53 protein-coding genes (2 of these 53 running past the window's edge) are annotated in these 57671 nt (G+C 63.5%); 37 read left to right on the top strand and 16 right to left on the bottom strand.

The features are described from left to right. The 3 genes from AC1Q61_RS08475 to AC1Q61_RS08465 all read left to right on the top strand — a co-directional run. Positions 1-403: the final stretch of an iron-siderophore ABC transporter substrate-binding protein gene (locus tag AC1Q61_RS08475; RefSeq protein ID WP_030536639.1), read on the top strand. The gene continues 605 nt to the left of window position 1, outside the view; only the last 403 of its 1008 coding nucleotides appear in the window; the start codon falls outside the window, past its left edge; it ends in the stop codon at positions 401-403. Between the two features lie 63 nt (positions 404-466). Continuing rightward, positions 467-1081, top strand: coding sequence for a GNAT family N-acetyltransferase (locus tag AC1Q61_RS08470; RefSeq protein WP_492650881.1), 615 nt, complete (start codon positions 467-469; stop codon positions 1079-1081). A gap of 12 nt (positions 1082-1093) precedes the next feature. Further along, complete coding sequence (locus AC1Q61_RS08465; protein ID WP_492650880.1) at positions 1094-3127, top strand: S9 family peptidase; 2034 nt, start codon at positions 1094-1096, stop codon at positions 3125-3127. A 71-nt stretch (positions 3128-3198) separates the two neighbouring features. On the opposite strand, the gene AC1Q61_RS08460 is transcribed toward AC1Q61_RS08465, so the two are convergent. Then, a complete protein-coding gene (locus tag AC1Q61_RS08460; protein ID WP_019749074.1) occupies positions 3199-3900 on the bottom strand; it encodes a hypothetical protein in 702 nt (233 codons plus the stop codon). Between the two features lie 172 nt (positions 3901-4072). Between AC1Q61_RS08460 and AC1Q61_RS08455 the strand changes: the two genes are divergently transcribed. The 9 genes from AC1Q61_RS08455 (at position 4073) to proB (ending at position 16536) form a co-directional block, all read left to right on the top strand. Continuing rightward, on the top strand, positions 4073-6754 hold the full coding sequence (locus AC1Q61_RS08455) for a valine--tRNA ligase (protein WP_050654661.1): 2682 nt from the start codon (positions 4073-4075) through the stop codon (positions 6752-6754). After that, complete coding sequence (gene folC / locus AC1Q61_RS08450; protein WP_492650879.1) at positions 6751-8190, top strand: bifunctional tetrahydrofolate synthase/dihydrofolate synthase; 1440 nt, start codon at positions 6751-6753, stop codon at positions 8188-8190. Before AC1Q61_RS08455 ends, folC begins: the two co-directional genes overlap by 4 nt. Then, complete coding sequence (locus tag AC1Q61_RS08445; RefSeq protein ID WP_492650878.1) at positions 8187-8627, top strand: DUF4233 domain-containing protein; 441 nt, start codon at positions 8187-8189, stop codon at positions 8625-8627. Before folC ends, AC1Q61_RS08445 begins: the two co-directional genes overlap by 4 nt. 18 nt (positions 8628-8645) lie before the next feature. Beyond that, entirely contained in the window at positions 8646-9065 is a 420-nt protein-coding gene (gene ndk, locus AC1Q61_RS08440) for a nucleoside-diphosphate kinase (RefSeq protein WP_003944527.1), read from the top strand. 448 nt (positions 9066-9513) lie between these two features. Next, complete coding sequence (locus AC1Q61_RS08435) at positions 9514-12762, top strand: translation initiation factor IF-2 N-terminal domain-containing protein (RefSeq protein ID WP_492650877.1); 3249 nt, start codon at positions 9514-9516, stop codon at positions 12760-12762. A gap of 319 nt (positions 12763-13081) precedes the next feature. After that, entirely contained in the window at positions 13082-13393 is a 312-nt protein-coding gene (rplU, locus tag AC1Q61_RS08430) for a 50S ribosomal protein L21 (RefSeq protein ID WP_003944533.1), read from the top strand. Between the two features lie 42 nt (positions 13394-13435). Continuing rightward, entirely contained in the window at positions 13436-13705 is a 270-nt protein-coding gene (rpmA, locus tag AC1Q61_RS08425) for a 50S ribosomal protein L27 (protein ID WP_003944532.1), read from the top strand. 231 nt (positions 13706-13936) lie between these two features. Beyond that, the gene (gene obgE / locus AC1Q61_RS08420; RefSeq protein ID WP_492650876.1) at positions 13937-15388 is read left to right on the top strand and encodes a GTPase ObgE; all 1452 of its coding nucleotides are present in this window, start codon (positions 13937-13939) and stop codon (positions 15386-15388) included. Positions 15389-15432: 44 nt separating this feature from the next. Beyond that, positions 15433-16536, top strand: coding sequence for a glutamate 5-kinase (proB, locus tag AC1Q61_RS08415; protein ID WP_003944552.1), 1104 nt, complete (start codon positions 15433-15435; stop codon positions 16534-16536). On the opposite strand, the gene AC1Q61_RS08410 is transcribed toward proB, so the two are convergent. Beyond that, positions 16509-17366 (bottom strand): NAD-dependent protein deacetylase, encoded by an 858-nt coding sequence (locus AC1Q61_RS08410; protein WP_492650875.1) that lies wholly within the window; start codon positions 17364-17366, stop codon positions 16509-16511. The two genes, proB and AC1Q61_RS08410, sit on opposite strands and share 28 nt — an antisense overlap. Before the next feature lie 50 nt (positions 17367-17416). On the opposite strand from AC1Q61_RS08410, the gene AC1Q61_RS08405 reads away from it, so the two are divergent. Further along, complete coding sequence (locus tag AC1Q61_RS08405; protein ID WP_081377472.1) at positions 17417-17938, top strand: VOC family protein; 522 nt, start codon at positions 17417-17419, stop codon at positions 17936-17938. Positions 17939-17982: 44 nt separating this feature from the next. On the opposite strand, the gene AC1Q61_RS08400 is transcribed toward AC1Q61_RS08405, so the two are convergent. From AC1Q61_RS08400 to AC1Q61_RS08360, 9 genes are all read right to left on the bottom strand, one after another. Then, positions 17983-18915 (bottom strand): D-isomer specific 2-hydroxyacid dehydrogenase family protein, encoded by a 933-nt coding sequence (locus AC1Q61_RS08400; RefSeq protein WP_007731007.1) that lies wholly within the window; start codon positions 18913-18915, stop codon positions 17983-17985. Positions 18916-18924: 9 nt separating this feature from the next. Continuing rightward, a complete protein-coding gene (locus tag AC1Q61_RS08395; protein ID WP_003944463.1) occupies positions 18925-19323 on the bottom strand; it encodes an ectoine synthase in 399 nt (132 codons plus the stop codon). 15 nt (positions 19324-19338) lie between these two features. Beyond that, complete coding sequence (gene ectB / locus AC1Q61_RS08390; RefSeq protein WP_003944528.1) at positions 19339-20601, bottom strand: diaminobutyrate--2-oxoglutarate transaminase; 1263 nt, start codon at positions 20599-20601, stop codon at positions 19339-19341. Positions 20602-20649: 48 nt separating this feature from the next. Further along, positions 20650-21165, bottom strand: coding sequence for a diaminobutyrate acetyltransferase (gene ectA, locus AC1Q61_RS08385; protein WP_003944572.1), 516 nt, complete (start codon positions 21163-21165; stop codon positions 20650-20652). A 160-nt stretch (positions 21166-21325) separates the two neighbouring features. Then, positions 21326-23425: a RecQ family ATP-dependent DNA helicase gene (locus AC1Q61_RS08380; protein WP_030536630.1), complete on the bottom strand. Its 2100-nt coding sequence runs from the start codon at positions 23423-23425 to the stop codon at positions 21326-21328. Positions 23426-23464: 39 nt separating this feature from the next. Beyond that, a complete protein-coding gene (locus AC1Q61_RS08375; protein ID WP_054826237.1) occupies positions 23465-24286 on the bottom strand; it encodes a MerR family transcriptional regulator in 822 nt (273 codons plus the stop codon). 53 nt (positions 24287-24339) lie between these two features. Then, entirely contained in the window at positions 24340-25221 is an 882-nt protein-coding gene (locus AC1Q61_RS08370; RefSeq protein WP_492650874.1) for a ribokinase, read from the bottom strand. Next, on the bottom strand, positions 25218-26660 hold the full coding sequence (locus tag AC1Q61_RS08365) for an MFS transporter (RefSeq protein WP_003944479.1): 1443 nt from the start codon (positions 26658-26660) through the stop codon (positions 25218-25220). The genes AC1Q61_RS08370 and AC1Q61_RS08365 overlap by 4 nt, the downstream gene beginning before the upstream one ends. 243 nt (positions 26661-26903) lie before the next feature. Beyond that, a complete protein-coding gene (locus AC1Q61_RS08360) occupies positions 26904-28007 on the bottom strand; it encodes an NADH:flavin oxidoreductase/NADH oxidase (protein WP_042924054.1) in 1104 nt (367 codons plus the stop codon). A 195-nt stretch (positions 28008-28202) separates the two neighbouring features. On the opposite strand from AC1Q61_RS08360, the gene AC1Q61_RS08355 reads away from it, so the two are divergent. The 11 genes from AC1Q61_RS08355 to holA all read left to right on the top strand — a co-directional run bounded on the left by AC1Q61_RS08355 (position 28203) and on the right by holA (position 39722). Continuing rightward, positions 28203-29489, top strand: a complete 1287-nt coding sequence (locus tag AC1Q61_RS08355; protein WP_007731018.1) for a glutamate-5-semialdehyde dehydrogenase — start codon at positions 28203-28205, stop codon at positions 29487-29489. Positions 29490-29529: 40 nt separating this feature from the next. Then, positions 29530-30441, top strand: a complete 912-nt coding sequence (locus AC1Q61_RS08350; protein WP_003944506.1) for an AAA family ATPase — start codon at positions 29530-29532, stop codon at positions 30439-30441. A gap of 8 nt (positions 30442-30449) precedes the next feature. Continuing rightward, on the top strand, positions 30450-31913 hold the full coding sequence (locus AC1Q61_RS08345) for a vWA domain-containing protein (protein WP_007731020.1): 1464 nt from the start codon (positions 30450-30452) through the stop codon (positions 31911-31913). 18 nt (positions 31914-31931) lie between these two features. Next, on the top strand, positions 31932-32648 hold the full coding sequence (gene nadD / locus AC1Q61_RS08340) for a nicotinate-nucleotide adenylyltransferase (RefSeq protein ID WP_003944462.1): 717 nt from the start codon (positions 31932-31934) through the stop codon (positions 32646-32648). Positions 32649-32694: 46 nt separating this feature from the next. Then, complete coding sequence (gene rsfS, locus AC1Q61_RS08335; protein WP_003944502.1) at positions 32695-33141, top strand: ribosome silencing factor; 447 nt, start codon at positions 32695-32697, stop codon at positions 33139-33141. After that, complete coding sequence (locus tag AC1Q61_RS08330; protein WP_019749053.1) at positions 33138-33812, top strand: histidine phosphatase family protein; 675 nt, start codon at positions 33138-33140, stop codon at positions 33810-33812. Before rsfS ends, AC1Q61_RS08330 begins: the two co-directional genes overlap by 4 nt. Continuing rightward, the gene (gene octT, locus AC1Q61_RS08325; protein WP_019749052.1) at positions 33799-34581 is read left to right on the top strand and encodes a diglucosylglycerate octanoyltransferase; all 783 of its coding nucleotides are present in this window, start codon (positions 33799-33801) and stop codon (positions 34579-34581) included. The genes AC1Q61_RS08330 and octT overlap by 14 nt, the downstream gene beginning before the upstream one ends. 4 nt (positions 34582-34585) lie before the next feature. Beyond that, entirely contained in the window at positions 34586-35428 is an 843-nt protein-coding gene (locus AC1Q61_RS08320) for a DegV family protein (RefSeq protein ID WP_003944515.1), read from the top strand. Between the two features lie 81 nt (positions 35429-35509). Further along, positions 35510-36391 carry a ComEA family DNA-binding protein gene (locus tag AC1Q61_RS08315; RefSeq protein ID WP_118602579.1) on the top strand — a complete coding sequence of 294 codons (882 nt, stop codon included), beginning with the start codon at positions 35510-35512 and terminating at the stop codon, positions 36389-36391. Further along, positions 36388-38748, top strand: coding sequence for a ComEC/Rec2 family competence protein (locus AC1Q61_RS08310; protein ID WP_007731029.1), 2361 nt, complete (start codon positions 36388-36390; stop codon positions 38746-38748). Before AC1Q61_RS08315 ends, AC1Q61_RS08310 begins: the two co-directional genes overlap by 4 nt. After that, on the top strand, positions 38745-39722 hold the full coding sequence (gene holA / locus AC1Q61_RS08305) for a DNA polymerase III subunit delta (RefSeq protein ID WP_003944476.1): 978 nt from the start codon (positions 38745-38747) through the stop codon (positions 39720-39722). Before AC1Q61_RS08310 ends, holA begins: the two co-directional genes overlap by 4 nt. A gap of 672 nt (positions 39723-40394) precedes the next feature. Here holA and rpsT read toward each other — a convergent pair. Then, on the bottom strand, positions 40395-40655 hold the full coding sequence (gene rpsT, locus AC1Q61_RS08300; protein WP_003944567.1) for a 30S ribosomal protein S20: 261 nt from the start codon (positions 40653-40655) through the stop codon (positions 40395-40397). A gap of 197 nt (positions 40656-40852) precedes the next feature. Here rpsT and AC1Q61_RS08295 point away from each other — a divergent pair, with 197 nt between their 5' ends. From AC1Q61_RS08295 to AC1Q61_RS08280, 4 genes are read left to right on the top strand one after another with little or no spacing between them, the layout of a single operon-like run. Further along, positions 40853-42478: a circularly permuted type 2 ATP-grasp protein gene (locus AC1Q61_RS08295; RefSeq protein ID WP_118602581.1), complete on the top strand. Its 1626-nt coding sequence runs from the start codon at positions 40853-40855 to the stop codon at positions 42476-42478. Between the two features lie 56 nt (positions 42479-42534). Then, the gene (locus AC1Q61_RS08290) at positions 42535-43506 is read left to right on the top strand and encodes an alpha-E domain-containing protein (protein WP_003944483.1); all 972 of its coding nucleotides are present in this window, start codon (positions 42535-42537) and stop codon (positions 43504-43506) included. An 8-nt stretch (positions 43507-43514) separates the two neighbouring features. After that, on the top strand, positions 43515-44345 hold the full coding sequence (locus AC1Q61_RS08285) for a transglutaminase family protein (RefSeq protein ID WP_007731033.1): 831 nt from the start codon (positions 43515-43517) through the stop codon (positions 44343-44345). Between the two features lie 59 nt (positions 44346-44404). Beyond that, on the top strand, positions 44405-45178 hold the full coding sequence (locus tag AC1Q61_RS08280) for an aquaporin (protein ID WP_003944482.1): 774 nt from the start codon (positions 44405-44407) through the stop codon (positions 45176-45178). 30 nt (positions 45179-45208) lie between these two features. On the opposite strand, the gene AC1Q61_RS08275 is transcribed toward AC1Q61_RS08280, so the two are convergent. Continuing rightward, positions 45209-45742, bottom strand: coding sequence for a type II toxin-antitoxin system PemK/MazF family toxin (locus AC1Q61_RS08275; RefSeq protein WP_037131563.1), 534 nt, complete (start codon positions 45740-45742; stop codon positions 45209-45211). 72 nt (positions 45743-45814) lie between these two features. Here AC1Q61_RS08275 and lepA point away from each other — a divergent pair, with 72 nt between their 5' ends. The 3 genes from lepA to AC1Q61_RS08260 all read left to right on the top strand — a co-directional run bounded on the left by lepA (position 45815) and on the right by AC1Q61_RS08260 (position 49704). Next, complete coding sequence (lepA, locus tag AC1Q61_RS08270; protein ID WP_003944564.1) at positions 45815-47707, top strand: translation elongation factor 4; 1893 nt, start codon at positions 45815-45817, stop codon at positions 47705-47707. A gap of 6 nt (positions 47708-47713) precedes the next feature. Next, positions 47714-48643, top strand: a complete 930-nt coding sequence (locus AC1Q61_RS08265; protein WP_030536619.1) for an NAD(P)H-dependent flavin oxidoreductase — start codon at positions 47714-47716, stop codon at positions 48641-48643. An 80-nt stretch (positions 48644-48723) separates the two neighbouring features. Continuing rightward, positions 48724-49704 carry an ABC transporter substrate-binding protein gene (locus AC1Q61_RS08260; RefSeq protein WP_230587579.1) on the top strand — a complete coding sequence of 327 codons (981 nt, stop codon included), beginning with the start codon at positions 48724-48726 and terminating at the stop codon, positions 49702-49704. A gap of 56 nt (positions 49705-49760) precedes the next feature. Here AC1Q61_RS08260 and AC1Q61_RS08255 read toward each other — a convergent pair whose 3' ends face one another. Further along, on the bottom strand, positions 49761-51719 hold the full coding sequence (locus AC1Q61_RS08255; protein WP_063316226.1) for a glycoside hydrolase family 15 protein: 1959 nt from the start codon (positions 51717-51719) through the stop codon (positions 49761-49763). An 82-nt stretch (positions 51720-51801) separates the two neighbouring features. Between AC1Q61_RS08255 and AC1Q61_RS08250 the strand changes: the two genes are divergently transcribed. The 6 genes from AC1Q61_RS08250 to AC1Q61_RS08225 all read left to right on the top strand — a co-directional run bounded on the left by AC1Q61_RS08250 (position 51802) and on the right by AC1Q61_RS08225 (position 56154). Then, complete coding sequence (locus AC1Q61_RS08250) at positions 51802-52008, top strand: hypothetical protein (protein WP_003944489.1); 207 nt, start codon at positions 51802-51804, stop codon at positions 52006-52008. Positions 52009-52131: 123 nt separating this feature from the next. Further along, entirely contained in the window at positions 52132-52221 is a 90-nt protein-coding gene (locus AC1Q61_RS08245; protein ID WP_309599318.1) for an Ms4533A family Cys-rich leader peptide, read from the top strand. Between the two features lie 196 nt (positions 52222-52417). Continuing rightward, positions 52418-53449 (top strand): sulfate ABC transporter substrate-binding protein, encoded by a 1032-nt coding sequence (locus AC1Q61_RS08240; protein ID WP_003944569.1) that lies wholly within the window; start codon positions 52418-52420, stop codon positions 53447-53449. Between the two features lie 7 nt (positions 53450-53456). Beyond that, the gene (cysT, locus tag AC1Q61_RS08235; RefSeq protein ID WP_030536617.1) at positions 53457-54305 is read left to right on the top strand and encodes a sulfate ABC transporter permease subunit CysT; all 849 of its coding nucleotides are present in this window, start codon (positions 53457-53459) and stop codon (positions 54303-54305) included. Continuing rightward, entirely contained in the window at positions 54302-55108 is an 807-nt protein-coding gene (gene cysW / locus AC1Q61_RS08230; RefSeq protein ID WP_003944503.1) for a sulfate ABC transporter permease subunit CysW, read from the top strand. The genes cysT and cysW overlap by 4 nt, the downstream gene beginning before the upstream one ends. Further along, positions 55105-56154: a sulfate/molybdate ABC transporter ATP-binding protein gene (locus tag AC1Q61_RS08225; RefSeq protein ID WP_007731046.1), complete on the top strand. Its 1050-nt coding sequence runs from the start codon at positions 55105-55107 to the stop codon at positions 56152-56154. Before cysW ends, AC1Q61_RS08225 begins: the two co-directional genes overlap by 4 nt. Before the next feature lie 125 nt (positions 56155-56279). Here the strand turns inward: AC1Q61_RS08225 and AC1Q61_RS08220 are convergent, their stop codons facing one another. Together AC1Q61_RS08220 and AC1Q61_RS08215 are read right to left on the bottom strand one after the other, a co-directional pair. Then, the gene (locus tag AC1Q61_RS08220) at positions 56280-57176 is read right to left on the bottom strand and encodes a universal stress protein (RefSeq protein WP_003944544.1); all 897 of its coding nucleotides are present in this window, start codon (positions 57174-57176) and stop codon (positions 56280-56282) included. A gap of 55 nt (positions 57177-57231) precedes the next feature. Then, positions 57232-57671, bottom strand: partial view of a DUF998 domain-containing protein gene (locus AC1Q61_RS08215; protein WP_030536614.1) — the 3' portion only. Its footprint extends 337 nt past the window's final position; only the last 440 of its 777 coding nucleotides appear in the window; its start codon lies off the right edge, out of view — the gene reads right to left on this strand; its stop codon occupies positions 57232-57234.

Genomic DNA, 57671 nt, shown 5'->3' with positions numbered 1-57671 from the left:
GGCGTTTGCCGGCAAGACCGTTCTGGTCGGCGCGTTGAAGGGGCCGGGGCAGTTCGGGGTCTACGGACCGGAAGACCCGAAGGTGCGGTTCTTCACCGAACTCGGATTCGTGAATCCGCCTGTCACCGATCAGATCACGGGTAACTTCGCCGAGATCAGCACCGAGCAACTCTCGCTCGCGGACGTCGACGTACTCGTCTGGTACGCCGGTGGCGGCTACGGCGACAAGCTTCGCGCGGAGCTGGACAAGACCCCGATCTACCAGGAACTAGACGTCGTGAAGGACGGCCGTGCGATCATTCTGGAAGACGCTGCTGCCGAAGCCATGACGTGGAGCACCGTACTGAGCTTGCCGTACGCGCTCGAACAGATTCCGCCACGGATTGCGGGCTTGCTTGTCTGATCGGTTCAAGGACAGCGCTGTTCAAAGTCCAGGGATTCGGACAGTCGGCGGTACTCTCGCCTCATGGGTGTACACGTACGGCCGGCTGTCCGATCCGATATTCCGGCACTGTCGGCAGTGTTGGCCGAGGCGTTCGAAGATGATCCCTTGATGGCGTGGATGTTGCCGGACGAGGCCACCAGGGCTGATCGCCTGACGAAACTGTTTGCCGCAGAAGCTCGTTACCACCACCTCGCCGGGGGCGGCGTCGAGGTGGCCACCGACGACAACGGCCTGATCGGCGGGGCAACTCTGTGGGATCCGCCGGGGCGGTGGAAGCAGTCGTGGATTTCCGGGCTCGTGAGCCTGCCCGCAATGGTGCGTGTCTTCGGCAGGGGGCTACGACACGCGGCCGAGGTCAGCTCCGTTCTCGAAGGAGCACACCCGAATTCGCCGCACTGGTATCTCGCGACCGTCGGGACCTGCAGCGCGGCGCGCGGTGGGGGATACGGCAAAGCGCTGCTGAACTCTCGGTTGGAGCGTTGTGACCGTGAACATGTCGACGCTTACCTCGAGAGCAGCAAGGAATCGAACATCCCGTACTACAACCGCTTCGGTTTCGAAGTGACCCGTGACATCGTCATGCCAGGCGGCGGGCCGACGATCTACGCAATGATGCGTCAACCGCGGGGCGCGTGATACGAACTAGTGGTGACCCAGATTCCCGAGCTCCACGCAGGCACACCGTTCGACGAACTCGACGACTACATCGCTCTGGCCAGGTTGTCCGGCCTGGTGTTGTCACCTGACGGCTCGCTGCTGATCTGCGCGCGCGCCGTTCTCGACGACAAGAGCGCCGAATACGTGTCCTCGTTGTGGGAGATCGACCCGGAAGGCCGGCGTCCTGCGCGTCGGTTGACCTGGGGTTCGACCAGCGAGTCCGGTGCTGCCTTCGCGTTCGACGGCGACGTGCTCTTCACTGCCACGCGAGCCGTGCCGGGCGAGAGTGATCCGCAACCAGCACTCTGGCGCCTACCAGCGGCGGGCGGAGAAGCTCAGCTGCTGATCTCGCGTCCCGGTGGTGTCTCGTCGGTATCAGCGGCGAAGGCGGCGCCGACGTTCGTGGCCCAGACGTCGGTCATGGCTTCGGCGATCAGCCTCGACCAGGACGATCAGGTGCGATCGGCGCGCAAGGACAAGAAAGTCACGGCGATGCTGCACACCGGTTATCCGGTGCGCCACTGGGACCGCGACCTGGGCCCCGATCATCCGCATCTGGTTGTGGCCGAGACGGATTCGAAGGAATCCGTCGAGTTGCGGGACATCACACCGACGGCAGGCGCAGCGCTGCGGGAGACGTCGACCACGATTTCCGACGACGGTCTCTTTGTCGTGACCACGTGGACTGTCGGCGATGCGAGTGCCGCCCGCCGATCGACGTTGGTTCGGATCGACACGGTGACCGGTGACCGAGTCACGCTTGTCGACGAGGCCGACGCGGACGTCTACAACCCGGTGCTCTCGCCGGACGGAACCAAGCTCGCGTTCATCCGGGAGACACTCACCACACCGGAGTCCGCACCACGAATGACTCTGCAGCTCTACGACTTCGGATCCGGTGCCGTGACCGGCGTCGCCGACGGCTGGGATCGCTGGCCTACCTCACTTGCCTGGCTACCCGACGGATCCGGGCTGGTCGTCACCGCTGACGACGGCGGCCGCGGTCCGATCTTCACCATCGACCTGTGGGGCCAACCAGTGCGCCTGACAGCCGACGACGCGGCGTACACCGACGTTCGAGTGGCGCCGGACGGTGAGTCGATCTACGCGTTGCGAGCCTCGTACGAAGCGCCCCCGCACGTGGTGCGGGTCGATCTGCGATCAGGTGAGATCACCGCACTTCGTGGGCCCGACACTTTGCCGGAGCTGCCGGGAACACTGACCGAGATCACCGCGCGTGCCGAGGACGGTTCGACGGTGCGTAGCTGGTTGGCGCTGCCGACGGGCGCCGCGCCGCATGCACCGGTGCCATTGCTTCTCTGGGTCCACGGCGGCCCACTCGGTTCGTGGAACACCTGGTCCTGGCGGTGGAATCCGTGGCTGCTCGTCGCCAAGGGCTATGCAGTACTGCTACCAGATCCCGCGCTCTCGACCGGATACGGCCAGGACTTCGTCCAGCGGGGGTGGGGTCAGTGGGGCAAGGCGCCCTTCACCGATCTGATGGCGATCACCGATGCTGCTGTCGCCCAGCCCGAGATCGACCCCAAGCGAACCGGCGCGATGGGTGGTTCGTTCGGTGGTTACATGGCCAACTGGATTGCCGGACATACCAACCGTTTCGACGCCATCGTCACCCACGCGAGTCTGTGGGCACTCGATCAATTCGGCCCGACGACGGACGCTGCCTGGTACTGGCAGCGCGAGATGTCGCCTGAGATGGCCGTCGAGAATTCGCCGCATCTGTACGTCGCGGACATCACGACTCCGATGCTGGTCATCCATGGCGACAAGGACTACCGGGTTCCGATCGGTGAGGGCTTGCGACTCTGGTACGAACTGCTTGCCGAGTCAGGTCTGCCCGCCGACGACGACGGGAAGACGGACCATCGCTTCCTCTACTTCCCCGACGAGAATCATTGGGTGCTCAAGCCGCAGCACACCAAGATCTGGTACGAGGTGGTCACCGCGTTCCTCTCCGAGCACGTTCTCGGCGAAGATGTCGCGCTACCGGAGATTCTGGGCTGAACCCGCTCGTGCCTCGTTCGGATGAAACACCGAACGAGGCACGAGCGTCTTCGCGTGGATCCGGACCGGAATCAGGCGCCGGGGCAACGAACGGTGTACGACCACTCGGTGTGGTCAGGGCCCGTGACGCGAACCAGAACGGACGACGCCCCACCGGCGGGCACGTTGACGACAGCTGAACCAGTTCCCTCGTTGATGTTGTCGCCGATGTATCCGGTGCTGTGGATCAACCGACCTTCGTAGTACACCTCGATCAGGTCCGGGACGTTTTCGGTCTCGTAGCCGAGCACGAACGAGGTCGGGCCACCGCGGCCGAGTTCGTGCTTGGTGCTGGTGATTCCTGCGCCGCCCGAGACGGTCGAGGCGTCGCAGCGCTGGGTGGGCGCAAACGATCCGCCGCCGCCGCTGCCGCTGGCCAGGCCACTGAGAATGTCCCTGACGTTGCCACTGGCCAGGCCGTTGACGATGTCCGTCGCGCTGGTCGAGCCGGCGTTCAGGCCGCCGAGGACGTCGTTGAGGTTCCCGGTGGCGATCCCGCCGACGATGTCACCCACGCTGCCGCTGGCGATGCCGTTTGCGATGTCGTTCCCGATATCGCCGACGCTTCCGTTGATCGTGGCGCTGCCACTGTCGATGCTTCCTTGCACACTTTCTTCGATGCCGGGGGCAGCGGACGCAGTCGCCGGAAGCACGAGGGCAACCGCGGCTCCGATCGTCGCGGCCGCCGCCAAGGTTCGAACGCCGGGACGGCGAGAACTCCAGTTGTTCAACATATTTGCTCCACGGGTCGTTGGTCGGTCGTCCTTCAGAGCGATCCTGTCAGCGGAGCGGATCGGTGAATATCGTTTGTTCGGCTGACCCCGGACTGCGGGGCAGTCGTTCGTGTGCGCTGCGGCGGCCGACGGGCGAATTCGTTCACGACGGGGGAGTCATTAGGATCAAGTGGTGACCAGTGCAGCTCCAGAGAACCCCCAGACCCCCGCCGACGCCCTACCCAAGAGCTGGGACCCCAGCGCGGTAGAGGCCGATCTGTATCAAGGCTGGGTAGACGCCGGGTACTTCCAGGCCGACGCGACCAGCGACAAGCCCGGCTACTCCATCGTGCTGCCGCCCCCGAACGTCACCGGCAGTCTGCACATGGGCCATGCCCTGGATCACACCCTCATGGACGTGCTCAGCCGTCGCAAGCGGATGCAGGGCTACGAGGTGCTGTGGCTGCCAGGCATGGACCACGCCGGTATCGCCACGCAGTCCGTCGTCGAGAAGCAACTCGCTGCCGACGGAAAGACCAAGGAAGATTTCGGCCGCGAGCTGTTCATCGACAAGGTCTGGGACTGGAAGCGCGAATCCGGTGGAACCATCGGTGGCCAGATGCGGCGCATCGGTGACGGCGTCGACTGGAGTCGTGATCGTTTCACGATGGACGAGGGCCTCTCCCGCGCCGTCCAGACCGTCTTCAAGCGCATGTTCGACGAGGGCCTGATCTACCGCGCCGAGCGTCTCGTGAACTGGTCGCCGGTGCTGCAGACCGCGATCTCCGACATCGAGGTGAAGTTCGAGGACGTCGAGGGTGAGCTGGTTTCCCTGCGCTACGGCTCGCTCGACGACAACGAGCCGCACGTCATCGTCGCGACCACTCGCGTCGAGACGATGCTCGGTGACACCGCAGTGGCGGTCCATCCCGAGGACGAGCGCTACAAGCACCTCATCGGCACCACTCTCGATCATCCGTTCACCGGGCGTCAGATCCCGATCATCGCCGACGACTACGTCGACCCCGAGTTCGGAACCGGCGCTGTGAAGATCACGCCGGCTCACGATCCCAACGACTTCGAGATGGGCCTGCGGCACAACCTGCCGATGCCCACCATCATGGACAAGACCGGCAAGATTGCCGACACCGGAACCGAATTCGACGGAATGGACCGCTTCGAGGCTCGCGTCAAGGTTCGCGAAGCTCTCGCCGAGCAGGGACGCGTCGTCGCCGAGAAGCGTCCGTACCTGCACAGCGTCGGGCACTCCGAGCGCAGTGGCGAGGCCATCGAGCCTCGTCTCTCGTTGCAGTGGTGGGTCAAGGTCGAGACGCTCGCCAAGGCTGCGGGTGACGCGGTTCGCAACGGGGACACCGTCATTCACCCGGCGAGCCAGGAGCCACGCTGGTTCGACTGGGTCGACAACATGCATGACTGGTGCATTTCCCGTCAGCTCTGGTGGGGTCACCGCATTCCGGTCTGGTACGGCCCCGAGGGTGAAGTTGCGTGCTTCGGTCCTGACGAAACGGCGCCGGAAGGCTGGGTCCAGGATCCCGACGTCCTCGATACCTGGTTCTCCTCCGGACTGTGGCCCTTCTCGACGATGGGCTGGCCGGACAACACGCCCGAACTCGAAAAGTTCTATCCCACCAGCGTTCTCGTCACCGGCTACGACATCCTGTTCTTCTGGGTCGCCCGCATGATGATGTTCGGCACCTACGTGTCCGAGGACGAGTCGATCACCGCCGGTTCGGGTAAGTCCGGCGCGCAGATGCCGTTCAAGGACGTGTTCCTGCACGGACTGGTCCGCGATCAGTACGGCAAGAAGATGTCGAAGTCTCGCGGCAACGGTATCGACCCACTCGACTGGGTCGATCGTTTCGGCGCCGACGCCCTGCGATTCACACTTGCACGCGGCGCCAACCCGGGCAGCGACCTGTCCGTCGGCGAGGATTCGGCGCAGTCCTCGCGCAACTTCGCGACCAAGTTGTTCAACGCGACCAAGTTCGCTCTGATGAACGGCGCTGCTCCCGCGCCGCTGCCCGCTCGAAGCGAACTGACCGACGCCGATCGTTGGATCCTCGACCGTCTCGACACGGTCCAGGCCGAGGCGGACGCCGCATTCGATCGCTACGAGTTCAGCAAGGCGTGCGAAGGCCTGTTCCACTTCGCGTGGGACGAGGTCTGTGACTGGTACCTCGAACTCGCCAAGGTGCAGTTCGCCGCCGACGAGGCCGTCGCCGCGAACACCCGCGCCGTGCTCGGCAATGTTCTCGATGCACTGCTCCGCCTCCTGCACCCGGTCATTCCGTTCGTGACCGAAACCCTGTGGAAGGTGCTCACCGGCGGCGAGTCCGTGGTCGTCGCCGAATGGCCCGTGTTGTCCGGTGAGGCAGTCGACGCCCAGGCCGCAACGAGGATCGAAGACACGCAGAAGCTGATCACCGAGGTGCGACGATTCCGAAACGATCAGGGACTCAAGCCTTCCCAGAAGGTCCCGGCTCGTGCGTCCGGGCTTTCGGAGGCCGGCATGGACGGCCAGTTCGCCTACGTGGCGGCGCTGGCCAAGCTGACCGAACCCGAAGAGGGATTCACCGCGTCGATCTCCGTCGAGGTGCGCCTGAGCCAGGGCACCGTCACTGTCGACATCGACACCTCGGGCACCATCGACCTCGGCGCGGAGAAGAAGCGGCTCGAAAAGGACCTCGCGGCAGCGCAGAAGGAGCTCGTCACCGCTGACAACAAGCTGGCGAACGAGGCCTTCCTGGCGAAGGCGCCCGACGCCGTCGTGGACAAGATCAAGACACGTCGCCAGATCGCCGTCGAAGAGATCGAGCGCATCACGGGACGTCTGAAGGAGTTGGCCGACAAGTGAGTTCGTACGAGCCGTCCCAATTCGACGCTCAGAGTTCGGTTCCGACTCCGGTCGACATCGCCGAACTGGCGCTGGTGGAAGCAGAACTCGACAAGCGTTGGCCCGAGACCAAGATCGAGCCGTCACTGACTCGTATCGAGGCGCTCATGGATGTCCTGGGCTCGCCTCAGCACAACTATCCGTCGGTGCACGTCACGGGAACCAACGGTAAGACGTCGGTGACGCGCATGATCGATTCGTTGATGACGGCTCTGCATCGTCGCACCGGGCGAACCACCAGCCCTCATCTGCAGATCGCGACCGAGCGGATCAGCATCGACGGTCATCCGATCTCGCCGCGGCTCTATGTGGACACGTTCCGCGAGATCGAGCCGTACGTGCAGATGATCGACGCACAGTCGGAGGAAGCCGGGGGATCGGCGATGAGCAAGTTCGAAGTGCTCACCGCCATGGCCTATGCGGCCTTCGCGGAGGCGCCGGTCGACGTCGCCGTGGTCGAGGTCGGCCTCGGCGGACGCTGGGACGCCACCAACGTGATCGACGGGCAGGTTGCGGTGATCACCCCGATCAGCCTCGATCACGCCGAGTACCTGGGCACCGACCTGGCCGGGATCGCGGAGGAGAAGGCCGGGATCATCAAGAAGGGCCGCGAGGACCTGGTTCCGGTGGACACCGTCGCGATCATCGCCGAGCAGACTCCCGAAGTCATGGAGGTATTGCTGCGGCGTGCTGTCGAGGTGGAGGCCGCGGTCGCTCGTGAAGGCTCGGAGTTCAAGGTGCTTGCTCGCCAGATCGCGGTGGGCGGACAGCAGCTCGAACTTCAAGGCTTGAGCGGTGTGTACACCGACATCTTCCTCCCCCTTCACGGTGAGCATCAGGCGCGCAACGCCGCGCTCGCGCTCGCTGCCGTAGAAGCGTTCTTCGGTGCCGGTCCGGATCGACAACTGAATCAGGATGCAATCCGCAACGGGTTCGCCTCGGTCGTCAATCCCGGTCGCCTCGAACGTGTTCGGAGTGCGCCGACGGTCTTTCTCGACGCCGCCCACAATCCAGACGGTGCTCGCGCTCTCGCGGCCGCACTGTCCGCCGAGTTCGACTTCCGCAAGCTCGTGGGAGTGGTCAGCGTCATGGCGGACAAGGACGTCGACGCCATCTTGACTGCATTCGAATCCGTCTTCGACGAGATCGTCGTCACACACAACGGGTCACCCCGGGCGATGGACGTCGAAGAACTGGCGAACATCGCCGTCGCGAAGTTCGGCGACGAGCGCGTCGTCGTTGCGCCGGTGCTTGCCGACGCCTTGGAAGTCGCGATCGAAATCGCCGAGCAGGTCGCCGAACCCGGTGAGGCCGTATCAGGGGCGGGTGTGGTGGTGACGGGATCCGTCGTGACCGCAGGCGCCGCCCGCACGCTGTTCGGAAAGGACCCCGCGTGAGTACCCCGTCAGATGCCAATCCCGAGTCCGGAGACCACGAGCCCGGAGACACTGCCGGCGAGTTCGGGCCGCCGACCAAGGACCCGTGGAAAAGCTTCCGCGGAGTGATGGCCGGAACCCTGATCCTCGAGGCGATCGTCGTGCTGCTGGCTTTGCCGGTTGTCGCGGTCGTCGGCGGAGGCCTCACCGCGGCCTCCGCGGGATTCATCATCGGGTTGGCGGTACTGATGATTCTGGGTGCGGGCATCCAGGGCAAGCCGTGGGCGATGGGGTTCAACGTCGCGCTGCAGGTGATTCTTCTGTTCGGTTTCTTCGTCCACCCGTCGATCGCCGGTGTGGCGATCACCTTCGGGATCGTCTGGGGATACCTCGTCTACCTGCAGAGAGACATCAAGCGCCGGATGGACAAGGGCCTGCTTCCCGGTCAGCGGAACTGACCATTTAGGCTGTCCGCTGTGACTGAGCGCACCCTCGTACTGATCAAGCCCGACGCCGTTGCCCGTGGATACGTAGGAGAAATCCTCAGCCGTATCGAGCGCAAAGGCCTGACAATTGCAGCACTCGACCTCCGCGTAGCTTCCGAAGAGGTGGCTGGTAGCCACTACGCAGAACACGCCGAGCGTCCGTTCTACCCGAGCTTGTTGGAGTTCATCACCTCCGGTCCGCTGGTGGCCGCAGTGCTCGAAGGCCCCCGAGCCATCGCTGCTTTCCGTCAGTTGGCCGGCGGAACCGACCCGGTCGACAAGGCTCTTCCGGGTACGATCCGCGGCGACTTCGGACTCGAAGCGCAGCAGAACCTCGTTCACGGCAGCGACTCCGTGGAGTCGGCAGAGCGTGAAATCGCTCTGTGGTTCCCCGCGCTGTCGTCCATCTGAATCTCCGATCGGGCCTCTGGCCCACATGAACGGGCCTTCGGCCCACATCTCCACAGCGAATTCTCGGCACGTATCCCACATCGGTGCGCCCTTTGCAGTTGCAGGCGCGTTGGTGTGGGATACTGCTTTCAGTTGAACCGCAATTTGTTTTACGCACGTTCAACCGGATGACACCTAGGTTCGATGCCCTTTCATCGCTGCTCCAGGTCAACAGGAAATCCCTGGACCTCTGCACGCTGGATGATCAGGCGCTCGCGCACAGGACAACGGCCATCCAGCCAGGCACTTCATGTGCTCGCAGTGAATAACGGGCATTGCGGACCATGCGGAGCGAGACCTTACAATCTCGTACTCACTTCTGAGTGCGAGTACACACAGCACGCTCCCGCGTGGCCGCGTGACAACTCGACTTCTGGGTTGGACGCGCCCGGGGGCTGAGGAGACTTACGTGGCCGATCAATCCCCAACCGAATCAGATTCCAGCACCACCCCGGAATTTCCCGACAAGATGCGCGTACACGCGCTGGCGAAGTTGCTCGGCGTCACCAGCAAGCAGGTCCTTGCCGAAGCCGCAGCGCTCGGTACCGAATTGCGCAGCGCGCAGTCGAGTCTTCACCGTGACGTCGCTCAGCGGATTCATGCCTCGTTGACTTCCGCGGCCGAGGCCATCGAGCCCGTCGTCGCCGAGCTCGACACCCTCATCGACCCGGTTGTCGAGGCGCCGGTTGCCGAGGAGCCTGCTGCAGAAGCTCCCGTGGAGGCTGCTCCTGTTGCAGAGGCTCCGGCCGAGAAGCCTGTCAGGGCTCGTCGCACTCGCAAAAAGGTCGTCGTCGAAGAACCTGCAGCAGAAGAAGCAGTGGATCCGGCTGTCGCCGAGATCAGCGCTGGACTCGACGCCGCTGCTGCGCTGCAGAGCAAGGAAGCCGAGCAGTCCGATCTGTTCACTTCCTTCGAGGCGCCGCAGACCCATCAGCCCGAGGTGGCTCCCGCAGCGCCGCAGGTCCCGCTGTTCCTGCAGCCGGATCTCGAAGCCGCCGAGGTAGCTCCGCGTCGCCGTCGCGCACGCCGCGAGCCTGCTGCACCGGCGGTCGTCGAAGAGAAGCAGACAACCGCGGAAGCCGAAACCGTCGTTCCCGAGGCAGCGCCGGTTGCAGTTCCTGCCGTCGAAGAGCCGGCTGTGACCGCACCGCAAACCGAGGGCGAGAGCGCCGAGTCCGAGGACGAGGACGACGATCAGCCGCGTCGCCGTCGTCGTGGACGCCGTGGACGTGGACGTGGTCGCGGTGAACAGGGTGGCGAGCAGGGTTCGGACGAAGAGTCGGATACCGCTACCGAATCGGAGCAGGAATCTGCCCCTGCGGCAGTCGAGAAGCAAACCGACGACGCTGCCGGCGAAGAATCCGGTGATAAGTCCGAGTCCACCGCTGATGCGGATTCCGAGAATGCCGACGATTCCGATCTCGATGCCGACGGATCGAGCCGCCGTCGCCGTCGTCGTCGTCGCCGCAAGACCGGCACCGACGGCGCCACCGACGCGGCTGCGACGTCCGAGGACGATCCGCCGAACACCGTCGTTCACGAGCGCGAGCCGCGCAACAAGACCCGCGTCAAGGACGAGGTCCAGGGCATCAGTGGTTCGACACGTCTGGAAGCGAAGCGTCAGCGTCGCCGCGACGGTCGTGACGCCGGCCGACGTCGCCCACCGATCCTGACCGAGTCGGAGTTCCTCGCGCGTCGTGAGGCCGTCGATCGCGTCATGGTCGTGCGCGATCGGGCAGACAGCGGTCAGCCGCATGCGACTACACAGGTAGCAGTCCTCGAAGACGGAGTGCTGGTCGAGCACTTCGTCACCAACTCGGCGTCCGCGTCGATGGTCGGCAACGTGTACCTCGGACGTGTCCAGAACGTGCTCCCCAGCATGGAAGCTGCGTTCATCGACATCGGACGTGGCCGCAACGGTGTTCTCTACGCCGGTGAGGTCAACTGGGAGGCTGCCGGTCTCGGTGGCAACTCGCGCAAGATCGAGCAGGCTCTCAAGCCTGGCGATCAGGTGCTCGTTCAGGTCAGCAAGGATCCGGTCGGCCACAAGGGTGCTCGACTGACGACACAGATTTCGCTTGCCGGTCGTTTCCTCGTCTACGTGCCTGGTGGTACGTCCACGGGTATCAGCCGCAAGCTTCCGGACACCGAGCGCAAGCGTCTCAAGGAAATCTTGCGCGACATCGTGCCCGCCGACGCGGGCGTGATCATTCGCACGGCGTCCGAGGGGGTCAGCGAAGAAGAGTTGGCGCGCGACGTGACTCGTCTGCAGGCTCAGTGGGCCGGCATCGAGGAGCAGGCCGCGGCTGCGGACACCGGCAAGTCCGGCAACCCGCAGGCGTTGTACGAAGAGCCTGACATGCTGGTCAAGGTCATTCGTGATCTGTTCAACGAGGACTTCTCCAAGCTGGTCATCGAGGGCGAGAAGGCGCACACGACGGTCGAGAACTACATCAACTCCGTTGCGCCCGACCTGCTTCCGCGGCTCGAGAAGTACACGCCGAACAACGGTATCGACGTCTTCGCGGCTCGCCGTATCGACGAGCAGTTGGCCAAGGCACTCGATCGCAAGGTGTGGCTGCCGTCCGGCGGCACCCTGGTGATCGACCGCACCGAGGCCATGACCGTCGTCGACGTCAACACCGGCAAGTTCACCGGAGCCGGCGGAAACCTCGAAGAGACAGTCACCCGTAACAACCTCGAAGCGGCCGAGGAGATCGTTCGCCAGATGCGCCTGCGGGACATCGGCGGAATGATCGTCGTCGACTTCATCGACATGGTTCTCGAATCGAACCGGGACCTGGTCCTGCGTCGGCTCACCGAATGCCTGGGTCGCGATCGCACGCGCCATCAGGTGTCGGAGGTCACGTCACTCGGGCTCGTGCAGATGACGCGCAAGAAGTTGGGCACCGGATTGGTCGAGGCCTTCTCGACCACCTGTGAGCACTGCCACGGCCGCGGCATCATCGTCCATTCCGAGCCCGTCGAGGTGAAGTCCTCGGACGACGGAGGATCGCGTTCGGGCTCGCAGCGCAGTGATTCCGGTACCTCGCGCAAGAACAAGCGTGGCCGCGGAGACAAGTCGGCTTCGACCGAGTCCAACGGACAGGAAGCTCCGGCGCCGGAGGTTCCGGCCGTCGACGCGACGGTCAAGCGGGCTCATCCGGTGGCATTGGCGATGGCCTCGCATCACCACGACGACGACGAGACCGTCGCGGCCGACTCGACCGAGTCTGATTCCGCCGGTGTGTCTTCGGGGGACGATGCATCCAAAAGTGCCGATCGGCAACAAGATCGGCCGATCGATACTCCTGCTGCTGCTGAGCACCATGACGTTCCTGTTGTGGACTCTGCTGCGGAAGAAGTATCCGCAGTGGACAACGAGTCGGCCGCAGCTTCGACCGAAGCAGCTCCGCGCGGTCGTCGGCGTAGTCGCCGGGCGTCGCGGGCAGCGTCGGCACCGGTTGCCGAGGCAGCTCCCGAGGTGGGCACGGTCTTCGTGATTCCGACTCCGGAACCCGTGGTGGACGCGGTCGCGGAAAACGTTCCGGCTCCGGCCACCGAAGTTCCGGCCGAGGAAGAAGTTGTCGTCGTCAAGAGACCCCGTCGCAGGCGTGCAGCAGCACGTCCCGCAGGTCCTCCGGTAGACGGAGAGTAAGAACTACTGGCTTTCGGTCGGTTGGATGACTTCGCGATGAGCGAGGACATCCAACCGCTATCCGAAGTTTCAGCTGGTAGAAGCAGTACAGAGTAGTAAGCACCACCCCTCGGCGGGGCGGTTTGACCCTGACGGTTGCTTTCCCGTAACCTTGGAGGGTCGCCACCCGGCGGTAGAGATTCCGTGTGCCTAGAGTGCGCGTGAATGTCCCGGTACGTCAGTGCCGAGCCGAGGTGACATAAACCAGACCAGTCGCGATGCATTTGAAGCCTCAGGCAGCAGCGCGAGCAAGTTCGAAGAAGCAAGGGGTAGCCCTCCGATGGCAACGTACGCGATCGTCAAGACCGGCGGAAAGCAGTACAAGGTCGCTGTTGGTGACCTCGTCAAGGTCGAGAAGATCGAGGGTGAGCCCGGCACTGCTGTCTCGCTTGCTCCCGTTCTCGTGGTCGACGGATCCGACCTGACCACCGACGCGGCCAAGCTGGCCAAGGTCGCAGTCACCAGTGAGATCGTCGAGCACACCAAGGGCCCGAAGATCCGCATCCACAAGTTCAAGAACAAGACCGGTTACCACAAGCGTCAGGGCCACAGGCAGCCGATCACGGTGCTCAAGGTCACGGGCATCAAGTAACCAGTTCTTTCTAGCTAATTTCACCCGAGGAGGGTCAATAGCATGGCACATAAGAAGGGTGCATCCAGCTCCCGTAACGGTCGCGATTCAAACGCCCAGCGCCTCGGCGTGAAGCGCTTCGGCGGCCAGTCGGTCAGCGCAGGCGAAATCCTGGTTCGCCAGCGCGGCACGCACTTCCACCCCGGCGTCAACGTCGGCCGTGGCGGCGACGACACCCTGTTCGCTCTCGCTGCCGGTGCAGTCGAGTTCGGCCAGAAGCGTGGACGCAAGACCGTGAACATCGTTCCGGCCGTCGTTGCGGCTGAGGTCTAGTCTTTCTCGCTAGTTGTGCGTCATCGGTTCTACTTCGGTAAGCCGGTTCTGCTTTCGGTAAGAGAGTGACGCGTTCCAAGCTCCCGATAGGGGCGGACCAGGGTTGAAATAACCCGGTCCGCCCCTATCGTTTGTTTAAGCAGTACCCGTTTTGCCCCGAGCAACCCTGCTCACCAGAAGTTCAGCTCATCGCGTGAGACCCGCAATTGACTGAGGAAGGATCCGGCAGTCATGTCCCGATTCATTGACCGTGTTGTGCTGCACGTCAGCGCTGGAAAAGGCGGCAATGGTTGCGCCTCCGTACACCGCGAGAAGTTCAAACCGCTCGGCGGTCCGGACGGTGCCAACGGAGGTCGCGGTGGCGACGTCATCCTTGTGGTCGACGAGAACATCCACACCCTCCTCGACTTTCACTTCCATCCCAACGCGAAGGCGACCAACGGCAAGCAGGGCGCCGGCAGCAACCGCGAGGGCGCAAACGGTGAAGACCTCATCCTCAAGGTTCCGGATGGAACTGTGGTTCTCGATACCGACGGCAACGTGCTTGCCGACCTCGTGGGAGTCGGTTCGCGCTTCGACGCCGCTCAGGGCGGCCGCGGCGGACTCGGCAACGCAGCGCTGGCGTCGAAAGCCCGCAAGGCTCCCGGTTTCGCACTCCTCGGTGAGGACGGTGTCGAGCGTGACCTGGTTCTCGAACTCAAGGCGGTAGCCGACGTCGGTCTGCTCGGATTTCCCTCTGCCGGTAAGTCTTCGCTGGTGTCCGTTCTCTCTGCGGCCAAGCCGAAGATCGCCGACTACCCCTTCACCACTCTGGTCCCCAACCTCGGCGTCGTCTCGAGCGGTGACACCACCTTCACCGTCGCCGACGTGCCCGGGCTGATCCCCGGTGCAAGCGAAGGCCGCGGTTTGGGCCTGGACTTCCTGCGCCACATCGAACGCTGCGCCGTATTGGCGCACGTGATCGACTGCGCCACCCTCGATCCGGGACGTGACCCGATATCCGACATCGACGCCCTGGAAGCAGAGCTGGCCGCGTACACGCCCGCGCTCTCCGGCGACTCGGGACTCGGTGACCTCGACAAGCGCCCGCGCGTCGTCATCCTCAACAAGACCGACGTTCCCGAGGCCGCCGAATTGGCCGAAATGGTCACGCCTGAGATCGAAGCTCGCGGATGGCCGGTCTTTACCATCTCAGCGGTGAGCCGAGAAGGATTGCGACCGTTGACATTCGCGCTGGCGAAGATGGTCCGCGACTACCGCGAAGCTCATCCGAAGCCCGAGCCGAAGCGCCAGGTCATTCGCCCGGTCAAGGTCAAGGATTCCAGCTTCACCATCGAGAAGGATCCCGATATTCCCGGTGGGTTCGTCGTCCGAGGCACCCGCCCGGAGCGGTGGATTCGTCAGACCGCCTTCGACAACGACGAGGCCGTTGGTTACCTCGCCGACCGTCTTGCTCGATTGGGCGTCGAGGACGCATTGGTCAAGAAGGGCGCTCAGCCAGGAGCTTCCGTCACCATCGGTGACGTCAGCTTCGAGTGGGAGCCGATGACGCCGGCCGGTATCGATCTGACCCGCACGGGCCGTGGAACCGACCCGCGTCTCGATCAGGTGGAGCGCATCGGCGCCGACGAGCGCAAGCACGCGCGTCGTGTCCGCCGCGGCTTGCTCGACGAAGACGCCTGACCCACGCGATTTCAGGACGAAAACCGAAGAGAGGGAACGGGACTGTGCTCGGGTCCACCAGGGAGTCGATAGCGTCGGCTCACAGTATCGTCGTGAAGATCGGGTCGTCTGCGCTCACCAGTCTGGTGGCGGGACTCGATACTCACCGACTCGATCTGTTGGCCGATGCCATCGAGGCTCGCATGCGTGCGGGTTCCGATGTCGTCGTTGTCTCGTCCGGTGCCGTCGGCGCCGGACTGGCGCCGCTGGGACTGACCAAGCGACCGCGGGATCTCGCGACCAAGCAGGCTGCGGCCAGCGTCGGTCAGTTGGCTCTGGCTCACGCCTGGGGTACGTCGTTCGCCCGTTACGGGCGTACCGTCGGGCAGGTTCTACTCACGGCTGACGACATCGCTCGACGGACGCAGCACCGCAACGCCCAACGGACACTCGATCGTCTACGGGCATTGCACGCGGTGGCGATCGTGAACGAGAACGACACCGTTGCCACCACCGAACTTCGATTCGGTGACAACGATCGGCTGGCTGCACTGGTTGCTCATCTGGTCGGCGCCGACGCGTTGATCCTGTTGTCGGATGTGGACGGACTGTACGACGGGGATCCCCGAAAGGGCGATGCCACACTGATTCCCGAGGTCAACAGTCCCGAGGATCTCGACGGTGTGGTTGCCGGTTCGGGTGGCGCCCTCGGTACCGGAGGCATGGCGTCGAAGCTCTCAGCAGCACGCCTGGCCGCTGATTCCGGCGTGCCGGTTCTGCTCGCGGCAGCATCGGACGCTGCGCAGGCACTCAGTGGTGCCGATGTCGGAACGGCATTTGCGCCGCGGCCGACGCGATTGTCGGCCCGCCGATTCTGGGTTCGTCACGCCGCTGACACATCGGGTGACCTCCACCTCGACGAAGGCGCCGTCCGCGCGGTCGTGTCCAAGCGTCGAAGCCTGCTGTCCGCTGGCATCGTCGGTGTATCCGGTGACTTCCACGCCGGCGACGTCGTGTCCCTGATGGGGCCGGGGGAGAAGCCCGTCGCCCGGGGTGTCGTTGCGTTCGACGCTGCGGAGATCGAGGAGATCCTGGGGCGCTCCACCACCGATCTACCGGCCGACATGCAGCGTCCTGTGGTTCACGCGGACGACTTGGTGGCGCTGTAGCTTTCGTGCTCGACGAGGGCGGAAAGTGCTTCAGCGCAACCGACTTCGAGCTTGAGGTCGGCGAATTCGTCGCCGCGAGTCGTGCCTCGATTGACGATGGCGATCGGCTTCCCGGTCTTGGCGGCATGCCGGACGAAACGTAGGCCGGACATCACGGTCAACGACGACCCGGCTACCAACAGTGCGTCGGATTGGTCGACGAGGCTGTATGCACGGGCGACGCGTTCCTTGGGGACGGATTCGCCGAAGTAGACGATGTCCGGTTTGAGTAAGCCACCGCACACGGCGCAATCCACGACGCGAAAGTGTGCGGTGGATTCGATCACGGCATCTGCGTCGGGTGCGATTTCGACTCCTGTTGCAGCAGCGACTGTTTCGGCGAATCCGGGATTGGCTTCTTCCAGTCTCTCCGCGAGAGTGGTGCGGGAGATCAGCCGCTGGCAGCTCAGGCATCGAACCTGCGCGTAGGTGCCGTGGAGGTCGATGACGTTTCGCGCGCCGGCCTTGGTGTGCAGTAGGTCGACGTTCTGGGTGATCACGCCGACGGCTCGCCCTGTTCGTTCCAGTGCCGCGACGGCCCGGTGGCCCTGGTTGGGGCGGGAGCTGTCCATGTATCGCCAGCCGATGTGGTTGCGCGCCCAGTAGTGCCGCCGAAACGCCGGATCGCCGATGAACTGCTGGAACGTCATCGGATTGCGCGGGGGTGAATCAGGTCCGCGGTAGTCCGGGATTCCGGAGTCGGTGGAGATGCCGGCGCCTGTCAGAACTGCCAGGCGACGGCCGGCCAGGAGCTCGGGGAGGGCGTAGAGGCGGCTGTTGTCGGTAGGCACCGTTCCAGGATAGGCGCGTGTGCGAGACGGGGGCGCGGAGGAAGTCCGAAATGTTCAATAGAACACGTGTGCGATCGCCAATACTCGTACACATGAACACAGTGAACCCGATCCCTGCTGGTTACCGCACGATCACTCCCTACCTTGCGGTGCCGGACGGCCATGCCGCACTCGACTACTACAAACGAGCACTTGGAGCTGAGATAGTCGATGCGATGAACGCACCTGACGGCTCCCTCATGCATGCGGAGATCCGGATCGGCGATTCGATGCTGCAGCTTTCGCAGGAGATGCCGGACTTCGGTCTCAAATCACCGCAGGACGGCTGGGTGCATTCGTCAATCGTCGTCTACACCGAGGACACGGACGAGTTTGTCGCTCGGGCAGTCGCCGAGGGAGGCACGCTGGTCACGGCTGTGGCCGATACATTTTCGGGCGACCGGCATGGAGTGTTTCTCGATCCGTTCGGCCACAGGTGGGCAGTATGCACGAAGGTCGAGGATGTACCTGCCGAAGAGGTCGCTCGCCGGGCGCGGGCGCTCTTCTTTCCGGAGACGCAGTCGCCACAGTAATTTGTGGCAACCGTGGTCCGAGCATTCGAGCTTCGGCGGCGTGCTCAGTATCCGGCTACGGGGTCCACGAGGGCAGCCAGCGCCTCACCCTTCGCGAAGCGGGTCACGTTCTTGGAGACGTGATCCGCGAACGCGGCGGGGCGAACGCCTGGCGGATTGGAATCGTGGGGTGTGATGATCGCATTCGTCAGATCCCACAGTGGGTGACCGTCCGGGAGGGGTTCGGGATCGGTGACGTCGAGACCGGCGCCGCCGATCTGTTCCGACTCGATGGCCTCGACCAGTGCGTCGGTGTCGACCAGTGATCCGCGCGCGACATTGATCACCCAGGAATGGGGTTGCATCGCCGCCAACTGCGCACGGCCCACGAGGTGACGGGTGGCCGGGGTGGCGGGCGCAGCAATCACGAAGTGATCTGCGCGAGAATAGATTTCATCCATCCTGGATGCGGGGTACGTCGAGATCGCCCCGGGGACCGGGCTACCGGAACGATTGACTGCGATGCTGTCCGCCCCCTGCGCGGCCAGCATCGGAATCAGCGCGCGGCCGATACCGCCTGCGCCGATGATCGCAACCGTCGAGCCACGAAGGGTGCCGATCTTGGGAAAGAACTCGAACTGACGCCACGTTCGAGCCTCGATGTGTGCAGGCAAGTGGCGAACTCCGGCCAAGAGAAGCATGAGTGCATGCTCGGCCACCGACGCCGAAAACGCACCGGCCGCCGAGGTCCACGTGATTTCTGTGTCCTTCGGAATCACACCGGAGTCGAACCAATCCTCGATTCCCGCCGACGGAAGCTGCACCCACCTGACCGACGCCGGTAACTCCGACGGAAAGGTCTCGGGTGAGCCCGCCCAGATCAGGGCGTCCGCAGTGTCGATCGGACTGATCAGACCACCGCCCCGAAGCACCGCGCTGTCGAGCAGTGCATCGGGGACGGGGCCGATCGCTACGCGTGGAGAGGTGTCAGTCGCCATGACTAGACGCTACGCGGGGACCTCCACCAGTGGGTAGACACCGTTCTCGTCGTGCACCTCACGCCCGGTGACCGGCGGATTGAACACGCACAGCATGCGCATCTGCGTGTCCGGCTCGACGCGGTGACGCTCGTGGCCGTTGAGCAGGTACATCGACCCCGGTGCGAGATCGTATTCCTTGTTGTTGTCGAGGTCGATCAGCTTGCCGGTGCCCTCGACGAGCCAGACAGCCTCGACGTGGTTGGCGTAATGGAACTCGTTGACCGAACCCGCCTTGATGGTGGTCTCGTGGAACGAGAACCCGACGCGGTCGCCGCCGAGGACGATGCGCTTGCTGCGCCAGTTTCCGTCCTCACTCGTGATGTCGCGGTCGGTGTCGGTGATCTCGGTGGTGGTGCGAACGATCATGGGAGAGTCCTTCCTCTAGCTGCAGACCTTGAGTGTCGCCTCGGCCAGGATGGAGAGGCCGTGCTCGAGCTCGTCGTCGGTAATCGTCAGTGCGGGAAGCAGTTTCACAACCTGGTCGGAGGGTCCGGAGGTCTCGGCGAGCAATCCCTCGTCGAATGCCAACTGGCAGACCTTGCCGGCGCGCTCGGGCTGTTCGAAGACGAGGCCCTGAACCAAGCCACGCCCGCGGTGCGAGACCTCGCCGGGGAACTGATCGGAGAGGTTGGCGAAGCATTCGCTGATGCGTGCGCCCTTCTTCAGCGTCGTCTTGGTGAGGGCGTCGTCGGACCAGTAGTGGTCGAGTGCCACCTTGGAGGTGACGAACGCCGGGTTGTTGCCGCGGAATGTGCCGTTGTGCTCGCCCGGTCCCCAGACGTCGAGTTCACGCTTGAACAGCGTGAGCGCCATCGGCATTCCGTAGCCGCTGATCGACTTGGACAACGTGACGATGTCGGGAACGATTCCGGCCTCTTCGAAGGAGAAGAACGGGCCGGTACGGCCGCAACCCATCTGGACGTCGTCGACGATCAACAGGATTCCGCGATCCGAGCACAGTGTTGCCAGCGCCCGAAGCCATTCGGGGCGAGCGACATTGACGCCACCTTCACCCTGCACGGTTTCGACGATCACTGCCGCGGGGCGGTTGATTCCACTGCCGGAATCATCGAGAACGCGGGAGAACCACTGGAAGTCCTCGGTGACGCCGTCGAAGTAGTTGTCGAAGGGCATCGGTGTCGTGTGCACGAGGGGGACACCGGCGCCCGCGCGCTTCATCGAGTTACCGGTCACGGAGAGTGCACCAAGTGTCATTCCGTGAAATGCGTTGGTGAAGTTGATGACTGCCGAACGTCCGGTGACCTTGCGAGCCAGCTTCAATGCAGCCTCGACGGTGTTCGAGCCGGTCGGGCCGGGGAACTGGACCTTGTAGTCCAGTCCGCGTGGCTCGAGGATGTTGCGCTGAAAGGTCTCGAGGAATTCGCGTTTGGCGACAGTGGACATGTCGAGGCCGTGCGTGATGCCGTCGTTCATGATGTAGTCGACCAGTGCGGACTTGAGCACCGGGTTGTTGTGACCGTAGTTGAGTGCGCCGGCGCCGGCGAAGAAATCGAGGTAGTCGCGTCCGTTCTCGTCACGAATCCAGGATCCGGATGCGCTGGTGAACACTGCGGGCCAGTCACGGCAGTAGCTGCGAACCTCGGACTCGAGGGTTTCGAAAATGCTTGCTTCGTTGATATTCATATCTTCTTTGTTCCTCCGGGGCATGCTGTATGCCGAGCGCGAAGTGCGCTAGGCGCCGATCGTGTAAAGATCTTCGGCTTCGTGTCCATCGGGAAAATCGTTGGGCGAGAACAAGGTCTGCCTGGTTATCGGTACTTCGCGCCGACGTGCGAGCGCGGTGAAGAGTGCGATCGAAGCCTCGTTGTCGGGGCTGATCGTGGTCTCCAGATGTGTAACACCCAGTGGGGCAGTGCGATCCATCAAGTCGGACAGCATACGGGCAGCAATTGCCTTGCCGCGCTGGTCTTCGTCGACCGCAACTTGCCACACGAACAGGGTTTCCTGAGCGCTGGGACGGGTATAACCGGAAACGAATCCGACTACGCGGCCGTCTACCTCCGCGACGATGGACGTCGCGCTGAAATCCCTGCACCACAACAGGTATGCATAACTCGAATTGAGGTCGAGCACCTTCGAATCACGTGCGATCTCCCAGAGCCGGACTCCGTCATCGATCTGTGGGCTTCTGAACAACACCGCGTCCGGCGCGGTGGTCGGGATAGCTCTCGTATCAACAGGCTTCATCGGTCATCTGAACGTAACAATCATTGCTGTCGAAGTCATGCAGATGTCCGTTTCGGGCCGTGTGGAACCCGTTGCGCCCCAGGTGAGGACATGAATGTGATGGTGCTCACATTATGTAACTTTTGCCGTTGTCGGAGCGACTATTTCGGGCAAAAACTCGCTATTTCGGGCTTGCGAGCGCCAACGGAAGTACAGAGTGAGCACCAGCCTGTCGAAGTGCGCGTGCGGCCATCGTGAAAGTCCAACCGGTATCGGCGATTGCGTCGACAAGAAGTATCGGTCCCTGGTGGATGCTCATGTCCGGGACTTCCCAAACATCGACCAGTCCGGACACGCGATAGGCGGAGTTCGCTGCCGACACCGGAGGGTGGTCGGGGCGCAAGCGAAGGGTGCCCAGGTCGGTCAATCGCCCGACCTCGGCCAGCTTGGCAGCCAGGCTCGACACCAGCAACGGATGCGTCGTGGATTCGAGGGCCATGACACCGGTGGGGCGCTCGGCCCAATTCCAGGCCGCCAGAACGCTGATACACGCGCTGACCACCGCATCGGGTACCTCGGCGTCGGGACCGTCGAAAAGCGCGCGGAGACGTTGACCCCAGCCCAGGTCCGACATCCGTCCGAGAATGCGCCCGGTTTCGGGCCCCTCGGTGATCTTCCCGGACAGCTTGACGCCCAGCTTGCTCAGGCCGGTCGGCCACATCTTGCGCGGCTCCAGGTCGAATCCGGGGCGCTGCAAGCGCGCCCGAGTCTCGTCGAGGGCAGCGGTGTCGACAGTGGTGTCGTAGCGATTGCCTGTGCAGTTGTCACAGCGACCGCACTGTGAGTTCTCCGAGGTCAGACCAGGATCGTCGAGTTGTTCACGCAGGAAGGTCATTCGACACGTCGTGATGCTCTGGTACTCGACCATTGCGGCCTGCTCGGCCTGGCGAGCGTCGTCGAGTCGGCCGTAGCGCTCGGCGTCGTACACCCAGGGTTCGCCGGTGCTGATCCACCCGCCCTTGACGCGTTTGACCGCGCCGTCGACGTCGAGGACTTTGAGGACCATCTCGAGACGCGTGCGATTGAGCTCCACCAGAGGTTCGAGTGCCGGTGTCGACGTGGCCTTTTCGGTGTCGAGGTGTTCGATGACGCTGCGGACCAGGTGCTCGCGGGGGAAGGCGACCGAGGCGAAGTAACTCCAGATCTGCTTGTCCTCGGCGCCAGGCAGGAGGATCACGTCTGCCCTGTCGGTGGAACGACCGGCGCGGCCCACCTGCTGGTAGTACGAGATCGGCGACGACGGTGCGCCGAGGTGGACGACGAACCCGAGATCAGGCTTGTCGAAGCCCATCCCGAGTGCCGAGGTGGCCACCAGAGCCTTGACGCGATTACCCAACAAGTCCTGCTCGAGAGATTCACGTTCAGTGGGATCGGTCTGGCCCGTGTAGGCGGCGACAGTATGGCCGCGCTCGGAGAGCAGGCTTGCGAGGTCGCGCGCGGCCGAAACCGTCAGCGTGTAGATGATGCCCGATCCCGGCAGCGTCTCGAGCATGTCGGCAAGCCAGGCAGCGCGCGCCGTCGCCTCCGGAATGTGGACTACAGAGAGGTGAAGCGACTCGCGTTCGAGCCCGCCGCGAAGGACGAGGGTTTCCTCACCGCCGACGCCGAGTTGGGCGGACACGTCCTCGACGACGCGGTTGTTGGCCGTCGCCGTGGTTGCGAGGACGGGAATGCCCTCGCCGAGTTCGGCGATCAAGGTCCTGATGCGGCGGTAGTCGGGACGGAAGTCGTGGCCCCAGTCGGAAACGCAGTGAGCCTCGTCGACCACTACCAAGCCGGCATCAGCTGCCAGGGCCGGGAGCACCTGATCGCGGAAGTCAGGGTTGTTCAGGCGCTCGGGGCTGACCAGAAGGACGTCGAGATCATTGGCTGCGACGCGGGCATGGATGTCGTCCCATTCGGTGACGTTGCCCGAATTGATGGTTGCGGCGCGCACTCCGGCACGTTCGGCAGAACTGACCTGGTTTCGCATCAGGGCCAACAACGGAGAGACGATGACGGTGGGGCCGTGGCCCGTTGCCCGGAGCAGCTTCGCCGAGATGAAGTAGACCGCAGATTTGCCCCAGCCGGTCCGCTGTACGACGAGCGCGCGTTTGCGCTGCACCACCAGCGCCTCGATGGCCGTCCACTGGTCCTCGCGTAGCCGGGCATCCGGCCCCGCGAGTTCGCGGAGCAGCCGCTCGGCTTCGTCGCGCATGGCTGGGGCAGTGGCGGTGGTCATGGACCCCATGGTGCACGACCCTGCCGACACGTGCGGGCTTCAGGCCTTGGCAACAGGTTCCTGTAGCTCGGTGACCCAGCCGTCGACATCCTCCGGGCACGCCAGCGTCACCTCACGGCTGGGGCCGGCATTGCGGTATCCCGCTGCGTCGATCCATTGAGCCAGTGCCTGATAGGCGGGCAGACAGTTGTCCATCGAACCCTTGTGCATCAGCGAGGCCACGTGCTCTTCGGCCCGCAGGTCCACCACAGCGAACTCGTAGTCGCCCTCGGGATCCGCGTCTACCGGCAGCGCGGCATGCACGACGACGTTCTCGTCGTCACCGGCATCCTCGTAATACGCGACGGCGGGTCCGATCGCGGCGATACCGGCGCGATCCAAACCGGTACAAAGCCGCTCGTACAACCCGCGAACCACCGGGCCGATCGACGACGGATCCATCGTCTTGGCGGTACCGGTCAACTCCGCGACCCGCAGCGCCGGAACGGACTTGATCACAACCTCGTATGCGGACATCTGTCCCTCACTTTCGATGATGCGGAGGCGCGCCTGTACATGCGCCAGTCGCGCGGTGTCTTCCTGGATTCGGGTTTCGAGTTCTGCTCGGCGAAGCGTGAGCATCCCGCGGATCTCGTCGACGGTGACCGCCGACTCCACCACTTGCTGGACCTGGGCCAGAGTCAGGCCCAACTCCTTGAGAGCGACGATGCGGTTGAGCAGCGCCAACTGGCCCGCGGTGTACGAGCGATACCCGGTGGATGCGTCGACCCTCGCGGGTGTGAGCAGGCCGATGGCGTCGTAGTGGCGGAGCATGCGCACCGACACACGACCTGCTCTCGCAAAGTCTCCGATGCTCAACATTGTTGCTCGCCCCGTTTCTCTCTCACGAACCCGATACCTACAGGTTTACGACCTCACACGGTGTCAGGGTCAAGCTGTCGGTTCAGGACTTTTTCGATCGCAGCGCGAGTGGGTGACGACACCGACGCGCCGCGGGCCGTCGTCGCCAGACTTCCCGCCGTGGCAGCAAACTGCAGGGCGCGGTCCTGGCCCTGCACCCACTCCACGGCGAAGGCGCCGGTGAAAGCATCGCCTGCGCCAGTTGTGTCCACGGGTGTCACGGCCGGGGAGTCGGCGTGGATTGTCTCCTCGCCCGACCGGAGATCCGCGCCGCCGGCCCCGAGCGTCGTGACGAGGTATCGGACGCGACCGGTGACCGCGGCCAACTGCTCCGACTCGGTCTGGTTGACGATCAGGATGTCGACAGACTCGATCAGGGCGCCCGGAAGGTCTTGTACCGGTGAAGGATTGAGGATGACAGTTGTTCCGTTGGCACGCGCGTGCCGGGCCGCTGTGGTGACCGTGTCGAGGGGTATTTCGAGTTGGCACAGGAGAACGTCGGCGTGTGCGATCGCGTCGAGGTCTACTTCGGACAATGAGGTGACCGAGGAATTGGCGCCCGGGACGACGATGATGTTGTTCTCCGCGTCCTCGCTCACGGTGATGGCGGCAACGCCGCTCGGGCCGTCGACACTACGAAGCAACGCGGTGTCGACCCCGGCGTCTTGCAGGGTCTCGCGCAATTGGGTGCCGAAACCGTCGTCGCCGACCGCGCCGACGAACGACACGTCCCCACCGGCCTTCGCGGCGGCGATGGCCTGGTTGCTGCCTTTGCCTCCCGCCGCGGTGGCAAAGGCAGTGCCGAGCAGCGTTTCTCCCGGAGCTGGGAATCTGGACACTGACGTGGTCAGATCCATGTTGATACTGCCGACGACGACGATTCGAGGCGTGCTCATACCTCGAGGTTATCGGCCTTCATTCTCTTTCGACGAACCTTGCGGATGATCCGACGTGCTTCCTCGTCGGTGGCGACGGAGGGCGGAGAGCCGTCGAGTGGCTTGCGTGCGGTCTCGGGGATCATCAGGACTGCGATACCGCCGATCACGGCGGCGATCATCATGTACATCGGTGCGACCAAGTTGCTGCCCGTTGCACTTTCGAGGGCGGTGAGCACCAGGGGAGTGGTCCCGCCGAAGATGGAGACCGCGAGGTTGTATCCGATTGCCAAGCCGCCGTACCTGATTCCGGTCGGAAACAGTGCGGGAAGCACGGACGGGAACACACCGACGAACAGCAGGAGCAAGCCGCCGAGAATTGCGAGTCCCAGGAAGACCGTCACGTAGTTGCCGACGCCGATCAGAAGGTAGGCAGGCAGGGACAGGACGAAGAATCCGATGAAACCGCTGAGCAGCAAGGGTTTACGCCCGACGCGGTCCGAGAACTTTCCGACGTAGCTGATTCCCATCATCATCACGATCATGACGATGATCATCAGAACGAGTCCGTGGGATTCGTCGTAACCCAACGTGTTGGTCAGATACGTCGGCATGTAGCTGAGCAGTCCGTAGTGAGCGATGTTGTACGTGGCCACCAGGACGATGCACAGAACAAGCGGACGCCAGTTGTCGACGAGAGTTTCGCGTAGTTTCTTGCCTGTGGATTCATCTGCGAGGGAGCGCTCTTCGGCCTGCTCCATCATCTGGAATGCGGGGGTTTCCTCCAAACGCAGACGGAGGTACAGGCCGATGAGACCCAGAGGTCCGGCAATGAGGAAGGGGATGCGCCAGCCCCACTGGAGTAGGTCCTCGGCACTGACGACGGTCTGGATGATCGTCACGATGCCCGCTGCCGCCACATATCCTGCCAGAGTCCCGAATTCGAGGAAGCTGGCGAAGAAACCGCGGCGCTTGTCCGGTGCGTATTCGGCGACGAACGTACTGGCTCCGCCGTATTCGCCGCCGGTGGAAAAGCCCTGCAGTAGGCGTAGGAGTACCAGCAGGATCGGGGCGGCGATACCGATGGATTCGTAGCTCGGGATGAGGCCGATGGCGAAGGTGCTGCCCGCCATCAGAATGATGGTGGTGGCCAGGACTTTCTTGCGTCCGATGCGGTCACCGAGTGGACCGAAGAACAATCCGCCGAGTGGGCGGACGATGAAGGCTGCCGCAAAAATTGCAAAGGTAGAGAGGAGTTGAGCGCTGCCGCTCGCGTCCGGGAAGAACACTTTTCCTATAGTGGTAGCTAGATATGCGTAAACGCCGAAATCGAACCACTCCATGGCATTTCCGAGCATCGTTGCCTTGACAGCGCGCTTGACGGACGCATTGTCGGTGACGCAGACATCGGGTGATTCGGCCACTTCGAGAGCGCTTATCGAGTTCTCTGGTGTAGTCATGACATGCGCTCCCCAGCGCAATCATCGAACCGAGCGGGGCACGTACCTGATGCACGCATCTTTTCGTTGCCCACTCGCCGATGAGCCGGTCGGGAAATCGAGCGTCCGCGTGCCCTGTGGCTCGTTGCGACCCCCGTCGCACGGCTCTGGCCCGCGGCAGTGTCCGGAGCCCACAGGGCTCCGGACTACCGGCAAGTAAGACGCTTACGCTATCAAAGTTGTGCGCGGGAGCCGATTTTCGGGCTAGAAGGCGCGGGCGTACTGCGACGGGATATGCGGTCCTACCTCGGCGTTCAGTTCACGGGCCGCCCGGCGCGCCCAGTAGGGATCACGCAACAGTTCGCGGCCGAGGAGCACCGCCACTGCGCTTCCGTCTTCGACGATCTTCTCGGCCTGTTCGGGTTCGGTGATGAGGCCGACGGCGGCGGCCGGTAGCAGGCTCTCGTTCTGCAGGCGACGGGCGAACGGAACCTGGTATCCCGGCTCCACCGGAATCTTGGCCGCCGGTGAATTACCGCCGGTGGACACGTCGACGAGATCGACGCCGTAGTCGGAGAGGATGTTGGCGAGGGCAACGGTCTGATCCGCGGTCCAGCTGTCGACCTCGAGCCCACGCTCTTCCGTCAGCCAATCGGTCGCCGAGACCCGGACGAAGAGCGGTAGCTCGGCCGGCCACACCTCGCGGACTGCGCTCAGGATTTCGAGGAGCAATCGGATGCGGTTCTCGAAGCTGCCTCCGTAGCGGTCCGTTCGCTTGTTGCTCTCGGGGGAGAGGAACTGATGGATCAGGTATCCGTGGGCCGCGTGAATTTCCACGACCTTGAATTCGGCCTTCAATGCGCGGGTAGCCGCCGCTGCGAAGTCCGCGACGACCTTCTCGATGCCCTCCGTGGTGAGCTCGACCGGATCGGCAAGGTGACCGAACGGAACCGCGCTCGGGGCAACCGTCTGCCACGAGAGTCGGTCGTCGGCGGGCAGACTCTTGCCGCCGCGCCACGGAACCTGCGTCGACGCTTTGCGTCCGGCGTGGGCCAGCTGAATTCCGGGCACTGCGCCGAAGTACGCGAGTTGCGCGTTGATCTCGGCGAAGGCTTGCGCCTGCGTGTCGTTCCAGATCCCCAGATCAGCTGCCGATATGCGGCCTTCGGGATTGACGGCCGTCGCCTCGGTGAGAATCAGGCCGGTGCCGCCGATTGCACGGCTCACCAGATGCGTGCGATGCCACTCGTTGGGCACTCCGACCTGGTCGCCGATGACGTCAGCGGAGTACTGGCACATCGGTGCCATCCAGACGCGGTTCGGGATGGTGACGCCGCGCAGGGTCAAAGGCTCGAACAACACACTCACGGATGGCTCCTGACTCGAAGAAGAAGGTCGGTGGGTGTAACAGTGTCGCGCGCCGGAATTGTTCCCCGGCGGTCCGCCGAAATGTCCGCAGGCGGTCCGCCGAAATGTTCGCAGGCGGTCCGCCGGAATGGTCCCGGGTGGTCACAGCCTCGTTCCGCCGAGCAGGCCGTCACGGTGGGTGGTTAATGTGTATTCATGACCGCTGTGACTTCCAACGCAGAAACCGTCGACTCGAACGCGTCCGACACCAAGTCCGTCGTGCACGACGCCGCACGCCGAGCCCGTAAGGCTTCGCGCGTCCTGGCTCTGCTGACCACCGCGCAGAAGGATGCTGCGCTCAACGCCGCAGCCGACGCGGTACTCGCGGCAAGTGATCGGATTCTCGCGGCCAACGCTCTCGATATCGACACCGCGAAGGCGGGCGGCACCGAGGAATCGCTGCTCGACCGTCTTCGTCTGACCGCTGACCGGATCGAGGGCATCGCGTCGGGTTTGCGTCAGGTTGCCGGACTACCCGATCCGATCGGTGAAGTGCTTCGTGGATCCACTCTGCCGAACGGTTTGGAACTACGTCAGCAGCGCGTTCCGCTCGGTGTCGTCGGCATGGTCTACGAGGCTCGCCCCAATGTTACCGTCGACGCTTTCGGGCTGACTCTCAAGTCGGGAAATGCTGCGCTGCTTCGTGGTTCGTCCTCGGCAGTCAAGTCCAACGAAGCGTTGGTGGAGGCGCTACGCGCGTCGTTGGTTGCTCAGGGGCTCCCCGAGGACTCCGTTCAACTTCTGCCGAGTGCGGATCGTTCGACGGTCACGCACCTCATCCAGGCCCGCGGCCTCGTCGATGTAGTCATCCCGCGCGGCGGTGCCGGCTTGATCAGCGCCGTCGTGCGTGATGCCACCGTGCCCACCATCGAGACCGGTGTCGGTAACTGCCACGTCTATGTTCACTCGGCCGCCGATCTACTGATGGCCGAGAAGATTCTTCTCAACTCCAAAACCCGTCGGCCCAGTGTCTGCAATACAGCCGAAACCGTCCTGGTCGACGCTGCGATCGCCGAGACTGCCGTGCCGAAGCTGCTCCAAGCGCTCCAGATGCACGACGTCGTCGTGCACGGTGATCTGCCGGGACTGGTTCCCGCGACCGAGGACGACTGGTCGAAGGAATACCTCACCCTCGACGTCGCCCTCAAGGTCGTCAAGGACCTGGACGCTGCCGTCGAGCACATCGACCAGTACGGGACCGGCCACACCGAAGCCATCGTGACGTCCGATCTCTCGGCTGCCCGCGAGTTCACCGCTCGAGTCGACGCTGCGGCAGTGATGGTCAATGCGTCGACTGCCTTCACCGACGGTGAGCAGTTCGGGTTCGGCGCCGAGATCGGCATCTCCACCCAGAAACTGCACGCGCGTGGCCCCATGGGGCTACCGGAACTGACGTCCACCAAGTGGATCGTCTGGGGCGACGGGCATACCCGACCCGCCTGAAAAGTTCACCAGACTTGCCCCACCTCTCAAGGAGTTAACCGTGGACCGAGCACTTCCCGACACGACGCCGTTCTTCTCGACCGTCGACGACGTGATCGAACGGCTGGCCGAAACCGGCTATCTGTCCGACAAGGCCACCGCGACGGCAGTCTTCCTGGCCGATCGTCTGGGCAAGCCGCTGCTCATCGAGGGCCCGGCCGGTGTCGGAAAGACGGAACTCGCCCGCGCAGTCGCCCAGACCACGGGCGCAGAACTGGTGCGTCTGCAGTGCTACGAGGGCGTCGACGAGGCTCGTGCGCTGTACGAGTGGAACCACGCGAAGCAGATTCTTCGGATTCAGTCGGGCGGGGCGAGCGGAGCGAGGGGTGATGTCGCGGTCGACCACAGCTGGGATTCGACGAAGGCGGATGTGTTCTCGGAGGAGTTCCTGCTCGCTCGTCCACTGCTCAAGGCCATTCGCCGCGAGGACCCGACGGTGCTGTTGATCGACGAGACGGACAAGGCCGACGTCGAGATCGAAGGTCTGCTCCTCGAAGTGCTCAGCGACTTCGCGGTCACGATCCCCGAGCTCGGAACCATTACCGCCACCCGCAAGCCGTTCACGGTGTTGACCTCGAATGCCACTCGCGAACTCTCGGAGGCTCTGAAGCGTCGTTGCCTCTTCCTGCATCTCGACTTCCCGGACGCCGACCTCGAGCGTCGCATCCTCGCAAGCCGCGTGCCGGAGCTTCCTGAAGCGATTGCCGAGCAGCTGGTCAACACCATTCGTGTTCTTCGCGGAATGCAGCTCAAGAAGGTCCCTTCGGTATCCGAGACCATCGACTGGGGACGCACCCTTCTTGCTCTGGGCATGGACACTCTCGACGACGATGCCGTTCGCGCCACGCTCGGCGTGATCCTCAAGCACCAGTCGGACCAGGTGCGTGCCGCCGCTGAACTTCGGCTGAACTGAGGTCTGACATGGCTCCCGCAGCATCGACGTCGCCGCTCTCACCTGGCGGCCTGGCAGCGCCGCACGGGATTCCCGGTCACCTCGTCGATTTTGTCGAGGCTTTGCGACGACGCGGAATCATGGTCGGCCCGTCCGAGACAGTCGACGCCGGTCAGGTCATGTCTGTTCTCGACCTGCTCGATCGTGAAGCGCTTCGTGAAGGGCTGGCATGCTCGCTCCTGCGCAGGCCGACCCACCGGGCGACGTTCGACGCCGTCTTCGACCTGTGGTTCCCCAAGGCGATCGGTGACCGTGCGGTCGGCGACGTCGACGTCACACTGCCGCGCAAGCCAGACGGCTCGATCGACCTGCAGGCATTGCGTGAGCTGATCGCCGAACTGCTGACAGACGGCAGTGACGAGGCGATGGAGATGACCGAACTCCTGACCGCCGCGATGGTCGAGGAACTCGGGCAGTACCAGTCGAGCAACGGCCCGTCGTTCTCCGCCTATCAGGCGCTGCGTGACGTCGCCCCGGAGACGTTGCTCAACAAGATCCTGCAGGGCCTGCTCGGCAACCAGGAGGGTTCCGGGTCAGAGGGCAAGGACAACTCCGACTACCAGTCCGAGGTCGCCAAGCGCACGGCAGCGCAGCGCATCGCGGACTTCCGCAAGATGGTCGAGAAGGAAACGCGTCGACGCACAGCCGAGAATTTGGGCAAGGAGCGGGTCGCCACGTACGGCGTTCCGAAACTCGCCGAGGAAGTCGACTTCTTGCGAGCGTCCGATGCCGAACTCACCACGCTGAAGAAGAACGTCGCACCCCTGGCTCGCTTGTTGGCCAGTCGTCTCGCCGTGCGTCGTAGCCGCTCTCGCGCGGGTTCGATCGACCTACGTCGTACGTTGCGCAAGTCCATGTCGACGGGCGGAGTGCCGATCGATCTGGTGCAGCGCAAGCCGAAGCGGGCGCGGCCCGAACTTGTGGTGATGTGCGACGTGTCCGGCTCGGTGGCGGGGTTCAGCCATTTCACTCTGCTGCTCGTGAACGCTTTGCGCGAGCAGTTCTCGCGCGTGCGGGTGTTCGCGTTCATCGACACGACCGACGAGGTCACGCGGTTCTTCGACTCGAACGCAGACCTCGGATCAGCGATGTCACGGATGGTGCGTGAGGCCGAACTGATCACCTACGACGGCCACTCAGACTACGGACACGCCTTCGGAGTGTTCCAGGAGAAGTTTGCGCAGTCGATCACCAGTCGCACGTCGCTACTGGTACTCGGCGACGGTCGCAACAACTACCGCGATCCCAACCTTCAGTCGCTGTCGCAGATGGTGGCAGTAGCCAAGCACGCGCACTGGCTCAACCCCGAGCCGAAGGGGCAATGGGGAACGGGTGACTCCGCGGCGAAGGTCTACAACGAGGTCATCAGCATGCACGAGTGCCGCTCGGCCCAGCAGCTTGCCGACGTCGTGTCCCGTCTGCTGCCGGTCTGACCCGTAAGCTCGACACTCGTGCAGAAGGGACTATCGGTGGAACGTGCTCGACGCCTAGGAGTGATGGGTGGCACCTTCGACCCCATTCACCATGGCCACCTCGTTGCGGCCAGTGAGGTCGCCGACCGGTTCGGACTCGACGAAGTGATCTTCGTCCCCACCGGGCGGCCCTGGCAGAAGCAGGGGAAGGGCGTCAGTCCTGCCGAGGACCGGTACCTCATGACGGTCATCGCCACCGCCTCCAACCCGCGGTTTTCCGTCTCTCGGGTCGACGTCGACCGTGAAAAAGTGACGTACACCGTGGACACGCTGCGAGACCTCCGGGCCTACCACCCTGACGCCGAACTCTTCTTCATCACCGGTGCCGATGCGCTGGCCAGCATCCTTTCCTGGCAAGATTGGGAAGAGTTGTTCGCATTGGCGAAGTTCGTCGGGGTATCGCGACCGGGTTTCGATCTCAATGCAGAGCACCTGGCCGGTCACCTCGACACCATGCCCGCCGACGCGGTCACGTTGATAGAGATTCCGGCACTTGCCATTTCGTCGACCGAATGTCGGCGTCGGGCAAGTGAAGACCGCCCCGTCTGGTACCTGGTGCCGGACGGAGTGGTGCAGTACATCTCGAAGCGGAACCTGTATCGACCTGTCGACGCGGAGCGCCGCGACGGAGCTACAACGATGTCGGAGCCCGCACCGGGGAAGTCGGAAGCCGTCCCGGGCGCCGAATCGAGCTAGCCGAGCACAACAAGTACTTTCTGAAGACGAAACTGGAGAACATCGAGTGAGCGCAAACACCGAAGCCATCGACATGGCACGCATCGCGGCCTTGGCAGCCGACGAGAAGCTGGCCACCGAAGTGGTGGTGCTCGATGTGTCCGAACAGCTGGTCATCACGGACTGCTTCGTCATCGCATCTGCGACGAACGAGCGTCAGGTCAACTCGATTGTCGAGAACATCGAAGACCGTCTCCGCGAAGCGGGACACAAGCCGGTCCGCCGTGAAGGCACCCGCGAGGGCCGCTGGGCACTGCTCGACTACGCCGACATCGTCGTCCACGTCCAGCATGACGAGGAGCGCAACTTCTACGCTCTCGATCGTCTGTGGAAGGACTGCCCGACGGTCGAGGTCGAAGGCCTCGGACAGAACCGTCCCGGCCCCGCCGACGCCAACACGGTGTTCGAGACCGACACGGTTTCCGAGCCGGACGCGCAGGATCCCTCGCTGTGACTTCGTCGGCGCCCAGTGCGGCGTCGAACCCTGTCCGCCGGCTCATCCTGCTGCGTCACGGACAGACCGAATACAACGCCGACTCTCGGATGCAGGGGCAACTCGACACCGACCTGTCGGAGTTGGGACGCACGCAGGCCAAGAGTGCAGGTCCGGTGATCGCCGATCGCAGGCCGTTGACGATCGTGTCCTCGGATCTGCGTCGGGCGTACTTCACGGCCGTCGCAGTCGGTGATGCCGCCGGACTTCCGGTCCTCACCGACACGCGTCTGCGTGAGACACACCTGGGGGAATGGCAGGGCCTGACTCATCATGACGTCGACGAGCGCACTCCCGGTGTGCGATCTGCGTGGCGAGCGGATGCCACGTTGGCGCCGCCCGGCGGCGAAAGCCGAATCGACGTCGCGAATCGCAGCCTCCCCGTAGTTCACGAATTGCTCGACACGCACCCGGACTGGGCCGAGCGGCCCGTGGTTCTGGTGGCGCACGGAGGCTTGATCGCGGCACTGACAGCGGCATTGCTCGACCTACCCGTCGATCGCTGGGCCGTCCTCGGCGGATTGGGAAACACCAGTTGGGTGCAACTCAGTGGACATGGTGACGTCAAGTCGATCGAGTGGCGACTCGACGTATGGAATGCTTCTGCGAGTGTCGCAAATGACGTCCTCTGAAAGTGCCGACGGGCAGCGCCCCGTCCTCCTCGTACTCGCGGATTCGCTGTCGTATTTCGGCCCCAAAGGCGGCCTCGCGGCAGATCATCCACGCATCTGGCCCAACATCGTGGCCGACGAACTCGGCTGGGACGTCGAGTTGGTCGCCCGTATCGGATGGACGTGTCGCGACGCGTGGTGGGCACTGACTCAGGATCCTCGTGTGTGGGCGGCGGTGCCGCGGGCCGGCGCCGTCGTGTTCGCGGTCGGCGGGATGGACTCGCTGCCGTCCCCATTGCCTACCGCGCTCCGCGAGACCATCCGCTACGTTCGGCCACCCGCGCTTCGACGCGTGGTGCGCGAGGGTTATCAATGGCTGCAGCCGCGGCTTGCACCTCTGGGCCGCCCGGTCGCACTTCCGCCCAAGCTGAGCGTCGAGTATCTGGAAAGCTCGCGAAATGCGTTGGAGTACATGCGGCCGGAACTGCCGATGATCGCGACCCTGCCGTCAGTGCACCGCAGCGATGCCTACGCGAGCGTGCACGCCGGCCGGCCTGCCGCGGTGTCCGCGATCACCGAGTGGGCTACGGAGAAAGACGTTCCCGTAGTCGATCTCGCGGATGCAGTGCGTGACAACGTCTTTTCCGAGAACGGCAACCCCGACGGTATTCACTGGGGTTGGGACGGTCATGTCGGTGTAGCCCGCGCGATGATCGCTGCGATTCGCGGGGTGGAGTCGAAGAAAGTGGTTTCGCCGCAACTGGTATCACCGCCGAGCGAAGTCGGGTAGCAGAATGCCGGTCGTCGTCGTCACGGATTCCTCCGCCTGCATCCCGCAGGAGTCGGCCGACGCATGTGGGATTCAGGTGGTTCCGCTCCATGTGCTCCGTGACGGCTGCGACTTGCGTGAGGGTGTCGACGCAATGCCGAGCGACCTGTCAGGAGTGACAACGGCCGGAGCGTCGCCCGCCGAGTTGTCCGAAGCGTATGCACGCGCCCTGGACATGAGCGACGGTGACGGCGTTCTCGCCGTGCACATTTCACGGCAACTCTCGGGAACGTGGGAAGCCGGACGAGTCGCAGCCCAGGAATTCGGTGGCGCCGTCCGGATCGTCGATTCACAGTCCGCCGGTATGGGTTTGGGCTATCCGGCTCTCGAAGCTGCACGCTTGGCCGAGAAGGGCGCTTCACTCGAAGAGGCGTACGGCCGGGCGGTCGACGTAGCGAGCCGTGGGCGCTGCTACATCGTCGTCGACAAACTTGATCAATTGCGTAGGGGCGGACGAATCGGAACCGCGGCCGCACTGCTGGGCACTGCATTGGCGATGAAACCGATTCTGCATCTGGTGGACGGCAAGCTCGTGCTCGGCGAGAAGACACGTACCACCACCAAAGCTCTTGCAAGGTTGGTGGATTCGGCAGTCGAACGCGCCGGTCTCGGTCGTGTGGCGATAGCCGTGCATCACATGCGCGCGCGAGAGCGTGCGGACGGGATAGCCGAACAGTTGGCCGAGCGCATTCCCGATGTAGCGGAATCCGTCGTCACCGACTTCAGTGCGGTTATCGGAGCGCACGTCGGTGTCGGCGCGATCGGTGTTGTGGTGTGCCCGTTGCCGGAGATCGACACGAGCGCCTGATCGCTTCTCCACAATCCGCGAGTTCTCCACAGATACAAATTGTTCGTCGTTGGCGGCGAGGTCTCTCGTTAGCGTCCAGTCATGAGGATCAGCGAGGAGCGCGAGCGGGCGCGTGATCGCCTCGCGGCGATGGACGGCAACTACCGGCGGCGACACGAGGACGTCGACGAATTCGAGGATTCAGGGTCTTTCGAGAGGTCCCCCGAGTGGCTTCGGGACTTCGACGAGGACGACTACGACGCTCAGCCCGACTCGTCACGGTTCGACCGATTGCCCGAACATTGGCACGGTACACGTTGGCGCCCGAGTCGGTCGGCGACCTGGGTGTTGGCGATCGTTGCAGTTCTGGCTACGGCAATCGGCTTGTTCGCCGTGTGGTGGGATTCTCCGAGCCTGCAGGCGGTCCCACCGTTGCCCTCGCCCCAGAATGTCACGGAGAAGAATGTGACTGCCGGCGATTGTGAATCAGCCAGTCCTGTACCGACCGGCGTCGTGGCAGAGCAGCCGCCCGAGGCTGTGGTGGTCAGTGTCGTCGGGCTCGTGCGCACGCCTGGGCTTGTCAATCTTCATTCGGGCTCGCGCATCGCCGACGCGCTTGCTGCGGCAGGTGGCGTGCTCGACGGAGCGGAGACGGTGGGCCTGAATCTGGCTCAGAAACTTGTCGACGGCGATCAGATCGTGGTTGGTGCGGCCGATCAGTCCGGTGGTGTTTCTTCGAGTACCACTGCAGGAGGGACCAGCCCCGCAGCTACAGGGGAATCCGGCGGGGCTGGGCTGGTGAACCTCAATACCGCCACCGAGGCCGAACTGGACGAGCTTCCCGGGGTAGGGCCGGTAACGGCTGCGGCGATCATCTCCTGGCGCACATCCAACGGAAAATTCACGGACATAGAACAATTGGGGGAAGTCGACGGGATCGGCCCGGCAAGGTTGGCCAAATTGCGAGTGCTGGTGTCGGTGTGAACGAACCGGAAGCCTCGCCGGTCCTCGACGCTCGACTGCTTCTGTCGGCGGTCGCGGTGTGGGGGAGCAGTGCGGTGGGGATCCTGTTCGGCCCGGTCGCCGCGTGGGTACTGGCGGTGGCGTGTGCGGTTCCAGCGGCACTCCTCACTTACGTGGTTGTGCGCCGGACATCAGCGGGGTGGGTACGAATCATGTTGGTTGCATTGCTGTTCGGTGCCGGGTGTAGTGCCGTCGGCGGGTGGCGGGCGTCCGAGGCGGAGAGGCACCCACTGACCCGAGCCTCTCTCGAGGGAGCTTGGGTGAGTGTCGAAGTGGAACCCTCGGAGGATCCGCACGCGGTCTCCGGCGCGGTGGGTCAAGGTCAGGTCGTCTTCAGGGCAACCGTCAATTCGGTGACTGCCCAGAACCGCAGGTACTCCGGAGGCGGCTTGGTCACCATCCGGGCGCCCAGTTCGTCGTGGCTCGAAGTTGTTCCAGGGCAGAGCCTCACGGTTCGTGGCCGGGCGAGTCAGCCATGGCGTAGCGATTCCACGCTCGCCGTGATCACGTCCGAAGGGCCTCCCGTCGCGGTGGGAGAAGTGCCCTGGTATCAGCGATGGGCAAGTGTGGTGCGCATTCGTTTCGCGGCTGCGTGCTCGGCTGCACTCCCGCCGGATCAGGCGGGTCTGCTGCCTGGCCTCGTCGTCGGAGACACGTCGGCGCTGTCGCCGGTGGTGAAGGACAACTTCACCGTTGCCGGACTTTCCCATCTCACCGCGGTGTCCGGCGCCAACATCAGCATTCTGCTCGGGGCCGTTCTGCTGTTGGTCAGAGCCGCGGCGCTCAGTCCACGGGTCGGCGCCGCTTTGGCGGTGGTAGCCCTCGTTGCCTTTGTTGTCGTCGCGAGGCCGTCGCCGAGTGTTCTACGCGCGTCGGTGATGGGCTTGGTAGGCCTGCTCAGTCTGGTCACTGGTCGGCGCAAACAGGCGCTGCCTGCGCTTGCCGCCGCCGTCATCGTTCTGGTAGTCGTGAGGCCCGAGCTGGCCGTCGACTGGGGATTTGCGCTGTCGACTACTGCGACGGGCGCGCTGGTGATCATTGCTCCGGTGTGGGTGGACGTGCTTCGCCGAAGAGGCTGGCCCCGTTGGTTTTCGGAGATGACAGCTGTCTCGGGTGCTGCGTTTGTCGTGACTGCACCGTTGGTGGGCGCCATGGCGGGAACCTTCAGCGTGGTCACGATTGCCGCGAACATGGCGGTGGCGCCGGTGATCGGAATCATCACGGTGTTCGGTGCGGTGATTGCCTTGTGTGCGCTGATCTGTCCACCGATCGCGGTGTTCGTCGCGCCATTGGTGCGGCCGCCGATGGGGTGGCTGCTGTGCGTGTCCGAGCGGGCGGCGGCGCTTCCCGGAGCGTCGGTGGTAGTGCCGTCAGGACTCATCGGTGCCCTCGTCGTCGTGGGAGTCCTACTGGCGACGACCCTGACGCTGTGGAATCGGATTTCGAGATGGGTGCTCGGCGTTCTCGTTCTGGGAGTTGTTCTGGCCCTGATCTTTCAGCACGTGTTCGGGGGTGGCCGTATTGCTCCGGGGTGGGCACTGGTGATGTGCGACGTCGGCCAGGGGGACGGTCTTGTGCTCTCGACTGGAGACGGCAGGGTGATCGTGATCGATGTCGGTCCTGATCCCACGTCGATGGATCGTTGCCTGAACATGTTGGACGTCAACGACATCGCGTTGCTGATGATCAGTCATTTTCATGCCGATCACATCGGTGGATTGGAAGCAGTCCTGAGTGGGCGTTCGGTCGCTGCGGTCGGAGTCGGGTCGATGTTGTTGCCGGAGTCAGGTTTTCGAGCGGTGAAGGATGCCGCCGACTCGCAGGCCGTTCCGGTTGTCTCGTTGCTCGCAGGTATGGAGTTGACGCTGGGATCGGTGAACGTGGAGGTTCTCGGTCCGTTGCTTCCGGCTCCCCGCGATGCGGGGGACGGCGCGGACGCCGCGAACGATCAGTCGCTGGTGGTGATGGCGCACACGGGCGCGGGTCGAATTCTGTTGACGGGCGACGCCGAAGTTGCGGGGGAGGAGGCGATCCTCCGATCGGGAGCGGACGTGAAGGCCGATGTGTTGAAGCTGCCCCATCACGGTTCTCGGACCACGTCGTCGGCATTTCTGGAAGCGGTGCGTCCGAGGTTGACGATGATCAGCGTCGGCGTCGGCAACAGTTTCGGGCACCCGAATGCGGAGGTTCTCGATGAACTGGATTCATTGGGCGGGGCGGTGGTTCGGACCGACGTCGACGGCACCGTCGCTGTGTACGGCGGGGGCGGCGGGTCTGTGTCGATCGTGTCGGTTCCTCGTGGGACCATCTTCGGGTGAGTAATCCGTCTGGAGTCGATCCGCTGCATCTTGTTCTCGGGGACGACGAGTTCCTGATCGACCGCACGGTATCGCAGCTCATCAGAGCCGTCCGCGGTGACCGCGGCCAGGGTATTTCGGATCTCCCGGTGACCAAGATGCGTGCGGGCGACACCAATGCTCCCGAGTTGGCCGAGTTGCTCAGCCCTTCTCTTTTTGCCGAAGACCGTGTGATCGTCCTGGAATCGGCTGCAGAAGCAGGCAAAGATGCCGTAGCGCTTGTCCTGGAGGCTGCACGCGAGCCGGCAGAAGGTGTGGTTCTGATCGTCGTGCACTCGGGCGGCGGTCGCGCGAAAGCGTTGGCTCCGGCCCTCGAGAAGCTCGGCGCGACGGTTCACAACTGCGGAAAACTGAACAAGAGTCAGCTTGTCGACTTCGTCCGGGGTGAGTTCCGGACCGCAGACGTGAGGGTTGCGCCAGATGCGATCGCCGCGATGATCGAAAGCGTCGGCTCCAACCTCCGCGAACTCGCGTCGGCCTGCTCGCAATTGGCGGCAGATACGGGCGGCAAGATCGACGTCGATGCGGTCCACAAGTATTACTCGGGCAAGGCCGAGGTTTCCGGATTCGACGTGGCCGACAAAGTCATCGTCGGCGATACCCGGGGTGCGCTCGAGGCGCTCCGATGGGCAGATCAGATCGGAACAGCCCATGTTCTGCTCGCGGATGCCCTCGCCGACGCAGTCCACACCATCGCGAAGGTCGGCCCGTTTGCACGGGGCGGTGACCCGTTCCGGTTGGCGTCGGATCTCGGAATGCCGCCGTGGAAGGTCAAGAAGGCGATCAAGGAGGTCGGCGGCTGGGATCCCACGTCGATCGGCGCTGCGATGCAGATCGTCGCCGCCCTCAATGCCGACGTGAAGGGTGCCGCAGTCGACTCGTCCTTCGCCCTGGAGATGGCAGTGCGGAAAGTGTGCGCGTTGCGGAAGAACTGAGTACAACGTGGCCTACTGCGCGTCCGGCCAGAAGTAGTCCGACGACAGTGGCGGCCGTGGCCTCACCCGCCCGGTAGTCGAGGCGTTTCACGCAGGCTTGCTCCAACTGAGTATGCGGAATGGCCCGATGCCGTGTCGTTGGTTCACCTGTTCTGATGTCGGTCACCCGTAGTGAGTCGTGCGACACCGGATTCACCACACTGCCGCAGACAATGGTTTCTTGGCCGATGCTGTCCACCGGCACCTTCACGGTGGTGAGTAGCGCTCGTCCAACGGCGAGAAACGCCAGAATCGCAACGAGTGAACACATCACGCCGAAGAAGATCCGGAATTCGCTACGTTGCCTGCGCTTAAACCATCCGTAGCTTGCGGCACCTCCGACGACTGCAACCGTCAATGATTCCCACCAACGAGGGATTCCCAGGGCGGCCACTACGCCGAAAGCGACGACCGCCCAGAAGACAGTCGTGAACAACCAGCTGCGAGGGCGCTTCCCGTGCCCGTTGATCGCCATCATCAGATGGTTGCAGCCCGCTCCACATATTCGCTGCAAGACATGGATGGCGGGTCTTCGCACTGACCCGATTGAATACGCAAAATAGCCGCCTGGTCTTTCGACCTGGCGGCTATCGAGACGAACCAGTGTGACGGCGAACCGTCACAGTGGAAACGTCAGAGCTTGTTGGCAGCCTGCGAGAGTGCAGACTTCTTGTTGGCAGCCTGGTTGGCGTGAATGACGCCCTTGCTGGCTGCCTTGTCGAGCTTGCGGCTGGTGGAGACGAGGAGCTCGTTGGCCTTGTCCTTGTCACCGGCTGCCGCAGCCTCGCGGAATGAACGGATCGCGGTACGCAGCGAGGACTTCACCGACTGGTTACGGAGTCGGGCCGCCTCGTTGGTACGGATTCGCTTCACCTGGGACTTGATGTTGGCCACGCGTAAAATCCTTGTCGTCTTTAGCTGGTTACGGTCGAGAAAGCTGTGGGCGCACTGATGCACCGACTGGCAAGATTACCAGCCGAGGGCCCAAGAACCCAAACCGTCGCACGTTGCGTCTGTCGAGAAGGGTACACCGAGCGCCCGATTTCTCGCCGCGCTGCCGAATAGCCCCACTTGTAGCAGCATGTTGCCCTATGACGCCGCCGCCTTCGAAAAGTTCGAGTAAAACAGGTTCGACCACCACCCGAGCGCGTCCTGCCGCAGTGTTCGACGGATATTCAGACATCGGTCGCTACGAGTTGGCTTTCGACGAGATGTTCGAGCCCGACGGCTCGGTGCGTGGTCCGTACAAGGGTGTGTACAAAGCCCTGGCGCCGACGAGCAGCGCCGACCTCGCCGCGCGTGCCGACGCACTCGGACGCGCATTCATCGACCAAGGTGTGACGTTCTCGCTGTCCGGTCAGGAACGACCCTTCCCGTTGGATCTGGTGCCACGCGTCATCGCCGCCCAGGAGTGGTCGCGGCTGGAAAAGGGCATCAAACAGCGGGTGAAGGCGCTCGAGTTGTTTCTCGCGGACATCTACGGCGAGCAGCGAATTCTGCGCGATCACGTGTTGCCGCGCCGCTTGGTGACCTCGTGCGAGCACTTCCACCGTGAAGCAGCCGGCATCGTGCCGCCCAACGGTGTGCGAATTCACGTCGCGGGTATCGACCTGGTCCGAGACGAGGCGGGAGAGTTCCGAGTCCTCGAGGACAATCTGCGATCTCCGTCCGGTGTCTCCTATGTGATGGAAAACCGTCGCACCATGACTCGGGTGTTCCCGGATCTGTTCATGTCCCACAAGGTGCGGGCGGTCGGTGATTACGCAACACACCTGCTGAGGGCGCTGCGTGCGGGTGCTGCACTCAACGAAGCGGACCCGACAGTGGTTGTTCTCACACCGGGTATCGCCAATTCCGCCTATTTCGAGCATTCGTTGCTCGCTCGTCAGATGGGTGTGGAACTCGTCGAAGGTCGCGACCTGTTCTGCCGCGACAACATGGTGTACATGCGCACTACGGAAGGCGAGCGCCAGGTCGATGTCATCTATCGCCGCATCGACGACGAGTATCTCGACCCGATGCACTTCCGTCCGGATTCGATTCTCGGCGTCGCAGGCCTACTGAATGCGGCGCGGGCGGGCAACGTGGTGATCTCGAGCGCCGTCGGCAACGGAGTCGGTGACGACAAACTCGTCTATACCTACGTTCCGCAGATCATCGACTACTACCTCGGTGAGAAGCCGCTCTTGCAGAACGTCGACACGTTCCGCTGTTGGTTGGACGAGGAGTGCGAGCAAGTCCTCGACCGCGTCGCCGAACTGGTCATCAAGCCGGTGGAAGGGTCCGGCGGCTACGGAATCGTCTTCGGACCCGACGCGAGCCCCAAGGAACTGGCCACGATCACCCGCAAGATCAAGGCAGACCCGCGCGGGTGGATTGCGCAGCCACTCGTGCAGTTGTCCACGGTGCCGACCAAGATCGACGATGTTCTCTCGCCGCGCCACGTGGACTTGCGGCCCTTTGCCGTCAACGACGGTGAGGACGTGTGGGTGTTGCCCGGCGGCCTGACCCGGGTGGCACTTCCGGAAGGTTCGCTGGTGGTCAACTCCAGCCAGGGCGGCGGAAGCAAGGACACGTGGGTGCTTGCGAGTCGCACCTCTGACGAAGACCCAGAGTTGTCAGGCGAGGAACTGGTGTCCGAGCCCCCGGAATCCGCGGAGCCGGTGCAGGGTCCCGAACTGAGCACCTCGCAGCAACAACAGCAGCAGCAACAGTGAACACCTCGGAAGTGCCCAGCTACCAAGAACTATCAGTGAACGGAGCGTGGTGACCGATGCTTGCTCGCAACGCAGAGTCCCTCTACTGGATCGGCCGCTACGTCGAGCGCGCCGACGACACCGCTCGGATCCTCGACGTCGCCGTCCACCAACTGCTCGACGACGCAACCGTCGACCCGGACCGCACGTCGCGTCTGCTCCTGCGTGTCCTCGGCATCGAAGCGCCGGAGGGCAAGCTCGACGTACGCTCGCTCACCGATCTGGTTGCGTTCAGCCGCAATCAGGTTGGATCGATCGTGGACTCGCTGGCAAGTGCCCGTGAGAATGCTCGCGGAGCACGTGAGGTCACGTCGAGCGAGATGTGGGAGTGCCTGAACACCACGTACAACGGACTGGCGGAGCGTGAACGCGCGTCACGCAGGCTGGGGCCACACGAGTTCTTCCGCTATGTGGAGGAACGCGCAGCGATGTTCGCGGGGCTGGCGGATTCCACGCTCAGCCGCGACGACGGTTACCGGTTCCTTCTGCTGGGCAGGTCGATCGAACGTGTCGACATGATCGTGCGGATGCTTCTGGCGCGCGCCGGTGACCGCCCGTCGTCGCCGGCGTGGGTCAGTGTTCTTCGCTCGGCAGGCGCACATGACACGTATCTGCGTACGTATCGCGGAGCGCTCGACGCCAATCGGGTGGTCGAATTCATCTTGTTGGACAGACTCTTTCCGCGCTCGGTGTTCCACTCGATCAGGCAGGCCGAGAAGTGCCTGCAGGAACTCGACCCGCAGCCGGGCAGCCGCGTCGGAATCCGGGCGGAGGCGCCGCGGCTTCTGGGCCGCGCACGCAGCGAACTCGAGTTCCTGCCGCAGGGCGTGTTGCTCGAGGATCTGCAGGGACGGTTGCTCGGTTGGCAGGAGACCTGCCGCGAACTGGGTGAGGCAATTGCATTGCAGTACTTCCACGCTGCGCCGTGGGTCGCGTGGACGGATGCCGGCGCCGCGTATGCGGAGTCGACGGTGGAGGGAGAGCTGTGAGCTGGCGAATGAGGGTCGTGCACACCACGGGATATGCGTACGACGCCCCGGTGACGTCGTCGTACAACGAAGCGCGATTGACACCTCGCGGCGACACCAGGCAGACGGTGATACTCACGCGCGTCGAAACCCAGCCGGCAACGCGTTCCTACCGATACACCGATTACTGGGGCACCGCGGTGACCGCCTTCGACTTGCACGCCCCGCATACGGAACTCGAAGTGACCGGACTGTCGGTGGTGGAGACGGAACCGTTCGTTCAGCCCGAGGAAACCGTCGACTGGGATGAATTGTCGGGAAACGCGATTAAAGATCGATTCAACGAACAACTGAGTTTCACGAGATATGTTCCGCGTGATCGTAAGCTGGCGACAATTGCCAAGGAATTGCGCAAAGATAAATCACCTGAAGATGCAGTAGTGGCTGCGTCGCAATGGGTTTACGGCGAAATGTCATATGTGCCGGGTACGACCGGAGTGCATACGTCGGCGGTCGAGGCGTGGTCGGCACGGAAAGGCGTCTGCCAGGACTATGCGCATCTGACCTTGGTATTGCTTCGAACGATGGGGATACCGTGTCGATACGTTTCCGGCTATCTCCACCCCAAACGTGATGCGGCAGTCGGGGACACGGTGGTCGGCGAATCGCACGCGTGGATCGAGGCGTGGACCGGCGCGTGGTGGGGATACGACCCGACCAATGCGATAGCTGTGAATGAACAGCATGTCTCGGTCGGAATAGGAAGGGACTATTCGGATGTGCCGCCTTTGAAGGGAATCTTTTCCGGTGGACGTTCCACAGATCTCGAAGTTGTTGTGGAGATCACCAGGCTTGCGTAAAGTCCGGCAAATCTAGGCGCGTGAGCATTACTACCGTTCGATGAGAAGAAGGTGGGAATATGTCTCCAACTGCACAGGAATTGACTGAGATCGAACCGATCTCGGATGTGAAGAAGTATGCGGCCGAAGCGGTGGGAACATTTGTGCTCGTGTTCTCCGCAGTCGGAACTGCCGTCTTTGCAGGTGCGAAAGTCGGCAACCTCGGAGTTGCCTTCGCATTCGGCCTGACCCTGCTGTTCCTCGTATATGCGATCGGCCCGATTTCCGGTTGCCACGTCAACCCAGCCGTGACTCTCGGCCAATTCGTGATCGGGCGAATCTCAGCCGTCAATGCGGCGATTTACGTTGTCGCGCAAGTGATCGGCGGCTTGGTCGCAGGCGTCGTGATCTACACGGTGGCCAACAGTCTCCCGGCGTACAACCGTGCTGCTGACGGTTTGGGTGCAAACGGTTGGGGCGCACACAGTCCGTCTGCCGAGAAGAATCTTCTCGGAAATGTGGTTTCCGACGGCTACGGCATCGGTGCCGCCATGATCATCGAGATCCTGCTGACAGCACTGCTGGTATTCGTCGTTCTCGCGTCGACCGACCAGATCTCCGACGTGCCGCTCGCCGGGGTGTCCATCGGCTTCACCCTGGCCGTCATTCACCTGATCTCGATCCCGATCGACAACACCTCCGTCAACCCCGCTCGAAGCCTCGCTGTCGCGCCGTTCCAGGACGGTGCATTAGGTCAGGTGTGGTTGTTCATCGTGTTCCCGCTCATCGGCGGTGCGCTCGGTGCACTCATCTATCGAGCACTCTTCGGACGGTTCAACCGTATGGACAGCTGATCGACACTGTTTCCATCGTCCGGGTCGGCTTCAGCTCCAGCTGAAGTCGGCCCGAAGTTTTGCCGCGACCGCGTCGAACTTTTTGTGATCCATGACGGCGCCCTCGCGCCGGATCCCGCTCTCGGGAACGTCGAGCACCCGGTCGAGCCGGACCCAGCTGGGCCTTCCCTCTCCGTCCCATGGACCCGAACCGATTGCGAGCCAATCGCGCTCACCCTGGCGTTTACTCTGCGAAGACAACATCAGGCCGAGCAGCGTGTCGCCGTCGCGGCCGACAACCAGCACCGGGCGGTCTTTGCCCTGGGTCGGATCCTCCTCGTAGGCAACCCAGGTCCAGACGATTTCGCCCGGATCGGCCTTGCCGTCGAGGTCGGGGGAGTACTCGACCTTGCGGGCGCGATGTGCGGTCGGAGACGTTCGCGCGGCGATCGGGCGGCCGGACGGACCCGGCTTCGAGGCAGACGACTGGGACGTGGACGACTGCAACTGGCGCAGCAACGCGGGCCCCTTCTCCACCGCGAGGGCGCCGAGGGTTCTGCCGATCTGCTTCCACATGCTTGCCATAGCGTTCGAGCATAATCACCCGCCCGTGGGAACCCCTGGTACGGCGGCGCCGAGACTTGGATATCCTGAGGGTTGACAGTGGCCCGGATCCGGGCCGGTGCCGGTCCGACTAAGGGGTCTCCCATCAGCAGCTTCGCCGACAAGACGTTCACGGATCCTGCGCAGATCCGGAACTTCTGCATCATCGCGCACATCGACCACGGTAAGTCGACGCTGGCAGATCGCATGCTTCAGCTCACCGGTGTGGTCGAAGAGCGGGCGATGCGTGCGCAGTACCTGGACCGCATGGACATCGAGCGTGAACGCGGCATCACCATCAAGGCTCAGAACGTTCGTCTGCCCTGGACCGTCGACGGCGAAGAGTTCGTCCTCCACCTCATCGATACTCCCGGCCACGTCGACTTCACGTACGAGGTCTCCCGTGCGCTCGAAGCATGCGAGGGCGCAATTCTGCTGGTCGACGCTGCTCAGGGCATCGAAGCTCAGACGCTGGCGAACCTCTACCTGGCGATGGAGAAGGATCTCAAGATCATTCCCGTCCTCAACAAGATCGATCTCCCGGCCGCGGATCCCGACCGCTATGCCGAAGAGATCGCGCACATCACGGGCTGCGAGCCCGGTGATGTCCTGCGCGTCTCCGGTAAGACCGGCATGGGCGTCAAGGAACTGCTCGACGAGGTGATCAAGCAGGTACCTGCGCCTGTCGGCGATGCTGACGGTCCCGCCCGCGCGATGATCTTCGACTCCGTCTACGACGCCTACCGCGGCGTGGTCACCTACGTGCGTGTGGTCGACGGTCGGATCCGTCCCCGCGAGAAGATCACGATGATGTCCACGGGCACCACACACGAACTGCTCGAGGTCGGCATCATCTCGCCCGAGCCGAAGGCCAGTATCGGTCTGGGCGTCGGCGAGGTGGGCTACCTCATCACGGGTGTGAAGGATGTCCGTCAGTCGCGCGTCGGTGACACCGTCACCACCACCCGCAACGGCGCGACCGAACCGCTGGTCGGCTACCGCGATCCCAAGCCGATGGTCTACTCGGGCCTCTACCCGATGGACGGCTCGGACTACCCCGTGCTGCGCGATGCCCTCGACAAGCTCCGTCTCAACGACGCGGCCCTGGCGTATGAACCCGAGACGTCGGTTGCCCTCGGATTCGGCTTCCGCTGCGGCTTCCTCGGCCTGCTCCACATGGAGATCACCCGCGACCGCCTCGAGCGTGAGTTCGGCCTCGAACTGATTTCCACCGCGCCCAACGTCGTCTACCGCGTCGTGATGGAGGACGGGGCCGAGGTCATCGTCACCAACCCGTCGTACTGGCCGGAAGGCAAGGTTCGCGAGGTCTACGAGCCCGTCGCCAAATGCACCGTCATCGCCCCGAGTGAGTACGTCGGCGCCATCATGGAGCTGTGCCAGTCCCGTCGCGGTGAGCTCGGCGGCATGGACTACCTCTCCGAGACTCGCGTCGAACTGCGCTACGAACTGCCCATGGGCGAGATCATGTTCGACTTCTTCGACGCCCTCAAGTCCCGCACCAAGGGTTATGCCAGCCTCGATTACGAGGAGGCCGGTGAGCAGCAGGCCGATCTGGTGAAGGTCGACATCCTGCTGCAGGGCGAGGCCGTCGACGCGTTCTCCTCGATCGTGCACCGTTCCAACGCCGGCGCTTACGGCGGACGCATGACGTCGAAGCTTCGTGAGCTGATTCCTCGCCAGCAGTTCGAGGTTCCGATCCAGGCCGCGATCGGCGCGAAGATCATCTCGCGCGAGAACATTCGCGCAATCCGCAAGGACGTTCTCGCCAAGTGCTACGGCGGCGACATCAGCCGTAAGCGCAAGCTGCTCGAGAAGCAGAAGGAAGGCAAGAAGCGCATGAAGACCATCGGTCGCGTCGAGGTGCCGCAGGAAGCATTCGTGGCGGCCTTGACGTCGGAATCGGTCGGCGAGAAGCCCAAGAAGTAGGAGCGCATGGTCACCACCTGGTTGTCCCGAGAGTTCGGAATCGAAATCCCGGTTCTCGGGGCGCCCATGGGTGGTCGCGCGGGCGGCGCGCTCGCCGGAGCTGTATCGGCGGCCGGCGGGTTGGGGCTGCTCGGCGCGGCTCGGTACAACACACCGGAGTGGATCGAGGCCGAAGCCGAAGTGGCCCGCTCGATCGGCGGAAAGTTCGGCGTCGGCCTGATGACGTGGTCGCTGCCCGAGAACGAGTTGATGCTCGACGCCGCGATTGCCGTCGAGCCGACCATGATCACCTTGTCGTTCGGTGATCCCGCCTCGTATGTCGGACGAATCCACGATGCGGGCATTCCCGTTGTGTCACAGATCAATACGCTCGAAGACCTTCGCATTGTCGAGGCCGCGGGTGTCGACGGCGTGATCGCGCAAGGCGGTGAGGCAGGCGGTCACACGGGCCGAATCGGAACCTTGCCGCTGCTGCAGGAGATCCTCGAAACGACATCACTTCCAGTACTGGCGGCCGGCGGAATCGGGACCGGCCGCGGTTTGGCCGCAGTCCTGGCAGCCGGCGGGGAAGGCGTGATGATCGGAACGGCGCTGCTCGCCAGCCCGGAGACGGTCGGGCCGGACTATGCCCGCGACCGCGTCGTCGAAGCCGGAAGTGCCGACACGATTTACACCTCGGTGTTCGACCGAGCGCGCAGTCAACCGTGGCCGCAGCGGTGGGGTGGCCGCGCGGTGGCCAACGAGTTCACTGCCGCCTGGCACGGAGTCGACGCCGATGAGGAAATGCTGGCAAAGGCGTACGACCCGTCGGATCCCCACAGCGGAGTCGTCTACGCCGGAGAAGCTGTCGGACTCGTACACGGAACCCATCCGGCCGGCGACGTGGTTCGACGCATCGGCGCCGATGCGGAGCGTCTGCTCTCTCGTTTCGCCTGAAAGCAAGGTCGGACACAGCCGGGTCCCATATGAGAAGGTAAGCCTCTGCTAACTAGTGGAGGAGTATTTTCGTGCGTGCGATGAAGTTTTCGGCGGTGGCTCTCTTGGGAGCGCTGGTCGTAGGTATCAGCGGATGTTCGTCCTCGGACGCCGACGAGATCGCGGACGGTCGGGTCACCACGATCGACCACAAGTTCGGCGCCACCACGATCACCGGGACGCCGACGCGCATCGTCGCGGCCGACACCCAGTGGCTCGACGCTCTGCTCGAACTCGGAATCCAGCCGGTGGGGTACCTGGCTGCCGGCCCGATGGGCGACGAGCGTGGTCTGTTCCCGTGGGAGAGTGGCGTGGACGCGTCGGCGAAGGAACTCGATCGCTCGGCGATCCAGCAGTTCGGTGTCCCGCTCAAAGCTGAAGAAATTGCAGCCTTGGATCCCGATCTGATTCTCGGCGGGTTCTCCGTCGCCGATCAGGACGATTTCGACCAGTTGAGCAAGATCGCTCCGACCATTGCCGGTCTGTCCGACGTCCAGGTCGATCCGTGGCAGGACCAGGTGGAGATTCTCGGCCGGGTTCTCGACAAGGAGTCGCGAGCCGACGAGATCGTCGAGGCGACAAACGGGCAGATCGATGCGCTCGCACAGCGGTTGCCGGGGCTGAAGGGTAAGACCGCTCTTTTGTCGCAGTACGTCTTCCCGACGTCGCAGTTGGTGATCGTCGCTGATCCCAAGGACGGTGCTTCGGGACTGTTCACGCGTCTGGGAATGTCGTTGCCGCCCAAGCTGGTCGACGAGGCCGGTGTGACCGGTGGCCGGCTGATACTCAGCCCGGAACGGGTCGACGCTCTCAGCGCCGACGTCGTGGTGCTGCTGCCCAACGGCGGGTCGCTCGACGACATGATGAAGCTGCCGGGGTTTGCCGACCTGCCTGCAGTCAAGGGTGGCGGATTGGCCATCGTCGACTATCCGACTGTCGCCGGGTTGAACACTCCGTCGTCGCTGTCGCTGAAGTACTCGCTCGAATCGATCACGCCGCAGCTCGAAGCGGTGGCCGGCTAGACCTGCTGTGCGCCTTTATTAACCGCGGGCGGTTAATAAAGGCGCACAGCAGGGGTCTAGGTCGCGTTGTGCGCGGGCTGGAAAGCTCCGGCTTCGGCAGCTTCCTCGGCGCGGATCACGTGGACCACGGCGTTGATCAGCGCCAGGTGTGTGAACGCCTGCGGGAAGTTACCCAGATGGCGACCGGTGTGCGCGTCGATCTCCTCCGCGTACAGCTTGAGCGGGCTCGCGAACCCGAGCAGACGCTCGCAGAGATGCTTTGCCCGATCCAGTTCGCCGATCTCGACGAGGGCGGACACCAACCAGAAGGAACAGATGGTGAACGTTCCTTCTTCACCGCTCAATCCGTCGTCGGTGGTGTCGACGCGATAGCGCAGGACCAACCCCTCTTCGGTGAGCTCGTCGGCGATCGCCAGCACCGTTGCCCGGATGCGCGGATCGTCGGCCGGCAGGAAGCGCAGCAGCGGTGCCAACAAGAGCGACGCGTCGAGTGAATCGTGGCCGTACCGCTGTGTCAGAACTCCGCGCGAGTCGACACCGTGCGCGAGGATGTCGGCCTTGATGTCGTCGGCGATGGCCGTCCATTGCTGTGCAAAGCTCTTCTCGCCCTGCATCTCTGCCAGCTTGGCGCCGCGATCGAGAGCGACCCAGCACATGATCTTCGACGACGTGAAGTGCTGCGGTTCACCGCGCACCTCCCAGATCCCGCGGTCGGGCTGGCGCCAATGCTTGATCGCTTCCTCGACCTGCTTCTTGAGTAGCGGCCACAACGCCTCGGGGACGCGCTCGCGGGTACGGATGTGGAGGTACACCGAGTCGAGCATGGTGCCCCAGATGTCGTGCTGCTGTTGATCGAACGCCCCGTTGCCGATACGCACCGGACGGGCGCCGTCGTAGCCGGACAGATGGTTGAGTTCGGATTCCTCGAGCGTGCGCTCGCCGCCGATGCCGTACATCACCTGCAAGGGATGTGGCTGACCGTTGTCCGAACTCGACACGTCGTAGATGAAGTTGAAGAAGTCGTTGGCCTCACGGTCCAACCCGAGCGTGTAGAGGCCCCACAGTGCGAAGGTGGAATCGCGAACCCACGCGTAGCGATAGTCCCAGTTGCGTTCTCCGCCTGGTGTTTCCGGTAGCGAGGTCGTCGAAGCCGCGAGTAGGGCTCCGGTCGGTGCGTAGGTGAGCCCCTTGAGTGTGAGCGCACTGCGCTGTAGGTATCCGCGCCACGGGTGATCGGGGAACTTGCCGATCGTCACCCACTCACGCCAGGACTTGGACGTCTGCCACATCTTGTCGGCGGCCTCGTCGAACGTCTGCGGCGCGGGAAGATCCGACCACGAGAGCGCGACGTACACGTTGTCGCCTTCGACCAGTCGCGTCCGCGCTCGTGCTTCACGACCTTCCAGACCCAGTCGTAGGTCGGTGGTCAAGCGCAGAGTGGGATGGTCTCCGGGCTTGGCGGAGCGACACGTTGCCGTTGCTTCCTCGTAGACCTTTCCGGTGTACTCCCAATTCGCCGTGCCACGGTGATAGTCGAACGCGGGCTCACAGCTCATCTCGAGTTCGACGGTGCCGCTGACGCATTTGACCGTACGGAGAAGGGTGTGTTCGGCATCCCAGTCGGTCGGTGTGCGCTTGTGCGTGTTCGATCGCTTGTCGACGTTGTGCCAGGGACCGAGAACCAGGGCGTCGCGGACGACGAGCCAGCCGGTCTCGGTCTGCCAGGTGGTCTCGAGAATGAGTCCACCCGGCAGATAGCGCCGAGCGGCCGGCACGTTCTGGCCGTAGGGGCCGATACGGAAATGGCCTGCGCTGCGGTCGAGGATGGCACCGAACACGCTGGGGGAGTCCGGGCGGGGAACGCACATCCACTCGACAGATCCGTTACGGGCAATCAGGCACGAGGTTTCGCAATCGGAAAGAAACGCATAGTCGTCGATCGGGGGAAAGTTGCTTCGATGGTGACCCGTGGAGGCGGGAGGAATCGTCTGCACCACTTCGTCGTCAGCACTCATTCGGCCATCATCCGGCCAGAATCGGCACACGTCCAATCCACACGCTGTCGGGACCGTATCGTCCGAAGGATAGGGTGTTGGCGTGGATCGGATTGCGGATTGGTGGGACAGCTTCGAGCTGTGGATGGCGGGGCTCCCGTTCATCCCGCAGGTCGCGTTGGTCCTGATCGTCGTCGTTCCGCTGTGCCGCCTGGTGGCCATCGGTCTGGATCGCGCGTTGGCCGCCGTTCTCGCTCTGCCGCTCTTCGGCTGGTTGCGTAGGAATTCTCGAGAAGTAGAGGAAAGCTGATGCCCCGCTCACGGGTCACTCTCGCCCTGATAGCCCTGATTCTCCTCGTGATCGTCGCGTGGCTTCTCACCCGTTAGTTCTCCCGATTAGAGCGGGCGCCGGTGCTCTGCTAAAGTCCACCGCGTGTCCGAAGCAACAGCTCCCGTAATCCGCCACCAGTTGGCGTTGATTGCTGTCGGCATGCTCGACGTCGCTGACGTCGCCTGTTGTTGATTTCCTGAGTTCGACCTCTCCGGTGGTGCTGCGCACCCCACTCGAACTTCTCTGCGCGTAACTCGCGCCCCCGTTTCAGGGCTCATCGCCCGTCGGCTCTCCATGTCTGAACATCCCGATGGAATCAGCCCCAGAGGTCTCGGACTTGTCGTTTGACCAACCCTCGTTTGTCAGTCCTTTCAGGAAGGTATCTGCAATGAAACGCCGTTCCCGCACACTTCTCACTGCTATCGCGACCATGGGGGCCGTGGTACTCACAGCGTGCAGTGGTGGCTCGAGCGACACCGTGGGTGGTGACAGCGCCGCCAGCGACGGTAGCGCCGGCACGATCAACCTGTTCGCCTACGCCGTGCCGAAGCCTGGCTTCGACAAGCTCACCGCAGCCTTCCAGGCGACCGACGAGGGCAAGAACGTCAACTTCAATCCTTCCTACGGCGCCTCGGGCGACCAGTCGCGCAAGGTGAAGGACGGTGCCGAGGCAGACTTCGTCAACTTCTCCGTCGAGCCCGACATCACCCGTCTGGTCGATGCCGGTCTGGTAGATCAGAACTGGAACCAGGACGCCTACAACGGAATTCCGTTCGGATCGGTAGTCACCATCGTGACGCGTCCGGGCAACCCGAAGGGCATCAAAGACTGGGACGACCTGCTTCAGCCCGGCCTCGAGGTCGTCACGCCGAACCCGTTCAGCTCCGGCTCGGCCAAGTGGAACCTCTTGGCGCCGTACGCCGCCAAGAGCGACGGTGGCAAGAACCCGCAGGCGGGTCTCGACTACGTCACCGCCTTGGTCAACGACCACGTCAAGATCCAGCCCAAGTCGGGACGCGAGGCTTCGGAAGCCTTCCTGCAGGGTAGCGGTGACGTTCTGATCAGTTACGAGAACGAGGCACTGTTCATCGAAGGCAACGGCGACCCGGTCGAGCACGTCACCCCGCCCACGACCTTCAAGATCGAGAACCCCGTTGCCGTGATCTCGAACAGCAAGGTCCTCGACAAGGCGACCGCGTTCAAGGACTACCTGTACACGACCGAGGGTCAGACGCTCTGGGCCGAAGCAGGATTCCGTCCCGTTGATCCCGCCGTCGCTGCCAAGTTCACCGACAAGTTCCCCGAGCCGACCAAGCTGTGGACCATTGCAGACCTCGGCGGCTGGAAGGCCGTGGACAGTGCTCTGTTCACCAAGGACACCGGTTCGATCGCAGTGATCTACGACAACGCGACCAAGTAAGACTGACGTGACTGACACTATTGACCCCACCCCCGTGGCTCGTCGGCGAAAACTCGCGCGGGTCACGGGGAGTGTGGGGCCGCTCGGAATCGGAGTGGCCACCCTGTGGCTCTCCGTCATCGTTCTGCTTCCGCTCGCCGCGTTGACCGCCACCGCGTTCGACGAGGGGATCTCCGGATTCTGGGACGCCGTCACCGCACCCGTCGCCTTGGCGTCGTTGCGCGTGACGTTGTTGGTCTCGGTGATCGTGGCATTGATCAACGTCGTGATGGGCACGATCATCGCGTGGGTGCTGGTCCGGGACGACTTCCCGGGCAAGCGCATCGTCAACTCGATGATCGATCTGCCGTTCGCGCTACCGACCATCGTGGCATCGATCGTGCTGCTGTCCCTCTACGGCCCGCAGTCACCGATCGACATCCATCTCAATGCAACTCAGCCCGGACTGATCGTGGCATTGGCCTTCGTGACCTTGCCGTTCGTCGTCCGTTCCGTGCAGCCGGTGCTGATGGAGGTCGACCGCGAAGTCGAGGAAGCCGCTGCGTCGTTGGGAGCTTCCAACTGGACGATCTTTCGCTCGGTTGTTCTCCCGACGTTGGCGCCTGCCGTCATCTCCGGTGCGGGCCTCGCGTTCGCCAGAGCGATCGGTGAATACGGCTCGGTCGTTCTGATCGGCGGCAACATCCCACGCGTGACACAGATGACGTCGCAGTACATTCAGCAGCAGATCGAGATCGATCGTCCGACCAACGCCGCTGCCGTCTCGGTAGCGTTGCTGGCCATCGCATTCGTGACGCTGTTCGTCCTGCGAATCTTCGCATCGCGGGGACAGCGACGTGAGGAGAGTTCCCGATGAACGTGTCCAGAGGATCGAAGATCGGTCTGCGGACCATCGCTCTCGTCTACCTGTTCGTGTTGCTGGTCGTGCCGATCGGTGTGATCCTGACGCGAACGTTCGAGAACGGAATCGGCCCGTTTCTCGAATCGATCACGACACCGGCAGCGATCTCCGCGCTGAATCTTTCGCTGATCATCGTGGCGATCGTGGTCCCGATCAACGTCGTGTTCGGTGTGGTCACCGCACTCGCTCTTGTCCGTGGTCGGTTCCCGGGCCGCGGAGTTCTGCAGTCGGTGGTCGACCTGCCCTTCGCAGTCTCGCCCGTCGTCGTCGGTGTGTCCTTGATTCTTCTGTGGGGTGCCAACGGTTGGTTCGGCGGAATCGAATCGTTGGGGTTCAAGGTCATCTTCGGTTTGCCAGGCATGGTGATCGCGACGATTTTCGTGACGCTCCCCTTTGTCGTCCGGGAAGTCGAACCCGTACTTCACGAGATCGGCGACGAGCAGGAACAAGCAGCCGCGACGCTCGGTGCCTCTGGTTGGCAGACGTTCTGGCGGATCACCTTGCCCGCGATCCGTTGGGGCTTGACATACGGAATCGTGTTGACGGTGGCGCGTTCGCTCGGTGAATTCGGCGCAGTCATCATGGTCTCTTCCGGCTTCCCGGGGGTATCCCAGACACTGACGTTGCTGGTGCACTCGCGATACATCGACGACCACAACACCTTTGGTGCGTATTCGGCGGCAACGCTGCTGATGGGCATCGCCATCATTGTCCTGTTGCTGATGACGCTGCTGGACCGTAAGAGGAGCACCACATGATCACAGTGACCGGGGCCCGCAAGAACTACGGTGATTTCGCGGCGCTCGACGACGTGACGGTCAACATTCCCTCGGGTTCGTTGACGGCATTGCTCGGGCCCAGTGGCTCGGGAAAGTCGACGTTGCTGCGTTCGATCGCAGGGCTCGAAGAACTCGATTCGGGAACCATCACCATCGCAGGCAAGGACGTCACCGGCGTGTCGCCGCAGAAGCGTGACATCGGTTTCGTGTTCCAGCACTACGCGGCGTTCAAGCACATGACCGTGCGCGACAACGTGGCGTTCGGGCTCAAGATCCGCAAGCGCCCGAAGCCGGAGATCGAGAAGAAGGTCAACGAACTACTGGGGATCGTCGGTCTCGACGGCTTTCAGCATCGGTACCCCGCGCAGCTCTCCGGCGGTCAGCGTCAGCGCATGGCGTTGGCACGCGCTCTGGCTGTGGATCCGCAGGTGCTCCTGCTCGACGAGCCCTTCGGCGCGCTCGACGCGAAGGTGCGTGCCGACCTGCGCACGTGGTTGCGTCGCCTGCACGACGAGGTGCACGTCACCACCGTCCTGGTCACCCACGACCAGGAAGAGGCTCTCGACGTCGCCGACCGCATCGCGGTGCTGAACAAGGGGCGGATCGAGCAGATCGGTGAACCTGCCGACCTGTACGACCGCCCGTCCAACGACTTCGTGATGTCCTTCCTCGGATCCGTCGCGAAGCTCAACGGGCAGTTGGTCCGTCCGCACGACATCCGTCTCGGCCGCGATCCGAGCATGGCTCTCGCGCAGGAATCCGGAACGGCCGAGTCGCTCGGCGTCACACGCGCAACCGTCGAGCGCGTCGTGTACCTCGGCTTCGAGGTTCGAGTGGACCTGCGCAACGAGGCAACCGGCGAGCTCTTCTCGGCTCAGGTCACGCGCGGTGACAGTGCAGCGCTGCACCTCGAGGCGGGGGAGACGGTGTACGCGCGTGCTACCCGGGTGCCGGATCTGCCGGAGACCCCGGTGTCGACGCCGGTGCAGGAGCCGGTCACGGTGAGCGTGGTCGGCCAGGTATGACCCGCTCGCCCTGTTCGACCTGTTGTACCCCCACTCCTGTTTGAGCGAACGGCACTTTCGGCCTCCTGATGGCGCCGAAAGTGCCGTTCGCTCAGAGGTGGGGGTCGGGCAACAGCGAGACGAGTTCAGCCCTCTCGGCAGACGAGGACCGGGCACTGGGCGTGGTGGATGAGGCTCTGACTGGTCGATCCGACTATCGACGCCATGAACGGGCTGCGGCCGTGGCTACCGACGACTACGAGTTGCGCTTCCGCCGAGTGCTCGAGCAGTGCCTTCATCGGTCCGCTGCGCTGGACACTCCGGGTGACTTCGACATCGGGGTACTTCTCCGTCCAGCCGGCGAGGCACTCGGACAGCAGGGCGTGCTCATGCTGTTCGTACGGTCCCCAGTCGACGAAGCGCCTGGCTTCGGAATACCCGCCCAGCGAGGCGTGCTCGTTCCACGTGTGGACCGCAACCAAAGGTGCGCCGAGGAACGCGGCAAATTCGAAGGCATGCGCGACGGCGAGTTCGCTGAGCTTGCTCCCGTCGACGCCGACGACGATGGGCCTGGTGTCGGCCATCGCGTGATCACCCGTACCGCGGAATACGGCCACGGGACAGTGCGCGCGGTTGACCACCCGAATGGTGTCGGATCCGAGAAACACGGACTGCATTTCGCTGGTGCCGGCCTGACCCAGTGCAACGATGCGAGCCGACTTCGAGAGTTCGACGAGTGTGGTTGCGGGAGTACCGGTCACGAGGCCACGTTCGACGGTGACGTCGGTGTGATCATCGCGGATGGCGTCCTCGGCCTCGTCGAGCAGTTTTGCACCCTCGACGCGAAGGTGGTGGTCGAACATCTCTTCGTCGGTGACGTTGGTACCGCCACCGGACTCGGGTTGTCCTGGCAGCACGTGGGTCAGGCGAAGTGGTTCGTCGAATCTCTTTGCAGCCGAAGCTGCCCACCTCGCGGCGTTGACCGCGCTTGCCGAGCCGTCGATACCGGCCACGATTCCGTGTCGAACAGATGCACTGGTCATGGAAGTCTCCTCGCGTCGCCTCCTTACCAGTGTGTCCCTGCTCACCCCCGGTTCGCTACAAACCGGTCAGCTCCCGTGGTGCGAGAACGTCGGTGGGCACTGCCGCGCGAGATCGACGCGGGCGCAACGACAACAGAGCGGTGATGAATCCGTTACCGGACAGTGTCAGTTCCACGTTCTTCAACACGGTTCGGCGCATCAACGCAAGCAGGGCTGCGACGCCGGTGACGGCCATCCACATAGGCAGCGGGTACAGCGTCAGGCGTTCACCAAGGCCGAAAGTGAGGGTTCGTCCGAGAAGCAGTACGGCACCTACGATTCCGGTAGCCGCGCACAGCCCCGACCACACTGCGATCCATTTGCTGTGCTTCCAGAATTGAATTGCCATGAGGACGAGAACGGCATGACGTGCGACGAAGCCGGGAAGTACGGCGGTCCAATGAACGAAGGTCCCGTCGTTCGCCGGGAAGAGGCCGGTGGCCGCGGTGCTCAATG

Source organism: Rhodococcus sp. MPR-R1B (assembly GCF_058793255.1).
Note: the sequence above shows the minus strand (reverse complement) of the source record. Positions and strands in the feature narration are given on the sequence as shown.

Coding starts and splice junctions, on each gene's coding strand:
- ectB (WP_003944528.1), bottom strand. CDS start 20,601: ATGAATATCAACGAAGCAAGCATTTTCGAAACCCTCGAGTCCGAGGTT.
- rpmA (WP_003944532.1), top strand. CDS start 13,436: ATGGCACATAAGAAGGGTGCATCCAGCTCCCGTAACGGTCGCGATTCA.
- AC1Q61_RS08315 (WP_118602579.1), top strand. CDS start 35,510: ATGAGGATCAGCGAGGAGCGCGAGCGGGCGCGTGATCGCCTCGCGGCG.
- AC1Q61_RS08225 (WP_007731046.1), top strand. CDS start 55,105: ATGATCACAGTGACCGGGGCCCGCAAGAACTACGGTGATTTCGCGGCG.
- AC1Q61_RS08255 (WP_063316226.1), bottom strand. CDS start 51,719: ATGAGTGCTGACGACGAAGTGGTGCAGACGATTCCTCCCGCCTCCACG.
- octT (WP_019749052.1), top strand. CDS start 33,799: ATGACGTCCTCTGAAAGTGCCGACGGGCAGCGCCCCGTCCTCCTCGTA.
- rplU (WP_003944533.1), top strand. CDS start 13,082: ATGGCAACGTACGCGATCGTCAAGACCGGCGGAAAGCAGTACAAGGTC.
- AC1Q61_RS08370 (WP_492650874.1), bottom strand. CDS start 25,221: ATGAGCACGCCTCGAATCGTCGTCGTCGGCAGTATCAACATGGATCTG.
- cysW (WP_003944503.1), top strand. CDS start 54,302: ATGAACGTGTCCAGAGGATCGAAGATCGGTCTGCGGACCATCGCTCTC.
- AC1Q61_RS08220 (WP_003944544.1), bottom strand. CDS start 57,176: ATGACCAGTGCATCTGTTCGACACGGAATCGTGGCCGGTATCGACGGC.
- AC1Q61_RS08395 (WP_003944463.1), bottom strand. CDS start 19,323: ATGATCGTTCGCACCACCACCGAGATCACCGACACCGACCGCGACATC.
- AC1Q61_RS08295 (WP_118602581.1), top strand. CDS start 40,853: ATGACGCCGCCGCCTTCGAAAAGTTCGAGTAAAACAGGTTCGACCACC.
- AC1Q61_RS08280 (WP_003944482.1), top strand. CDS start 44,405: ATGTCTCCAACTGCACAGGAATTGACTGAGATCGAACCGATCTCGGAT.
- AC1Q61_RS08290 (WP_003944483.1), top strand. CDS start 42,535: ATGCTTGCTCGCAACGCAGAGTCCCTCTACTGGATCGGCCGCTACGTC.
- AC1Q61_RS08265 (WP_030536619.1), top strand. CDS start 47,714: ATGGTCACCACCTGGTTGTCCCGAGAGTTCGGAATCGAAATCCCGGTT.
- AC1Q61_RS08275 (WP_037131563.1), bottom strand. CDS start 45,742: ATGGCAAGCATGTGGAAGCAGATCGGCAGAACCCTCGGCGCCCTCGCG.
- AC1Q61_RS08260 (WP_230587579.1), top strand. CDS start 48,724: ATGAAGTTTTCGGCGGTGGCTCTCTTGGGAGCGCTGGTCGTAGGTATC.
- AC1Q61_RS08405 (WP_081377472.1), top strand. CDS start 17,417: ATGTTCAATAGAACACGTGTGCGATCGCCAATACTCGTACACATGAAC.
- AC1Q61_RS08355 (WP_007731018.1), top strand. CDS start 28,203: ATGACCGCTGTGACTTCCAACGCAGAAACCGTCGACTCGAACGCGTCC.
- AC1Q61_RS08460 (WP_019749074.1), bottom strand. CDS start 3,900: ATGTTGAACAACTGGAGTTCTCGCCGTCCCGGCGTTCGAACCTTGGCG.
- AC1Q61_RS08400 (WP_007731007.1), bottom strand. CDS start 18,915: ATGGCGACTGACACCTCTCCACGCGTAGCGATCGGCCCCGTCCCCGAT.
- AC1Q61_RS08285 (WP_007731033.1), top strand. CDS start 43,515: ATGAGGGTCGTGCACACCACGGGATATGCGTACGACGCCCCGGTGACG.
- AC1Q61_RS08470 (WP_492650881.1), top strand. CDS start 467: ATGGGTGTACACGTACGGCCGGCTGTCCGATCCGATATTCCGGCACTG.
- AC1Q61_RS08320 (WP_003944515.1), top strand. CDS start 34,586: ATGCCGGTCGTCGTCGTCACGGATTCCTCCGCCTGCATCCCGCAGGAG.
- AC1Q61_RS08365 (WP_003944479.1), bottom strand. CDS start 26,660: ATGACTACACCAGAGAACTCGATAAGCGCTCTCGAAGTGGCCGAATCA.
- obgE (WP_492650876.1), top strand. CDS start 13,937: ATGTCCCGATTCATTGACCGTGTTGTGCTGCACGTCAGCGCTGGAAAA.
- ectA (WP_003944572.1), bottom strand. CDS start 21,165: ATGAAGCCTGTTGATACGAGAGCTATCCCGACCACCGCGCCGGACGCG.
- AC1Q61_RS08375 (WP_054826237.1), bottom strand. CDS start 24,286: ATGTTGAGCATCGGAGACTTTGCGAGAGCAGGTCGTGTGTCGGTGCGC.
- AC1Q61_RS08240 (WP_003944569.1), top strand. CDS start 52,418: ATGAAACGCCGTTCCCGCACACTTCTCACTGCTATCGCGACCATGGGG.
- AC1Q61_RS08345 (WP_007731020.1), top strand. CDS start 30,450: ATGGCTCCCGCAGCATCGACGTCGCCGCTCTCACCTGGCGGCCTGGCA.
- AC1Q61_RS08380 (WP_030536630.1), bottom strand. CDS start 23,425: ATGACCACCGCCACTGCCCCAGCCATGCGCGACGAAGCCGAGCGGCTG.